At 69.6% G+C, this 57366-nt stretch carries 52 protein-coding genes and 1 pseudogene (1 of these 53 cut by a window edge); 34 read left to right on the top strand and 19 right to left on the bottom strand.

Annotated features, from left to right (window positions below):
• Nucleotides 1-100: 100 nt before the first annotated feature.
• Nucleotides 101-1027 carry a DMT family transporter gene (locus HKD39_RS07630; RefSeq protein ID WP_212754190.1) on the bottom strand — a complete coding sequence of 309 codons (927 nt, stop codon included), beginning with the start codon at nt 1025-1027 and terminating at the stop codon, nt 101-103.
• Nucleotides 1028-1221: 194 nt separating this feature from the next.
• Here HKD39_RS07630 and HKD39_RS07625 point away from each other — a divergent pair.
• Both HKD39_RS07625 and HKD39_RS07620 read left to right on the top strand, forming a co-directional pair.
• Nucleotides 1222-1725, top strand: a pseudogene (locus tag HKD39_RS07625) (SigE family RNA polymerase sigma factor); the annotation flags it as partial.
• Between the two features lie 143 nt (nt 1726-1868).
• The gene (locus tag HKD39_RS07620; RefSeq protein ID WP_171199250.1) at nt 1869-3134 is read left to right on the top strand and encodes a hypothetical protein; all 1266 of its coding nucleotides are present in this window, start codon (nt 1869-1871) and stop codon (nt 3132-3134) included.
• 50 nt (nt 3135-3184) lie between these two features.
• On the opposite strand, the gene HKD39_RS19440 is transcribed toward HKD39_RS07620, so the two are convergent.
• Both HKD39_RS19440 and HKD39_RS07610 read right to left on the bottom strand, forming a co-directional pair.
• Complete coding sequence (locus HKD39_RS19440) at nt 3185-3643, bottom strand: PIN domain-containing protein (protein ID WP_171199249.1); 459 nt, start codon at nt 3641-3643, stop codon at nt 3185-3187.
• Nucleotides 3640-3924, bottom strand: a complete 285-nt coding sequence (locus tag HKD39_RS07610; protein ID WP_171199248.1) for a type II toxin-antitoxin system Phd/YefM family antitoxin — start codon at nt 3922-3924, stop codon at nt 3640-3642. The genes HKD39_RS19440 and HKD39_RS07610 overlap by 4 nt, the downstream gene beginning before the upstream one ends.
• A 279-nt stretch (nt 3925-4203) precedes the next feature.
• Here HKD39_RS07610 and purB point away from each other — a divergent pair, with 279 nt between their 5' ends.
• Nucleotides 4204-5580: an adenylosuccinate lyase gene (purB, locus tag HKD39_RS07605; RefSeq protein ID WP_171199443.1), complete on the top strand. Its 1377-nt coding sequence runs from the start codon at nt 4204-4206 to the stop codon at nt 5578-5580.
• 48 nt (nt 5581-5628) lie between these two features.
• Here the strand turns inward: purB and HKD39_RS07600 are convergent, their stop codons facing one another.
• A complete protein-coding gene (locus tag HKD39_RS07600; protein ID WP_171199247.1) occupies nt 5629-6432 on the bottom strand; it encodes a 3-hydroxybutyrate dehydrogenase in 804 nt (267 codons plus the stop codon).
• A gap of 33 nt (nt 6433-6465) precedes the next feature.
• Nucleotides 6466-7638: a glycoside hydrolase family 183 protein gene (locus HKD39_RS07595; RefSeq protein WP_171199246.1), complete on the bottom strand. Its 1173-nt coding sequence runs from the start codon at nt 7636-7638 to the stop codon at nt 6466-6468.
• A gap of 212 nt (nt 7639-7850) precedes the next feature.
• On the opposite strand from HKD39_RS07595, the gene HKD39_RS07590 reads away from it, so the two are divergent.
• From HKD39_RS07590 to HKD39_RS07580, 3 genes are all read left to right on the top strand, one after another.
• Nucleotides 7851-9959 (top strand): NAD(+) synthase, encoded by a 2109-nt coding sequence (locus HKD39_RS07590; RefSeq protein WP_171199245.1) that lies wholly within the window; start codon nt 7851-7853, stop codon nt 9957-9959.
• Nucleotides 9960-10088: 129 nt separating this feature from the next.
• Nucleotides 10089-10682, top strand: a complete 594-nt coding sequence (locus HKD39_RS07585; RefSeq protein ID WP_171199244.1) for a GNAT family N-acetyltransferase — start codon at nt 10089-10091, stop codon at nt 10680-10682.
• 87 nt (nt 10683-10769) lie between these two features.
• Nucleotides 10770-13151, top strand: a complete 2382-nt coding sequence (locus HKD39_RS07580) for a GH116 family glycosyl-hydrolase (RefSeq protein ID WP_171199243.1) — start codon at nt 10770-10772, stop codon at nt 13149-13151.
• Here the strand turns inward: HKD39_RS07580 and HKD39_RS20405 are convergent.
• Nucleotides 13097-13444 (bottom strand): RNHCP domain-containing protein, encoded by a 348-nt coding sequence (locus HKD39_RS20405; protein ID WP_212754188.1) that lies wholly within the window; start codon nt 13442-13444, stop codon nt 13097-13099. The two genes, HKD39_RS07580 and HKD39_RS20405, sit on opposite strands and share 55 nt — an antisense overlap.
• 520 nt (nt 13445-13964) lie before the next feature.
• Between HKD39_RS20405 and HKD39_RS07570 the strand changes: the two genes are divergently transcribed.
• The 5 genes from HKD39_RS07570 to HKD39_RS07550 all read left to right on the top strand — a co-directional run bounded on the left by HKD39_RS07570 (nt 13965) and on the right by HKD39_RS07550 (nt 19353).
• A complete protein-coding gene (locus tag HKD39_RS07570; protein ID WP_171199241.1) occupies nt 13965-16052 on the top strand; it encodes a M3 family metallopeptidase in 2088 nt (695 codons plus the stop codon).
• 32 nt (nt 16053-16084) lie between these two features.
• Nucleotides 16085-16981 carry a phosphoribosylaminoimidazolesuccinocarboxamide synthase gene (locus HKD39_RS07565; protein WP_171199442.1) on the top strand — a complete coding sequence of 299 codons (897 nt, stop codon included), beginning with the start codon at nt 16085-16087 and terminating at the stop codon, nt 16979-16981.
• Nucleotides 16982-17101: 120 nt separating this feature from the next.
• Entirely contained in the window at nt 17102-17347 is a 246-nt protein-coding gene (locus tag HKD39_RS07560) for a DUF2630 family protein (RefSeq protein WP_171199240.1), read from the top strand.
• 120 nt (nt 17348-17467) lie between these two features.
• Complete coding sequence (locus HKD39_RS07555; RefSeq protein WP_171199239.1) at nt 17468-18490, top strand: ATP-binding cassette domain-containing protein; 1023 nt, start codon at nt 17468-17470, stop codon at nt 18488-18490.
• Nucleotides 18487-19353 (top strand): ABC transporter permease, encoded by an 867-nt coding sequence (locus HKD39_RS07550; RefSeq protein WP_171199238.1) that lies wholly within the window; start codon nt 18487-18489, stop codon nt 19351-19353. Before HKD39_RS07555 ends, HKD39_RS07550 begins: the two co-directional genes overlap by 4 nt.
• Before the next feature lie 6 nt (nt 19354-19359).
• Here the strand turns inward: HKD39_RS07550 and HKD39_RS07545 are convergent, their stop codons facing one another.
• Nucleotides 19360-19992, bottom strand: a complete 633-nt coding sequence (locus tag HKD39_RS07545; RefSeq protein ID WP_171199237.1) for an MBL fold metallo-hydrolase — start codon at nt 19990-19992, stop codon at nt 19360-19362.
• Nucleotides 19993-20125: 133 nt separating this feature from the next.
• Between HKD39_RS07545 and HKD39_RS18705 the strand changes: the two genes are divergently transcribed.
• Nucleotides 20126-21301, top strand: a complete 1176-nt coding sequence (locus HKD39_RS18705; RefSeq protein ID WP_212754186.1) for a CAP domain-containing protein — start codon at nt 20126-20128, stop codon at nt 21299-21301.
• 144 nt (nt 21302-21445) lie between these two features.
• Here HKD39_RS18705 and HKD39_RS07535 read toward each other — a convergent pair whose 3' ends face one another.
• On the bottom strand, nt 21446-22195 hold the full coding sequence (locus HKD39_RS07535) for a CPBP family intramembrane glutamic endopeptidase (RefSeq protein WP_171199236.1): 750 nt from the start codon (nt 22193-22195) through the stop codon (nt 21446-21448).
• 166 nt (nt 22196-22361) lie between these two features.
• Here HKD39_RS07535 and HKD39_RS07530 point away from each other — a divergent pair, with 166 nt between their 5' ends.
• From HKD39_RS07530 to HKD39_RS07510, 5 genes are all read left to right on the top strand, one after another.
• Nucleotides 22362-23726: an acyltransferase family protein gene (locus HKD39_RS07530; RefSeq protein ID WP_171199235.1), complete on the top strand. Its 1365-nt coding sequence runs from the start codon at nt 22362-22364 to the stop codon at nt 23724-23726.
• Nucleotides 23727-23831: 105 nt separating this feature from the next.
• Nucleotides 23832-24146 carry a phosphoribosylformylglycinamidine synthase subunit PurS gene (purS, locus tag HKD39_RS07525; RefSeq protein WP_171199234.1) on the top strand — a complete coding sequence of 105 codons (315 nt, stop codon included), beginning with the start codon at nt 23832-23834 and terminating at the stop codon, nt 24144-24146.
• Entirely contained in the window at nt 24143-24859 is a 717-nt protein-coding gene (purQ, locus tag HKD39_RS07520; protein WP_171199233.1) for a phosphoribosylformylglycinamidine synthase subunit PurQ, read from the top strand. The genes purS and purQ overlap by 4 nt, the downstream gene beginning before the upstream one ends.
• A complete protein-coding gene (gene purL / locus HKD39_RS07515; protein WP_171199232.1) occupies nt 24856-27237 on the top strand; it encodes a phosphoribosylformylglycinamidine synthase subunit PurL in 2382 nt (793 codons plus the stop codon). The genes purQ and purL overlap by 4 nt, the downstream gene beginning before the upstream one ends.
• A 17-nt stretch (nt 27238-27254) precedes the next feature.
• Entirely contained in the window at nt 27255-28139 is an 885-nt protein-coding gene (locus tag HKD39_RS07510) for a copper homeostasis protein CutC (protein WP_212754185.1), read from the top strand.
• A 133-nt stretch (nt 28140-28272) separates the two neighbouring features.
• Here the strand turns inward: HKD39_RS07510 and HKD39_RS07505 are convergent, their stop codons facing one another.
• On the bottom strand, nt 28273-28941 hold the full coding sequence (locus HKD39_RS07505) for an alpha/beta hydrolase (protein WP_171199231.1): 669 nt from the start codon (nt 28939-28941) through the stop codon (nt 28273-28275).
• 180 nt (nt 28942-29121) lie between these two features.
• Here HKD39_RS07505 and HKD39_RS07500 point away from each other — a divergent pair, with 180 nt between their 5' ends.
• Nucleotides 29122-29487, top strand: a complete 366-nt coding sequence (locus HKD39_RS07500; protein ID WP_171199230.1) for a sterol carrier family protein — start codon at nt 29122-29124, stop codon at nt 29485-29487.
• A gap of 138 nt (nt 29488-29625) precedes the next feature.
• On the opposite strand, the gene HKD39_RS07495 is transcribed toward HKD39_RS07500, so the two are convergent.
• Complete coding sequence (locus tag HKD39_RS07495) at nt 29626-30027, bottom strand: pilus assembly protein CpaE (protein WP_171199229.1); 402 nt, start codon at nt 30025-30027, stop codon at nt 29626-29628.
• A gap of 205 nt (nt 30028-30232) precedes the next feature.
• Between HKD39_RS07495 and purF the strand changes: the two genes are divergently transcribed.
• The 5 genes from purF to HKD39_RS07470 all read left to right on the top strand — a co-directional run bounded on the left by purF (nt 30233) and on the right by HKD39_RS07470 (nt 36172).
• Entirely contained in the window at nt 30233-31855 is a 1623-nt protein-coding gene (gene purF, locus HKD39_RS07490) for an amidophosphoribosyltransferase (RefSeq protein ID WP_171199228.1), read from the top strand.
• Entirely contained in the window at nt 31852-32934 is a 1083-nt protein-coding gene (purM, locus tag HKD39_RS07485) for a phosphoribosylformylglycinamidine cyclo-ligase (protein WP_171199227.1), read from the top strand. Before purF ends, purM begins: the two co-directional genes overlap by 4 nt.
• A gap of 454 nt (nt 32935-33388) precedes the next feature.
• Nucleotides 33389-34057: a hypothetical protein gene (locus tag HKD39_RS07480; RefSeq protein ID WP_212754181.1), complete on the top strand. Its 669-nt coding sequence runs from the start codon at nt 33389-33391 to the stop codon at nt 34055-34057.
• A gap of 518 nt (nt 34058-34575) precedes the next feature.
• Complete coding sequence (locus tag HKD39_RS07475; protein ID WP_171199225.1) at nt 34576-35370, top strand: hypothetical protein; 795 nt, start codon at nt 34576-34578, stop codon at nt 35368-35370.
• A 163-nt stretch (nt 35371-35533) separates the two neighbouring features.
• Entirely contained in the window at nt 35534-36172 is a 639-nt protein-coding gene (locus HKD39_RS07470) for an isochorismatase family protein (protein ID WP_171199224.1), read from the top strand.
• Between the two features lie 1063 nt (nt 36173-37235).
• Here the strand turns inward: HKD39_RS07470 and HKD39_RS07465 are convergent.
• From HKD39_RS07465 to ygfZ, 5 genes are all read right to left on the bottom strand, one after another.
• A complete protein-coding gene (locus tag HKD39_RS07465) occupies nt 37236-38483 on the bottom strand; it encodes a hypothetical protein (RefSeq protein WP_171199223.1) in 1248 nt (415 codons plus the stop codon).
• A 139-nt stretch (nt 38484-38622) separates the two neighbouring features.
• Nucleotides 38623-38886 carry a DUF3073 domain-containing protein gene (locus tag HKD39_RS07460; RefSeq protein ID WP_171199222.1) on the bottom strand — a complete coding sequence of 88 codons (264 nt, stop codon included), beginning with the start codon at nt 38884-38886 and terminating at the stop codon, nt 38623-38625.
• A 329-nt stretch (nt 38887-39215) separates the two neighbouring features.
• On the bottom strand, nt 39216-40211 hold the full coding sequence (locus HKD39_RS07455) for an asparaginase (protein WP_171199221.1): 996 nt from the start codon (nt 40209-40211) through the stop codon (nt 39216-39218).
• Between the two features lie 11 nt (nt 40212-40222).
• Nucleotides 40223-41359 (bottom strand): threonine ammonia-lyase, encoded by a 1137-nt coding sequence (locus HKD39_RS07450; RefSeq protein ID WP_171199220.1) that lies wholly within the window; start codon nt 41357-41359, stop codon nt 40223-40225.
• Nucleotides 41356-42486, bottom strand: coding sequence for a CAF17-like 4Fe-4S cluster assembly/insertion protein YgfZ (gene ygfZ / locus HKD39_RS07445; RefSeq protein ID WP_171199219.1), 1131 nt, complete (start codon nt 42484-42486; stop codon nt 41356-41358). Before ygfZ ends, HKD39_RS07450 begins: the two co-directional genes overlap by 4 nt.
• Before the next feature lie 288 nt (nt 42487-42774).
• Here ygfZ and coaA point away from each other — a divergent pair, with 288 nt between their 5' ends.
• From coaA to HKD39_RS07425, 4 genes are all read left to right on the top strand, one after another.
• Nucleotides 42775-43902: a type I pantothenate kinase gene (coaA, locus tag HKD39_RS07440; RefSeq protein WP_171199218.1), complete on the top strand. Its 1128-nt coding sequence runs from the start codon at nt 42775-42777 to the stop codon at nt 43900-43902.
• A gap of 30 nt (nt 43903-43932) precedes the next feature.
• On the top strand, nt 43933-44955 hold the full coding sequence (locus tag HKD39_RS07435) for an ERCC4 domain-containing protein (RefSeq protein WP_212754179.1): 1023 nt from the start codon (nt 43933-43935) through the stop codon (nt 44953-44955).
• A gap of 19 nt (nt 44956-44974) precedes the next feature.
• Nucleotides 44975-45850, top strand: a complete 876-nt coding sequence (locus tag HKD39_RS07430; protein WP_171199217.1) for an aminotransferase class IV — start codon at nt 44975-44977, stop codon at nt 45848-45850.
• Nucleotides 45851-46025: 175 nt separating this feature from the next.
• Nucleotides 46026-47162 (top strand): hypothetical protein, encoded by a 1137-nt coding sequence (locus tag HKD39_RS07425; RefSeq protein WP_171199216.1) that lies wholly within the window; start codon nt 46026-46028, stop codon nt 47160-47162.
• 11 nt (nt 47163-47173) lie between these two features.
• Here the strand turns inward: HKD39_RS07425 and HKD39_RS07420 are convergent, their stop codons facing one another.
• Nucleotides 47174-47569 (bottom strand): PIN domain-containing protein, encoded by a 396-nt coding sequence (locus HKD39_RS07420; RefSeq protein ID WP_171199215.1) that lies wholly within the window; start codon nt 47567-47569, stop codon nt 47174-47176.
• Nucleotides 47566-47835 carry a hypothetical protein gene (locus tag HKD39_RS07415; RefSeq protein ID WP_171199214.1) on the bottom strand — a complete coding sequence of 90 codons (270 nt, stop codon included), beginning with the start codon at nt 47833-47835 and terminating at the stop codon, nt 47566-47568. Before HKD39_RS07415 ends, HKD39_RS07420 begins: the two co-directional genes overlap by 4 nt.
• Nucleotides 47836-48015: 180 nt before the next feature.
• Here HKD39_RS07415 and lon point away from each other — a divergent pair, with 180 nt between their 5' ends.
• Nucleotides 48016-50475, top strand: coding sequence for an endopeptidase La (gene lon, locus HKD39_RS07410; protein ID WP_171199213.1), 2460 nt, complete (start codon nt 48016-48018; stop codon nt 50473-50475).
• A gap of 211 nt (nt 50476-50686) precedes the next feature.
• Entirely contained in the window at nt 50687-51247 is a 561-nt protein-coding gene (locus tag HKD39_RS07405) for a TIGR03086 family metal-binding protein (protein ID WP_171199212.1), read from the top strand.
• 46 nt (nt 51248-51293) lie between these two features.
• On the opposite strand, the gene HKD39_RS07400 is transcribed toward HKD39_RS07405, so the two are convergent.
• Nucleotides 51294-52187, bottom strand: coding sequence for a phytanoyl-CoA dioxygenase family protein (locus tag HKD39_RS07400; RefSeq protein ID WP_171199211.1), 894 nt, complete (start codon nt 52185-52187; stop codon nt 51294-51296).
• A 242-nt stretch (nt 52188-52429) separates the two neighbouring features.
• Between HKD39_RS07400 and pgm the strand changes: the two genes are divergently transcribed.
• Nucleotides 52430-54061, top strand: coding sequence for a phosphoglucomutase (alpha-D-glucose-1,6-bisphosphate-dependent) (gene pgm, locus HKD39_RS07395; RefSeq protein ID WP_171199210.1), 1632 nt, complete (start codon nt 52430-52432; stop codon nt 54059-54061).
• Between the two features lie 45 nt (nt 54062-54106).
• Here the strand turns inward: pgm and HKD39_RS07390 are convergent, their stop codons facing one another.
• A complete protein-coding gene (locus tag HKD39_RS07390) occupies nt 54107-54379 on the bottom strand; it encodes a DUF559 domain-containing protein (protein ID WP_171199209.1) in 273 nt (90 codons plus the stop codon).
• On the opposite strand from HKD39_RS07390, the gene HKD39_RS20000 reads away from it, so the two are divergent.
• From HKD39_RS20000 to HKD39_RS07370, 4 genes are all read left to right on the top strand, one after another.
• Nucleotides 54368-55231, top strand: a complete 864-nt coding sequence (locus HKD39_RS20000) for a prepilin peptidase (protein ID WP_212754177.1) — start codon at nt 54368-54370, stop codon at nt 55229-55231. The two genes, HKD39_RS07390 and HKD39_RS20000, sit on opposite strands and share 12 nt — an antisense overlap.
• A gap of 315 nt (nt 55232-55546) precedes the next feature.
• Nucleotides 55547-56005, top strand: coding sequence for an NUDIX hydrolase (locus HKD39_RS07380; RefSeq protein ID WP_171199207.1), 459 nt, complete (start codon nt 55547-55549; stop codon nt 56003-56005).
• Nucleotides 56002-56148 carry a hypothetical protein gene (locus HKD39_RS07375; protein ID WP_171199206.1) on the top strand — a complete coding sequence of 49 codons (147 nt, stop codon included), beginning with the start codon at nt 56002-56004 and terminating at the stop codon, nt 56146-56148. Before HKD39_RS07380 ends, HKD39_RS07375 begins: the two co-directional genes overlap by 4 nt.
• A 578-nt stretch (nt 56149-56726) precedes the next feature.
• Nucleotides 56727-57366 carry the 5' portion of a chymotrypsin family serine protease gene (locus tag HKD39_RS07370; RefSeq protein WP_171199205.1) on the top strand. Its footprint extends 497 nt past the window's final position, so the window shows 640 of its 1137 coding nt (coding positions 1-640); the start codon lies at nt 56727-56729; its stop codon lies off the right edge, out of view.

The raw sequence follows: 57366 nt of genomic DNA, 5'->3' as shown, positions 1-57366 counted from the left end.
TGCTGGTTCGGAGCCGGCCGGCGCGGGGATGGGGCTGTGCGGCGCCCCGGTGGTTTGAGTTCCGGTGGGTTGAGTTCCGGTGGGTTCAGTTCCGGTGGGGTCAGTCCCGGCCCAGCGGCGTGTCCTCCGGACGCGGGTCGGGCGCGCGGCCGCGCGGCCGCAGCTCCACCATCAGCATCGCCACCAGCATCGCGGCGCCGCCGGCCACGATCCGGCCGGTCAGTGGTTCGTCGAAGAAGCTGACCGCAAACACGGTGGCCCACAACGGCTCGGACGACATGATGATCGCCGCCCGGCTCGGCGCCAGATAGGCCTGCGCCCACGACTGCACCACCATGGCCAGCGCTCCGGACGCCAACGCCATGTACACCAGCGCCAGCCAGGCGCCGGTGGAATGCGGCACCGCAATGCCACCTGGCAGCGCCACCGGTAGCGACACCAGCGCCGTCATGCCCAGCTGCACCACCGACAGCCCGAGCGCATGCTGCGGCCGGGACCAGGCCGACAGCGCCACGATGTGCAGCGCATAGATCAGCGCCGACAGCAGCGTCAGCGACTCCCCGCCGCCCAGCCGCAGCCCGTCGCCCAGCGCCAGGAACGCCAACCCGACGGTGGCCAGCCCGGTGGCCAGCCACACCCTGGCGTCGATCCGGGTGCGCAGCAACACCGCGGCGCACAGCGGGGTGAGCACCACGTACAACCCGGTGATGAACCCGCTGACCGAGGCCGGAGTGGTTTCCACGCCCCACGTCTGGGTCAGCTGGGCCACCCCGTACAGCAGGCCGAGCGCGACGCCACGGCGCAGCGCCGGCGCCGGAAGCGCCCGGACGCTGCGGTGCAGCAGCGCCGCCGTCACCAGCGTGGCGAGCGCAAATCGCACCACCAGAAGGTCCGGTGTGGGAACCTCGTCCAGCACCACCTTGGTGAGCGGGAAGCTCGACCCCCACATGGCGGCGACGGCGAGCAGTGCCAGCGGCGCCAGCACCTGCACCGTCGGGCGCTCGCGGGGTGTGGGGGTTCTCGCCACGACGCACCGCCTCTCTTTCACGCTCGCTCTGGCGGTGCTTGTTGGTGTGTGCCGCTGTCGGTGCGTTCTGGTGTCGGTGTGCTCGGGTGTTGGTGCGCTCGGGTGTTGGTGTGCTCGGTCAAACCCTGCATGCCGACACGCAACCTCGGGCAGGCTATCTTCCGTCTACCCGTCATGACCGGAAGGATGCGAGCGTGGGCCCGCAGGACGAACAGCAGTTCGCCGCCTACGTTGCCGCGCGCCGCGACCAGCTTCGCCGTACCGCGTATCTGCTCTGCCGCGATTGGCACGCCGCCGACGATCTGGTGCAGATCGCGCTGGTCAAGCTGTACAAGGCGTGGGACTCGGTCAGGGACAAGAACGCGCTCGACGCCTTCATGCGGTCGACCATGGCCCGGTCCGTCATCGACGAGAGCCGCCGTCCCTGGCGTCGGGAGAGCAGCGCCGAAGAACTACCGGAACCATCGGCCGGGCAGGTCCCGGCGGCGTCCGCCGGCGCCGATCCGGCGGGGCAGGTCGTCGATCGGCAGGTGATGCAGCAGGCATTGGCGCAGGTACCGCCGGGTCAGCGGGCGGTGCTGGTACTCCGGTTCTACGAGGGTTTGGACGTCGCGGGTACCGCCGCCGCACTGCAGCGATCGGAGGGCAACGTCAAGTCGCAGACCGCCCGCGGCCTGGCAGCGTTGCGGGCGGCGCTGACCGAGTTGGGCGCCGATCCGTCCGGCCTGGCCGGCGTTGCCGGCGAAACCGAGCACTCACAAACCAACGGCCCGCAGCACAGTGGCTTACCGAACCGTGGCCTACCGAACCGTGGCCCCGAGCACCGACAAGGAGGTGACCGATGAACCAGCAGGATCCGCGCGACGGGCGCGGGGCGATGGACCAGCCCACCCAACGGCGCGACGAGCCGGACGTCCAGGACATCTCCCAGGACGAACAACTGTGGCTGCGGCAGGCGTTGGCGTCGGTCGCCGCCGCCGATCGCGCCGACGAGGACGCCGCTGACGGGGTGCCGCCGCCACCGACCCTCGACGCGCTGCTCGCCTCGGTGCGGACGCAGGCCAGAGCCGACAGCTCCGCCGATGCCCGCGCCGAAGCACAGGCTGAGAGCCAGACGCCCGTCGACGAGTTGGCGTCCCGCCGCCACGGCGGTTCCGGAGGGCCGACCGCGCAGGGCACCGGCGGACGCGGCGAAGGACCGGGGGCTCGCACCGCGTGGGCCGAACCGGGTCATGGCGGTGCCACCGTGGCCGCGTCGGGCGCCGACCAGGTGCGGCGGCGACGCTGGCACCGGGTCGGGCAGTGGGGGATGGCCGCGGCCGGCGTAGTGCTGCTTGCCGTCGTGGTCGGCACCATGATCCGCACCGCTGCGCCCACCGGCAGCGACACCTCGGCGGGCTCGATGAACGGCGCGATGGCCACCACCACCTCCCAGACCGAGGTGGCGGGCGGCGCGGCGGACGCCGAGAAGGCGCAGTCCGGCGGTGCGGGAGCGGCCAGTGCCGCGGCGGGTGGTCAGGCCGACGCTGCCGGCGACAGCGGCGTCGCTGCCGCCCCGGCCCCCACCGAGGCGGCGACCGCCTCGGCCACACCCCCCGGTCTCGGCGCGGCGCCGCAGCGGGAAACGCTGGCACAGGCGTCGGCCGGCGCCCCGTCCTCAGGAGCCCAAGGTGCGGCCGGCAGCGGTGCCGCCGGCAGTGCCGGTGCTGCCGCGGCCGCGACCGAGATGTGTTCCTGGCGCGCGCTGCCGACCAGCGTCGACGGCGCCGCCGACACCGCGTTCGGCAAAGGTGTGGTGTCCGGATCGCGCCCGCTGACGGCCCCGTGCCAACCCGGCCAGGTGGGCGGTGCCGTGCTGCCCGCCGCCGACGGCTCCAGAGCCGCCGTGGTGGTTGAGGTGCTCAGCGGCCACCCGGACTGCACGCCGCAGGGCTGCCGCCCGGCCGGCGAGAACCGTTACACCGCACCGGCCGGCGCCGGCGGCGAGCTCAGGGCCTGGGTGAACACCCGCACCTCGCAGGTGATCGTCTCGGCCCCGCCGTCTTTGGGGCTCAGCAGCGATCAACTGCTGGCCTTCGCCGAGTCGGTCGGCGATCAAGTGGGTTGAGCTCGGCGGGTGGGTTGACATCAGGTGGGTCGACGTTCGGCGGGTTGAGATCAGGGCAGCTGGTCGGGATGAACCACACTGATCTCGGTGATGGCCTGCTGCGGAAAGTCCTTGCGGTTGTTGGTGAGAAAGCGGTCGGCGCCGGCGGCGACAGCGGTGGCAAGGTGAGCCGCGTCGGCGGGGCGCAGGCCGTACCGGCTGCCCAGCGCCAGCGCCAGCCGGGCGGTGGGTTCGGTCAACGGGAGCAGCTCCAGCCGGCTGAGCAGGCTGATCAGGGCCGCGGTCTCGGCTGAGTCGGCGTCGGCGCGCAGCGGCTTGGTCAGCACCTCGGGCAGCAGCAGCACCGAACCGACACCAACCGGCCCGGCCGCAGCGCCGGTGTCGGAACCGGGAGCTTTCGCCGGTGCGGTATCGGAAAACAGGGCGCTGACGCGCTCCCCGAGCGGGTGTCCCGCGGTGGCGGCGTAGATCAGCACATCGGCGTCGAAAGCGGTGAGGGGCGTCGTCACCGGGTACGTCCGTTGCGCACGCTCCTGACCAGATCATCGGCGCGAGCACTGCTCAGCGCGGGTGGCTTCAGCGGCTCGGCGCTGGCCGCTGCCAGCCGGGCGCCGATCGCGTCGGCGCTGTCGTACGCCTCCGGAGCCCGGCGCCTGGCCAGGGTCTGGGGATGCACCAGCACGGCAACCACTCGCCCGTGCCGGGTGATCGCCACCTCCGCTCCGGCCTGTACCCGGTCGAGTTGCGCCGGGAGGGTCTGCCGAGCGGTGCTCGCGCTGATCGTCTCCATCCCCTGATTGTACCTTTGTGTACTGTTGCGTACAGGGCTGTACGGAACGGTACGGCGTGGTCAAGGCCGGGGTGATGACAAGGAACGCCCGGCCCGACGGTCACGGCGGACGGGTCGTCCCCAAGGGCAGCGCCGGCCGGGACCGCTGGTGTGCCGCTGGTGGGAGAATGGACAGTCGTGACCGACTCCGCGACGCCTCCCTCCGCCCCGGCTGCCGATGTGAACCGCCCGCCCGCCGACGCGGTGAACGTGCTGGCCGCCCGCTACGCCTCGCCGGCCATGAAGCAGATCTGGTCGGCCGAGAACAAGATCGTGGCAGAGCGCCGGCTGTGGCTGGCGGTGTTGCGGGCCCAGGCCGCCGCCGGGGTGGACACCGATCCCGCCGCCGTGGCCGCGTACCAGCGGGTGATCGATGACGTCGATCTGGCGTCGATCGCGGCGCGGGAACGCGTCACCAAGCACGACGTCAAGGCCCGCATCGAGGAGTTCAACGCACTCGCCGGCCATCAGCTCATCCACCGCGGGATGACCAGCCGTGACCTCACCGAGAACGTCGAGCAGGCGCAGCTGCTGGCCGCGCTGAACCTGGTGCGGGACAAGACCATTGCGCTGCTGGCCCGGCTGGGCACTCGCGCCGCGGAGTATGCCGGATTGGTGATGGCCGGCCGCAGTCACAACGTGCCGGCGCAGGCCACCACGCTGGGCAAGCGGTTCGCCTCGGCCTCCGACGAGGTGCTGATCGCGTTCGAACGGTTGCAGGGTCTGCTCGACCGGTACCCGATGCGCGGCATCAAGGGCCCGGTCGGTACCGGGCAGGACATGCTCGATCTGCTGGGTTCGGCGGATGCGGTCCGTGGGCTGGAAGCGGCTGTGGTGCAGGAGGTCTCCGGCGTCGATCGGGTGCTCGACTCGGTCGGCCAGGTGTACCCGCGCTCGCTCGACTACGACGCGGTGTCCACCCTGGTGCAGCTGGCGGCCGGCCCGGCTTCGCTGGCCACCACCATCCGGCTGATGGCCGGTGCCGAACTGGCCACCGAGGGTTTCCGACCCGGCCAGGTGGGCTCATCGGCCATGCCGCACAAGATGAATGCCCGTTCCTGTGAGCGGGTCTGCGGCATGGCGGTGGTGCTGCGCGGCTACGCCTCGATGGTCGGCGAGCTGGCCGGTGCGCAGTGGAACGAGGGCGACGTCTTCTGTTCCGTTGTGCGCAGGGTGGCGCTGCCGGACGCCTGCTACACCATCGACGGGCTGCTGGAGACCTTCCTGACGGTTCTGGACGATTTCGGCGCCTACCCGGCCGTCATCGAGCGAGAACTGTTGCGTTACCTGCCGTTCCTGGCCAGCACCAAGGTGCTGATCGCCGCCGTGCGGGCCGGCGTTGGCCGGGAGACCGCCCACGAGGCGATCAAGGAACATGCCGTTGCGGTCGCCCTTGAGATGCGCGAGCAGGGCCGCACCGACAACGACCTGATGGACCGGTTGGCCGCCGACGAGCGCATCCCGCTGGACCGCGCGCAGTTGGCGGCGCTGCTGGCGGACCCGTTGTCGTTCACCGGCTTTGCCGGCGACCAGATAGCGGCGGTGACGGGCCGGATCGGCGCGATCACCGCCGAGCACCGGGACGCGGCGGCCTACCGCCCCGGTGACATTCTCTGAGCTGCTGACCGCCGCTGAACTCTCGCGCCCGGTGCCGGGGCGCCGACGTCAGTGCGCGGACCACCCGCCGTCCATCAGGTATGAGCTGCCGGTGACGGAAGCCGCATGGTCGGATGCCAGGAAGGCCACCAACTCGGCGACCTCGTCCGGCTCCACCAGCCGTTTCACCGCCACCGGAGCCAGCATGATCTGCTCGATCACCTCGCTCTCGGCGATGCCGTGCCGGGTGGCCTGCGCGGCGATCTGCTTCTCCACCAACGGAGTTCGCACGTAGGCCGGGTTGACGCAGTTGCTGGTGACGCCGTGCGGGCCGCCCTCGAGCGCGGTCACCTTGCTGAGCCCTTCCATCCCGTGCTTGGCCGCGACGTAGGCGGACTTGAACTCGCTGGCCCGCACCCCGTGCACGCTGGAGATGTTGATCACCCGGCCCCAGCCGCGGGCGTACATGTGCGGCAACGCCCCGCGGATCAGCCGGAACGGGCTGGTCAGCATCAGCGCGATGATCAGGTCGAAGGTGTCCGGCGGGAACTCCTGGATCGGCGCGACATGTTGGATGCCCGCGTTGTTGACCAGCACGTCGGCCGGCTGACTCGCGGCCAGGGCGTCGACCGCGGCCAGGTCCGTCAGGTCGACGGCGACCGGCTCGACCAGGTCGGCCAGCGCCTGCGACTCGCCGGCCAGGTCGGTGCGCAGTGCGGTGAGCCCGCCCGCGTCCCGGTCGACCGCGACCACCGTCATCCCGTCCCTGGCGAACCGGCGCACCACGGCAGCCCCGATACCGCTGGCCGCGCCGGTGACCAGCGCGGTGCGGCCCGCTGCTGACGAGGTGTCGGTGGGCTGGGATGCGCTCATCGACCCAGCCTAGATCCGTTGCGGCGCTGCGGCTCAGGCCAGCCCGCGCACCCGGAACTGCATGGCGTGGTAGACGTCGTTGGTGCTGGTGTTCCATTGGCTGACGATCAGATGCAGATCGGACAGCGTCGAGCCGGGCACGATGTAACCGCCGTACAGCTGGGCAACGTGGGTGGCGTCTTCCGCGCCCCAGGCGCCGCCGTAGATGAGCGTCGTCTTCGGCGCCGTGTACAGGTTGTCCGTCGGGGTGTTCAGCACCATGGCGTCGATGCGGTAGTCGCCGGCGTTGAACCAGGTGAGCACCCACTTGCCGCCGATCGGTCGCAGGCACATCTCGCCGAACTTGCCGCCGAGCACCTCGGTGGACGGGTTGCCCCAGGCCCACGAGCCGTTGAAACCCCATGGCTGGTAGGCGTTGGCGTCGGCGATGGCGTTGCTGGGTACCCGGTACAGCCGCAGTCCCTTGTCGCGCTGGAACCCGGTGCTGTACAGGTAGACGTAGCCGTCGTTGCCCAGGCCCCAGGTGATCAGCTGGAAGCCGCCGCCGTCCTTGTCGCCGGGGAACTTGACGCCGGTGTGGGTCCAACTGGCCCCGGAGTCGGTGGACTGCCAGATCTCGGTCCAGCGCACCTGCCCGAACGTCGGGCCGTTGACGATGGCCTGCAGGTACATGGTGTTGCCGACGGTGATCACGTCGGAGGGGATCACCGTGGCGTAGTACGAATCGTGCGGGTAGTACCAGAGTTGTTGTGCCACATTGCCGTTGCCGGCGTTGGCGCCCACCGCGCCGTCGAAGCTGATGCCGGCGGCAACGTTGCTGGTGGAGGAGAACAGGCCGACGGGTGAGCGCCAGTTGCTGCCGCCGAGCCGATCGGCCCAGGTGTCGCCGAACAGGTACAGCACCCTGCCGTTGGGGCAGCGCGCCGGGATGCCGAGGTCGGTGGCGCCGACGCCGAACTGGACCGGGCTTTGGGTGCCGGCCAGGTTCTTGATCTTGCTGACGACGGGTGCGGCGCTGGCGGTGCCGGCCAGCGGGCCGGCACCGAGCGCAGCCGCCGCGAGGCCGCCGGCCCCGATCGCGGTGCCGCGGAGCAGGCCTCGGCGGCTCAGGCCGCCGGGGTGCTGCTGACCGGCGTCCTGCTGAGCAGCGCCGTGCCGAACGGCGGTGGGGTCGATCGGCTGGGGGTTGGTCGGGTGGGCAGTCATGACGGGCTCCTGACGTCGATGGCAGTAGCAACACCGGCCGCAGCGCCGGCGCTGCTGATGTGAGAAATCGATTCCGGGCTCGGTTCTGTTCCTACCACGGGCCGCGGTCGGCCGGAAGTACCCAGCGGCGTGCCGGGCGGATTGCGGCCACTGCGATGAGCCGCCGCCGGCGGCAGCTGAGCGGTTCCTAGCGCTGGCACTAGATTTGCGGCATGGACTTCTTCGCCGCCGAGTCCCACGGGTTTGCGCGGGTCGCGGCCTGCACCATGCCGCAGACCATCGCCGATCCCGCCGGCAATGCCTCGGCCATCATCGCCCAGCTCAACGAGTTGGCTCCCAGCCGGGTGACGCTCGCGGTGTTCCCGGAGCTGGCGTTGTCCGGCTACGCGATCGACGATCTGCTGTTGCAGGACGCGGTGCTGGATCAGGTGGAGGCGGCGATCGGGACTCTGGCCGCGGCAAGCCTGCAGCTGGAACCGGTGATCGTGGTCGGCGCGCCGCTGCGGCACCGGCACCGGCTGTACAACTGCGCCGTGGTGATTCACCGGGGCCGGGTGCTCGGGGTGGCGCCGAAGTCGTACCTGCCGAACTACCGGGAGTTCTACGAGAAGCGGCATTTCGCCGCCGGCGACGAACTCAGCGGCGAGACCATCACGCTGTCGGTGCCGCTGCCGCATCCGGTGATGGACGGGCCGGGGGAGACGGCCGAGGAGATCCCGTTCGGGCCTGACCTGTTGTTCCGTTCCGTCGACGTACCAGGGTTCACCTTCTTCGCCGAGGTGTGCGAGGACATGTGGGTGCCGGTGCCGCCGAGCGCCGAGGCGGCGCTGGCCGGGGCGACGGTGCTGCTGAACCTGTCCGGCAGTCCGATCACCGTGGCGCGTGCGGAAGACCGGAAGTTGTTGTGCCGCTCGGCATCCGCCCGTTGCCTTGCCGCCTATGTGTACTCCGCCGCCGGCGCGGGTGAGTCCAGCACCGACCTGTCGTGGGACGGCCAGACCATGGTCTACGAGTGCGGCGATCTGCTCGGCGAGACCGATCGCTTCCCGGACGGACCGCGCGCCACCGTGGTCGACGTCGACCTCGACCGGATCCGGCAGGATCGGTTGCGGCAGGGCTCTTTCGACGACAATGCCCGCCAGCTCGCCGGCCGCTTGGTGTTCCGCACCGTCGAGTTCGACCTCGGACGCAAGCCGTTCTCGCTGCTGACGCCGCAGCAGGAGCCGGCCGACACAGAGCTGTTGCGCCCGCTCGACCGGTTCCCGTTCGTGCCCAACGATCCGCAGCGGTTGGCGCTGGATTGCTACGAGGCCTACAACATTCAGGTGTACGGCCTGGCGCGCCGGCTGGAGTCCATCGGCAAGCCGACCGTGGTGATCGGGGTGTCCGGTGGATTGGACTCCACCCACGCCCTGATCGTCGCGGCCAGGGCGATGGACCAGCTGGGGCGCCCGCGCAGCGACATTCTGGCCTACACCTTGCCGGGGTTCGCCACCAGCGAGCACACCAAGAACAACGCAACCCGGTTGTGCGCCGCCCTCGGGGTGAGCTTCGCCGAGATCGACATCCGGCCCGCCGCCGAGCAGATGCTGCGGGACATCGGGCACCCGTTCGCCGACGGGAAACCGGTGTACGACACCACCTTCGAGAACGTGCAGGCCGGCCTGCGCACCGACTACCTGTTCCGCATCGCCGGGCACCGCGGCGGCATCGTGCTCGGTACCGGCGACCTGTCGGAGCTGGCGCTGGGCTGGTGCACCTACGGAGTTGGCGACCAGATGTCGCACTACGGCGTCAACGCCGGAGTGCCGAAAACCCTTATCCAGCACCTGATCCGGTGGGTGATCAGCGAGCGGCTGTTCTCCGACGAGGCCGGCGAGATCCTGGAATCCATTCTGAACACCGAGATTTCGCCGGAGCTGGTGCCGGCCACCGACGGTGCACAGCCGCAGAGCACCCAGGCGGTCATCGGCCCGTACAACCTGCAGGACTTCACCCTCTACTACGTGCTGCGGTACGGCTTCCGGCCGTCCAAGATCGCCTACCTGGCCTGGCAGGCCTGGCACGATGCCGAGGCCGGCGAGTGGCCGCCCGGCTACGGCGGTGCGGAGCGTCCCGCCTACACCCTCGCCGAGATCAAACACTGGATGGAGGTGTTCCTGCGTCGGTTCTTCGCCTTCAGTCAGTTCAAGCGCTCGGCATTGCCCAACGGTCCCAAGGTGTCTGCCGGCGGGTCGCTGTCGCCGCGCGGCGACTGGCGGGCCCCGTCCGACGGCACCGCCACCGCCTGGCTGGCCGACTGGGAGCGCATCCCGGGCTGAGACTGGCCTCGCCGTTCCCATCGCAGAACGCGCCCGTTGTGCGCAAACGCGCCTGTTGCAACGGGCGCGTTTGGCTACAACGGGCTCGTTTGTGGTGACGACAGCGAATCGCCTGCGTACGCTACCGAGATGGTGACCGACGGCGTTCCTGGGCTGACCATCGTGCCAGCCAACGAGGCGAGCTGGTCCGATCTGCAGACGGTGTTCGGCACGCGCGGCGATGCGGCCCGGTGCTGGTGTCAACGCCTACGGATGGATCCGGGTGAGACCTGGAACTCGGAAGGCCCCGACGAACTCGCCGCGCGCCTTGCCGACCAGACGGCCTGCGGGCAACCGGACGCCGCCACCACCTCAGGCCTGGTTGCCTATCTCGACGGTGAGCCGGCCGGCTGGTGCGCGGTCGCCCCACGACCGGCTCACCCGCGCATGCTGCGCAACAACCGCGTGCCGTGGGACGGCCGCGATGAGGACAAGCAGGACGCCGGAGTCTGGGCGTTGACCTGCTTCGTGACCCGGGTCGGCTATCGGGGCCGCGGCATCAGCCATGCACTGGCCGGCGCCGCCGTCGAATTCGCCAGGGCCAGCGGCGCGCGAGCCATCGAGGGCTATCCCGATCTCGTCGAGGGCGGTTATGTCGGTACCCGGGACACCTTCGCGCAAGCGGGCTTCACCGAGGTTCACCAGCCGACTAAGCGCAAAGTTGTGATGCGCGTGGACTTCTGAGCCGACCGGCCGTGCCCTTCCACCACGCCGTGCCCTTCCACCACGCCGTGCCCTTCCACCACGCCGTGCCCTTCCACCAGGAGCGTCATGTCCACCCAGCGGACAGCCAGCCATCCCGACCAGTGGCCCGAAACCGCCCGCTACCGCGGCGATCAGCTGAGCCGGATCGCCTTACCGGTCGGCGGTATCGGCACCGGCGCGATCGGCTTCGGCGGCCGCGGCCAGTTCCTGGACTGGGAGATCTTCGGCCGGCCGGCGAAGGGGTTCAGCCCGCGCACCTTTGCGGCCATCTCGGTGGCGCCGGTCGCTTCCGGCCAGGCCGGGCACCAGGGTGACGGCCGGGTCAGCCGGGTGCTGGAGGGCCCGTTGACGGCGCTGGAACGCTGGGGCGCCGACGGCAGTCGCAGCCCGGCCGCCGGGCTGCCGCGGTTCTCCGAAGCCGAGTTCATCGCCGGCTACCCGTTCGGCCGCGTCCGGCTCACCGACCCTGAGCTGCCCATCGACGTCACCGTCGGGGCGTTCAACCCGCTGGTTCCCGGCGACAGCGACGCCAGCGGCTGGCCGGTGGCCGTGTATCGGGTCGGCGTTCGCAACCCTGGCGCCGTCAGCCAGCAGGTCTCGGTCGCGTTGTCGGTGCGAAACCCGTTGGGTGCGGGCGCCGATGGACAATTGCCCGACGCCGCGCCGGTGCTGCGGCACCAGCGGCTCGACGGGGCGGATGTGCTGGTGGCGAGCGGTCCGCCGGAAAGCCCGCTGGAGTCGGCAGGCACCCTTGCCGTCGCCGCCGTCGGCGGCGCCAGCTCCCGCACCGGCTACTGGCGGCGGTTCGCCGGCTTCAGCTACGACCTGCTGGAGTTCTGGGACGAGTTCGCCGGCACCGGGCAGGTCAGCGAACCCGCGTTGGCAGGTGGCTGCGAGCCCGCGCCGACCGGAACCGTGGTGATCACCCGGGACGTCCCGCCCGGCGGGGAGAGCGTGCTGGAGTTCGTCATCGCCTGGCACGTCCCGCAGCGCCGGGTCTGGGGCGACAGCGACGCCGTCGCCGCCGAGCCGGTCGGCAACTACTACGCCGGACTCGGCGCCGACGCCGCAGCGGTACTTGCCCGCTTTCTGCCGCAGCTGCCGCAGCTGGAAACGGCGACAACGGAGTTCGTCACCGGCGTTGTCGGCGGTGGCGTGCCGCGGGTGGTCGCGGACGCCGCACTCAGCTCGCTGGCGGTGCTGCGCTCGCCCACCTGCTTCCGCATCGGCGACGGGCGCTTCTACGGCTGGGAAGGCGTGTGGGACGGCTCCGGCAGCTGCTTCGGCAACTGCACGCACGTTTGGAACTACCAGTACGCGGTGGAGGACCTGTTCGGCGACCTGGCGTGGAGCATGCGGCGCACCGAGTTCGTCGACAGCCTTGACGACGCGGGCCTGATGAGCTTCCGGGCCGCGCTGCCGCCCAGCCGCGGTACCGCATGGCGGGTGGCGGCCGCCGATGGGCAGTGGGGCAGCGTTGTGCGGCTGCTGCGCACCTGGCGCACCACCGGTGACGACGCGCAGTTGCGCGAGCTGTGGCCCGGGGTGCGGCGAGCGCTGGAGTACAGCTGGCAGCCCGGCGGCTGGGACGCCGACCGGGACGGGCTGATGGAGGGCTGCCAGCACAACACCATGGACGTGGAGTACTACGGGCCGTCCGGTTACGTGCAGTCGTGGTACCTGGGTGGCCTGGCCGCCGCGGCGCAGCTGGCGGAAGCGGTGGGCGACAACGACTGTGCCAACACCTGCCGGCGGCTGCTGGCCGCCGGCGCGGCGGCCACCGACCGCGAGCTGTTCACCGGCGAGTACTACGCCCAGCGGGTGATCCGCCCCGACGGCGAGCCGGCCGCCGGGGTGCGTGACCCGCGCAACCACGTCGCCGAGCTCGACCCGGGCGACGGCACCGAGCCGGAAGTGTTGCGGCAGTTGGGTTCCGGCTGCGGCGCCGATCAACTGGCGGGGGTGTACCAGGCGCAGCTGTCCGGCCTGTCGGTGCCGCTGGCGGCAGGCAACCTGGCGGCGGCGATCGACGCGGTGCTGCGGTACAACTGGCTGCCGGACGCCGGCCGGAGGCCGAACGACCGGCGCAGCTATGCCAGCTCGGGGGACTCCGGCCTGGTGAATGCCAGCTACCCCAACGGGAATCGCCCTGCGCACCCGTTCCCGTACTGGGCGGAAACCTGGACAGGGATCGAGTACACCGCGGCCATCGGCCTGGCGCTGCAGGGCCGGTTGGCCGACGCCGAACAGGTGGTGGCGGCGGTGCGGGCGCGCCACGACGGGCGGGCCAGGAACCCGTTCTCGGAACCCGAATGCGGTCACCACTACGCGCGCAGCATGGCGGCCTGGGGGCTGCTCGCGGCCTGGCAGCACCAGCACCGGAGCGCGCCGGCTCACGGCGGCGGCAACGCGGACAGCGCCGCCAGCGCGGCCGGGTCGTCCGGCTGAATCGGATCGTCCAGCGTCGCTCGATTACGGCTGGTGTGCCCGCATGCGGTGCAGCGGTGCACGATCACCCAGCCCTTCGCCGCATGGTCGAGCGCCACCGGTGCCATCGGGCCGCCGCAGGCTGCCGCCCGGTCGCCGGGAAACACGTCGACGTGCCGCGACCACAGGCAGCGCGGGCAGTGATTACGGAAGCTGCCGGTGGCACTGGGGGACACCGCGGCACCGCAGTGCAGGCAGGTGAAGGAAACATTCTCGGCACGCCGAGAACTGGTGCGGGACAAGGTCTGCTCCACATCGCCGAATCCGAGGGATCGACGTGCGAGCAGGGTTGCGTTGGTTCTTGGGAGTGCGGGCTGGGCGGAGCGAGGGACACGATTCACCGCCGGCCCCGTTGACCGGGGCCTTGCGCGATTACTTCCGGTTCCTGCTTCACTGCATCGGGTCGGCCATCGTGACCGGTTGGATGCGGATCCGGACCTCGACCAGGTTCCCTGGCCACTGTCACCTAGACGACTCCGCTGTGACCGCGGGCGCCGCCATGGTGCCACCGGTAGGTGTTCGCTCCGCCGCACCGGCTGGGGATTTCCCCCAGGCGTCTTCCCCTGCGGATCAGACCTGTCCGTTGCGCGCGAGTGGCATCGGCACCCCCTTGATGGTTGACGTTGCCGGCTGTTGCTGCGGCGGGACGGACCCGAGTCTCCCGCGCCGGCGCCGCAAAGGCCAGTGGATTCGGTGGGACAGGGCAGCGCGAGGTGCACTGCTGGAACTGCAGGCCGATTCGGGTGCGCTCGGCGGTGTGATGAACTTTCTCCCATGACCAGCGCTGAGGCACCCGCCCTCCCGGCCGACAACCCGTTCGCCGCACCGTCCGACCTGCCGTACCAGCTGCCGCGGTTCGCCGACATCCGCATCGAGCACTACCGGCCGGGGTTCGAGGCAGGCACCGCTGAGCACCTCGCCGAGATCGAGGCGATCACCAGCAATCCGGAGCCGGCGACGTTCGCCAACACCGTCGAGGCGATGGAACGATCCGGCCGGCTGCTGGGTCGGGTGCTGTACGCGTTCTTCAACCTGACCGCATCGAACGCGGACGACGAGATGCTGGCGCTGGAAGAAGAATTGGCGCCGAAGTACGCAGCGCACAATGACGCCATCAAGCTGAACCCTGAGCTGTTCGCGCGGATCGACGCGGTCCACCGGCAGCGCAACGACGCCGGCCTCACCCCCGAGCAGCTGGCGTTGGTGGAGCGGTACCACACCGACTTCGTGCTGGCCGGTGCCGCGCTGAACGACGAACAGCGCGCCAAGCTGGCCGAGCTGAACCGCCGGATCGCCGAACTGGGCGCCAAGTTCGGCAGCAACCTGCTCAAGGACACCGAGGCCAGCGCGCTGCTGCTGGACTCTGCGGACGAAATGGCCGGTGCCAGCCCGGACGCGATCGCCGCCGCCAAGTCGGCGGCGCAGGCGAAGGGTCATCCGGACAAGTACCTGATCTCGCTCATCCTGCCGTCCAACCAGCCGCTGCTGGCCGACCTCACCGACCGCGACGTCCGCGCCCGGCTGTACGAGGCGTCGGTCAACCGAGCGATGGCCGGCGAGCACGACAACACCGTCGTCGCGGCAGAGATGGCGCAGTTGCGAGCGGAAGCCGCGCAGCTCTTGGGGTTTGCCACCCATGCCGACCAGATCGCCGCCGACCAGACCGCCAAGACCACCGCTGCGGTCGACGCGATGCTCGGCCAGCTGGTGGAACCGGCGATGCGCAATGCGCGGGCCGAGGCCAGGGTGCTCGCCGAGGTTGCCGCCCGCGACGGCATCAACCTGGAGCCGTGGGACTGGGCGTTCTACTCCGCCAAGGTCTCCGCAGAGCAGTACCGGGTGGACGAGGCCGCCCTGCGCCCCTACTTCGAACTTGACCGGGTGCTGCACGACGGAGTGTTCCACGCCGCCGAAAAGCTGTACGGCATCACGTTTTCCCGGCGGGAAGACCTGCAGTCGTACCATCCGGACGTCCGGGTGTGGGAGGTGTTCGACGGGCCCGAGTCCGACGGCAAGCCCATCGGCCTCTACCTGGGTGACTACTTCGCCAGGGACACCAAACGCGGCGGCGCCTGGATGAGCGCCTTCGTCGAGCAGAACAAGCTGTTCGGCGACCGGCCGGTGGTGGTGAACAACCTCAACATCCCACGGCCGCCCGGCGACGAGGCCGCCCTGCTCACCCTTGACGAGGTCCGCACCCTGTTCCACGAGTTCGGGCACACCCTGCACGGTTTGTTCTCCGACGTCACCTACCCGCGGGTGGCCAGCACCAACGTGCCGCGGGACTTTGTCGAGTTCCCCAGCCAGGTCAACGAGATGTGGGTGCAGTGGCCGGACATCCTGGCCAACTACGCCGTGCATTACCAGACTGGCGAAAAGCTTGCGCAGCAACACATCGACGCCATCAAGGCCGCCGAACTGTGGGGCCAGGGCTTCGCCACCGTGGAGTACCTTGCTGCCACCCTGCTCGACCAGGCCTGGCACCGGCTGACCCCTGGCGACGTGATCGACGACCCTATGGACTTCGAGCAGCAGGCCCTCGAGTCCGCCGGGGTGGCCATGGAGCTGATCCCGCCGCGGTACCGCACGCCGTACTTCCAGCACATTTTCTCCGGTGACGGCGGCTATTCGGCCGGCTACTACTCCTACATCTGGTCCGAGGTACTCGATGCCGACACCGTCGAGTGGTTCAAGGCATCGGGCGGGTTGACCCGCGACAACGGAGAAACGTTCCGCCGCAAGCTGTTGGCCGTCGGCGGCTCGGTCGATCCGGTCGGCGCCTTCAGCTCGGTGGTGGGGCACGCTCCGGACATCACCCCGCTGCTGCGCCGGCGCGGGCTGACAGCGGAGCCGTCCGCGTGACGGCCCCAGCCGGCCGGCAGGCGCCGGAACCGCTGCCACTCAACGGTTTCGACCATGTGACGTCCGGCAAGGTGCGCGACATCTACCGTCCGGCACCGGATTCCGGCAGTGACGACGGGTTGCTGCTGTTCGTCGCGTCCGACCGGATCAGCGCCTACGACCACGTGCTGCCGACGCCGATCCCGGACAAGGGCAGGGTGCTCACCGCGATGAGCATGTTCTGGTTCGAGTTGTTGGCCGACCTGGTGCCCTCGCACGTGGTGGCGGTGGACGATGCCCGCATCCCCGAGCAGGTGCGCGGACGGGCCATGCTGGTGCGGCGCTTGGACATGGTGCCGGTGGAATGCGTGGCCCGCGGCTACCTGACCGGATCCGGGCTGGCCGACTACACCGCCACCGGCGGGGTGTGCGGAATACCGCTGCCGGCCGGCCTGGTGGAGGCGTCGCAGCTACCGGAGCCGATTTTCACCCCGGCCGCGAAGGCGGAGCTCGGCGCGCACGACGAGAACATCGACTTCGCGCAGGTGGCGGCGACCGTCGGTGCCGAGCGGGCCGATGAGCTGCGCGAGCTGACGTTGCGGATCTACCGGTTGGCGGCCGAGCACGCCCGCTCCCGCGGGGTGATCCTGGCCGACACCAAGTTCGAGTTCGGTACCGACGGCGACGGTCGCCTGGTGCTGGGTGACGAGGTGCTCACCCCGGACTCGTCGCGGTACTGGCCTGCCGACGGCTACGCGCCGGGGCGGGCGCAGCCGTCGTTCGACAAGCAGTACGTCCGCGACTGGCTGACCTCACCGGCGTCCGGCTGGGACCGGGCCGCCGACGCGCCCCCCCCGCCGCTGCCCGATGACGTGGTGGCCGCCACCCGCGACCGTTACATCTCCGCCTACGAGCTGGTCTCGGGTCGGCGCTTCGCCGACTGGATCTGACGGCGTCCGGCCCTGGACTCGGTTGCCGCCGGGACGGATCCGGTCGGCGGCGGGGACGCTGGTCGATCGCTCGGGCGTCGGGCGGTGTTGCGACCAGGCGGGGGATGCCATCATGGCCGCATGGCTGATGAAGAACTGCACAAGAAGATCAACGAGCTCAGCGACGAGCAGCGCGACCTGCGCGCCAAGGTGGCCTCCGGCGAGGTCGACTCGGAGACCGGGCAGACCCGGTTGAAGGGCATCGAGGTGGAGCTGGACCGGCTGTGGGATCTGGTGCGCCAGCGCGACGCCAAGCGGGAGTTCGGGCAGAACCCGAACGAGGCAACCGAGCGTCCCGCCGACGTGGTGGAGGACTACCTGTCCTGACGCCTGCCGGCTGACGCCTGACGACGGAGCGGATACCGAGCGCTGCTGAGGTATCCGGCACGGCCGGTACATCACACTTTTCATGTGCGCGCTGTCGGTGCCGTTGCCTAGGGTGGCGGCATGCCCGCAGACCCGGCCGTCGAGGCCGACCACCTTGTCAAAACTTTCGGCGACAAGAAGGCTGTCGACGACGTCAGCTTCGTGGTGCCGCAGGGCACCGTGCTCGGCCTGCTGGGGCCGAACGGTGCCGGCAAAACCACCACCGTCCGGATGATGACGACGCTGTCCGTGCCGACCTCGGGCACCGCGCGGGTCGCCGGGTACGACGTAATCTCCCAACCAGACCAGGTGCGTCGCAACATGGGCCTCACCGGCCAGGCCGCCTCGGTCGACGAGCTGCTCACCGGTCGCGAGAACCTGCGGATGATCGGCGAGCTCTACGGCATCAAACCCGGTGTGGCCAAACGCATCTCCGGCGAATTGCTCGAGCGCTTCTCGCTCGCCGACGCCGCCGACAAGGTGGTCAAGCAGTACTCCGGCGGCATGCGGCGGCGGCTCGACCTGGCCGCCAGCCTGGTCGCCGTCCCGCCGGTACTGTTCCTCGACGAGCCGACCACCGGCCTTGACCCGCGCAGCCGTCAGGAGCTGTGGGATGCGCTGCGCGAACTGGTGAAGGGCGGCACCACCTTGGTGCTCACCACCCAGTACCTGGAGGAGGCCGACCGGCTGGCCGACGAGGTGGTGGTGATCGACCAGGGCCGCATCATCGCCGCCGGCACCCCGCTGCAACTGAAGGATTCGTCCGGCCAGGCTGCCGTCGTGGTGACCATGTCGCACCCGGAAGACGTCGCGGCCGCCGAGGCGATCCTGGCGCCGCTCACCGGCGAGGTGCACGTCGACGCCGACGCCCGGCAGCTCACCGCGCCGGCCGCCGGGCTGAGCGACATGACCCGCATCGCCGAGGCATTCTCCGCCAGCGGCCTTGAGATTGACGACCTCGGACTGAAGCGCCCCAGCCTTGACGACGTGTTCCTTGCGCTCACCGGGCACCGCGCCGAATCCGAGCCGAGTGAAGACGCGGCCGGCGGTTCCGATTCCGGCACCGCACCGACCGAAGCGAGCACTGGGAAGGGCAATCGATGAGCACCCCCACCGCCGGGCTGCAACCCGGCATCGGGCTGACCACCGACCGTCCGGAGATCCATCCGCGCGGGGTGCTGGCCGAGTCGCTGGTGATGGTGCGCCGCAACCTGCGGCACATCAAACGGCAGCCGGAAATGCTGATGGACGTCACCATCCAGCCGATCATGTTCGTGCTGCTGTTCGCCTACGTGTTCGGCGGCTCCATCCAGATCGGCGGGCAGAGCGGCGTCAACTACCGCGAGTGGCTGCTGCCCGGAATCATGGGCCAGACCATGGCTTTCGCGTCGTTCATCGTCGCCATCGGCCTCAACAACGACCTGGACAAGGGCATCATCGACCGGTTCAGGTCGCTGCCGATGTCGCGGTCTTCGGTGCTGGTCGGCCGCAGCCTGGCGGCGCTGCTGCACTCCAGCATCGGCATCGTGGTGATGGCGCTGACCGGTCTGGTGATCGGCTGGCGGATCGGCGGCGGGCCGGCCAACGCGGTGTTGGCATTCCTGTTGTTGCTGGCGTTCGGTTTCGCGATGATCTGGATCGGCATCTGGGTCGGTTCGGCGATGCGCTCGGTCGAGGCGGTGAACGGCGTCATGTTCACCACCATGTTCCCGATCACGTTCCTGGCCAACACTTTTGCCCCGCCGGCCAACATGCCGACCTGGCTGCGCACCATCGCGGAGTGGAACCCGATCTCGGCGCTGGTGCAGGCGCTGCGTGAGCTCTGGGACAACTATCCCGACCTGGCGCCGAGCGCGGCCTGGCCGCTGCGGCACGCGGTGTGGGTGTCGTTGGGCTGGTCGGTACTGATCACCGTTGTGGTGGCGCCGCTGGCGCTGCGCGCCTACCGGCGCCGCACCACCGACTGACTCCGGCTACAGCTCGATCCGCTTGCCGTCGGTCAGCTCGATGAAGGTGGTGCCCGCCGGCGCGAGCTCGGTGAGGCGGCCGTAGAACATCGCCGCAAACGGCTTGATCAGCGCGTCGTGAATCGGAATGGCGACCTTGGGGTGCACGGCCCGCTCGTAGTCGACGGCCTCCTTGAGCGCCATCCACGGTGCCATCACCGGGATGGCCAGGATCTCCACCTGCTGGTCCGGGACGATCAGCGCGTCGCCGGGGTGCAGCAGCCGGCCGCCGATCAGGTAGCCGACGTTGGTGTTGCGCGGGAGATCCTGGTGGATCACCGCGTGCAGTTCGCCGACCACCTGAACGCTGGTGCCGACGTCGAAGGCGTCGCCGGCCTTGGCCACCGTTGTGGTGACGCCGGCCGCGTCCAGCTTCTCGGCGGCGGCGGGGTCGGCGTACACGGTGGCCTGCGGGTTGTTGCGAACCAGCTCCGCAGCCTTGGCGACGTCCAGATGATCCTCGTGCACGTGGGTCACCAGGATCGCGGTGAGGTCGCGCAGGTCTTCGTAGCCCTCCGAGAACGCGCCGGGGTCCACCAGGATGCTGGCGTCACCGTCCGTGACGTGCAGGCAGGAATGGCCGTACTTGGTGATCTGCATACCCCGACCCTATGCCGGATGCGGGCGGCTCGTCCGGACCAGCGGCGACCGTCCGTAGCAAGCGTCTCGCCTGTCGAGTTAACTTACTGTTGAGACATTCTCACGAATCAATTATCGACGTAGCGTAATCGACATGCGACAGCCACTCGATCCGGCCGGAAGCAGGTACCGGACGCCTCGCCGTCGGCGGGCCAGGCTGCTGGCCGGCATCTGCGCCCTCGTCGCCCCGGTGGTCTCCACGACGGTGACTGCACCGGCCGCCACGGCGGCAACCCCGACGTTGAACCTGCTGTACGCCAACGACTTCAGCGGATTCTTCGGCGGCATGACGAACTGGGGACTTGTCGGTGACCGGGTGCTGGTGGGCGACTGGAACGGCGACGGCCGGGACACCGTCGCGGTTCGCCGTGGCCTGACTGTTTACTTCCGGGATTCGCTGACCAGCGGCGGCAGCAACCGCGTCATCAACTACGGTCGCGCCACCGACCAGGTGGTGGTGGGCGATTGGAACGGTGACGGCAAGGACAGCCTCGGGGTGCGCCGCGGCAACACCTTCCTGCTGGCCGACGCCATCGGCGACACCCCGCCGACCACCCACGAGTTCACCTGGGGCCGGTCGACCGACGCGGTGCTGGTGGGTGACTGGAACGGCGACGGACGCGACACCTTTGCCCTGCGCCGCGGGTCGACCATCTACGTCAGCAACTCGCTGAGCAACCGCACCGACCTCACCTTCAACTACGGGCTCGCCACCGATACCGCCGTCAGCGGCGACTGGAACGGCGACCGCATCGACTCGTTCGGGGTGCGCCGCGGCAACACCTATTACCTGCGCGACGCGGTCAGCGGCGGCGCCGCCACCAGGACGGTGGCCTGGGGCCAACCGTCGGACACCGTTGTCTTCGGCGACTGGGACGGCAACAGGGCGGTGACCCCGATGGCCGTCCGCGCCGACAACCCCCGCTACCGCGTCTGGGTGCTCACCAACGGGGAACGGGCCAAAGCCGGCCGCGCCGCGTTGAAATACAGCGACTGCCTTGAGATCAAGTACGCCCAGCCGTGGGCGGCATACATGGCCCGCACCGGCGACTTCCGGCATCAGTCACTGCTGCAGGGGCGCTGCGCCAAAGACCTGACAGGGGAGAACATCGCCGCCGGGTATCTCACGCCGGAAGCGGTGATGAGCGCCTGGATGAACTCACCGGGCCACAAGGAGAACATCCTGCGGCCGCAGTTCAGCATCATGGGCGTCGGCGTCGCCGACTCCACCGACGCCTACCGCAAGTACTGGGTGCAGAACTTCGGCTGACCCCGTAGTGCCTCATTCACCGGCTGCCGCCGTCAGTGCCTGATTCAGCGGCTGCCGCCGTCAGTGCCTGATTCAGCGGCTGCCGCCGTCAGTGCCTGATTCAGCGGCTGCCGCCGTCAGTGCCTGATTCAGCGGCTGCCGCCGTCAGTGCATGATGAGCCAGGCGGCGACGAAGCCGAGCGAGTTCGTCGCCCAGTGCAGCAGCATCGTCGTCTTGACGCCCTTACCCAGCCGGGCCAGCGCGCACATCAGCACACCGGCGATCGTCATCGACACCACAGCGAGCAGCGTGGTGAGCAGCTGACTGCCGCCCAGCGCGTCCTTCACGGCGCTGTTACCGGTGTTGATGCCGATCGACGGCAGGATGTGCCACATCCCGAACAGCGTTGACGCGCCCAGCACCGGACCCCACCGCCAGCGGATCGACGGTGCCGCACCGAACAATGCGGGCAGCACCCCACGGAAGGCGATCTCCTCGAGGATCACGGTGCCCAGCGGGATCCTGATCAGCACCTGGAACAGCATCACCCAGATCGACGCCTGGGCCGCGCGCTCGTCGAAAAAGGCGCTGCGGGTGCTGGGAATCAGCATTCCGATCGCGAAGATCAACGCCGTCGCCGCCGCCAACAGCAGCCCGACACCGACCGGCCGATGCCAATGCTTGATGCCAAGCCCGACCGCCGTCGGGCCGACGCCGGCCCACGCGGCGATGAGCAGCAACAAACCGGCCATCGTCAGGTTCCATGGCACGTACCCCCACTCCGGCAGCACTCGGTTGGCCATCACGTTGCTGCCGATCAACACCAGCACCGCCAGCACCAGCGCGAGGTGCCGGCGCCGGGTCGGATGGGTGCCACCCGGGTGCGCGGGTTGACTCCGGGCGGGGGCGCTCATGCTTCTATCCTCTACCCGTTGGGGATGTGGCCCGGAATGAGGCGGAATGAGAATGCCGCACGGAACCGTTGCCACAGGTGCCAACGGAGCAAACAGTGCCGAACGGGCCGGCCGAGCCGACCCGGCCAGCGGCATTGACCCGAGCCGGACCGATTGAGGGTGCGAGATGAAGGCCGACGGTGATGCAGCGGCCGCCAGGAGCGGCGACGTGGCCGCCACGGCGCGCCCGCCGCACCCGGTGCAGCCGTTGCAACCCGCGAGCTCGTCGCACCCGGTGCCGGCGCAGCCGGTGCCGCCGCGAGCGCGCCCGGAGCGCCGGTCGGCACCGCGCACCCAGCGCGATCCCTACGCGGATTTCCTGCGCGCGTTCTCGCTGCTGGTCGTCATCCTGTGGCACTGGTGCTTCACCATCCTGATCTGGACCGACGACGGGCCCTATGCCACCAGCCCACTCGGGTTCACCTCAGGGCTGTGGATCTTCACCTGGCTGCTGCAGGTGATGCCGATCTTCTTCTACATCGGCGGGTACGTGCACCTGCAGGCCTGGCAGCGGGCGGCCGCCCGCGGCGACAGCGTCTGGGTGTTCGTGCTGCGGCAAATCAAGGCGCTGGGCATCCCGGCCGCGGCGCTGCTCGGGGTGTGGATCGTCATCGGCATCGTGCTGGTGAGCGTCTTCGACATCAGCTGGACCTGGAAAGCGGTGACCATGGTGGTCTCGCCGCTGTGGTTCATCGCCGCGTACATGCTGCTGATCGCGCTGATGCCGCTGTCGGTGTGGCTGAACCGGCGGTACGGCAACCTGGTGCTGGTGGTGCTCGCCGGGTTGGCGGTGATCGTCGACATTCTGCGGTTCCGCTACCAGATCCCGTACGTGCCGTTCCTCAACATGATCTTCGTGTGGGGGTTCGCCTTCCAGCTCGGCTACTTCCACACCCAGATCACCGGGTTGAACGACGCCCCGCGGTATTCCGACGGTCGCATCGACTGGCAGTACCAGTCGCCGCGGTCGCTGCACACCGGCCGGCTGATGGCCCTCGCCGGTTTGTTCGCGCTGATCGGGTTGGTGTTCTCCGGGCTGTACCCGGGGTCGATGGTCGGCGTGCCCGGCGAGGCGTCGAACATGGCGCCGCCGACGGTGTGCATCATCGCGCTGACGTTCTTGCAGGTGGGGGTGGCCGAGATCGTCCGGCCCGCGGTGCTGCGCGGGTTGGCGCACGGCAAGACCTTCGCCAAGGCCACCGCGTTGTTCACCCGGTTCGCGATGCCGCTGTTCCTGTTCCACACCACCGGGATGGCGCTGGCCAGGGCAATCGAATGGACCATCTTCGGCCGGGAGGAGCAGGGCGTTGCACCGACCACCACCTGGTGGCTGCTGCGGCCGGTGGAGATCATCTTCCCGCTGATCTGCACCCTTCCGGTGATCTACCTGTTCGGTCGCCGCTGGCAGAACCAGCCGGTCAAGGTGGAGCCGCGTCAGGTGGTCGACGACCCCGAGGTCGGCGACGGCGGCGACCAGCCGGTCCGTGCCTGACCACGCGACGAGGCCTGACCACCTGACTAGAATGGGCGGTGAATCCCGCACCGTGGCGCGCTGAGCCGGTTCGCGGCCGCGCCTCTTCCCACCCAGGAGCCGTTTGTGGCGCGTGTCGTCGTCGATGTCGTCATCAAGCCCGAGATCCTCGACCCGCAGGGCAAGGCCATTCTGGCGGCGCTCGGCCGGCTGGGGCACCCGGGCGTCAGCAGTGTCCGGCAGGGCAAACACTTCGAGTTGGACGTCGATGATTCGGTGTCAGACGCCGACCTCGAGCAGCTGGCCGAGCAGGTGCTCGCCAACCCGGTGATCGAGAACTGGACGGTCACCCGGCTCGACACCGCCGCCGGCGCTGCTGGTGCCGCCGGTGCCGCTGCCGACGGGCAGCCGCAATCGTCCGGAACGACGGTAACGCCGTGACCGCGCGGATCGGGGTGATCACCTTTCCCGGCACCCTCGACGACGTCGACGCCGCGCGGGCGGTGCGGATCGCCGGCGCCGAGCCGGTTCCGTTGTGGCACGCCGACAGTGAGCTGTCGGGTGTTGATGCCGTGGTGATCCCCGGCGGCTTCTCCTACGGCGACTATCTGCGGGCCGGCGCCATCGCCGCGCAGGCCCCGATGATGCGCGCGGTGGTGGACGCCGCCCGCGGTGGCATGCCGGTGTTGGGGATCTGCAACGGGTTTCAGGTGTTGTGCGAGGCCGGGCTGCTGCCGGGCGCACTGGTGCGCAACGCCGGCCTGAAGTTCATCTGCCGCGACCAACTGCTCCGGGTGGAGTCGACGGACACGGTGTGGCTGAGCGGGTACCGCGCCGGCCAGCAGATCGTCATCCCGATGAAGAACGCCGAGGGCCGATACGTCGCCCTGCCAGGCGATCTCGAACGACTCGAGGGTGAGGGACTGGTGGCGCTGCGCTATGTGGGCGAAACCGTTGCCGGCCAAGGCAATTGGAACGGCTCGATGAACGACATCGCCGGTATCCGCTCCGCCGACGGCCGGGTGCTCGGCATGATGCCGCACCCCGAGCACGCGGTGGAGGAACTCACCGGGCCGCGCGCCGGCGGGGGCGTCGACGGGCTGGCCATGTTCACCGCCGCGGTCGCGGCGCTCACCACGGCGGTGACGGCATGACGACGGTTGATCCGGCCATGGGCGCTGTTGCCGACGGTGCTGCCCCGCAGGGTGCGGCGGCTGCCGGTGTGACGGACCCCGTGGTCTCCGAGGACACCGTCGAGCAGGCCGCCGCGTCGCCGGAGCAACCGCAGCCGCATCGCGAGCTCGGCCTGAAAGATGATGAGTACCAACGGATCAGGGACATTCTCGGCCGCCGCCCCACCGACGCCGAGCTGGCCATGTACTCGGTGATGTGGAGTGAGCACTGCAGCTACAAGTCGTCGAAGGTGCACCTGAAGTACTTCGGTGAGACCACAACGGACGAGATGCGTTCGGCCATGCTCGCCGGGATCGGCGAGAACGCCGGTGTGGTCGACATCGGCGACGGCTGGGCCGCCACCTTCAAGGTGGAATCGCACAACCACCCGTCGTACGTCGAGCCCTACTCCGGCGCCGCCACCGGCGTCGGCGGCATCGTCCGCGACATCCTGGCGATGGGCGCCCGCCCGGTGGCCGTCACCGATCAGCTGCGGTTCGGGCCTGCCGACGCCCCGGACTCGCAGCGAGTGGTGCCAGGCATCGTCGCCGGGGTGGCCGGCTACGGCGATTGCCTCGGGCTGCCGAACATCGGCGGCGAGGTGTTCTTCGACGGCAGCTTTGCCGGCAACCCGCTGGTGAACGCCGGCTGCATCGGAGTGCTGCGGGCCGACGACATGTACACCGCGCACGCCTCCGGCGTCGGCAACAAGGTGATCCTGTACGGCTCGGCCACCGGGCTGGACGGCATCGGTGGGGTCAGCGTGCTGGCCTCCGACACCTTCGGCGGTGACGAGAGTTCCAGCGCCGGCCGGAAGAAACTGCCGAGCGTGCAGGTCGGCGACCCGTTCGCCGAGAAGGTTCTGATCGAGTGCACGCTCGAGGTGTTCGCGGCCGATCTGGTGGTCGGCATCCAAGACCTGGGGGGCGCCGGATTGTCCTGTGCCACTTCGGAACTCGCCTCCGCCGGCACCGGCGGCATGCATATCGACCTCGATCAGGTGCCGCGCCGCGCGGACAACATGACCGCCGCCGAGGTGCTCTCGTCGGAGTCGCAGGAGCGGATGTGCGCTGTGGTGACTCCGGACAAGGTGCAGGCGTTTCTCGACGTCTGCGCCAAGTGGGAGGTACCGGCCGCGGTGATCGGCGAGGTGACCGACACCGGCCGGCTGGTGATCACCCACCAGGGCGAGACGGTCGTCGATGTTCCGCCCCGCACGGTGGCCCACGACGGGCCGGTCTACCAGCGTCCTGTGCAGCGCCCCGATCAGCAGGATGCCTTGCAGGCCAACACGTCTGCGTCGTTGCCGCGGCCCGCGCACGACGAGCTGATGCCGTTGCTGGTGCGGATGGCCGGTTCACCCAACCTGTGCTCGCGCAGCTGGGTCACCGACCAGTACGACCGCTACGTGCGCGGCAACACGGTACTGGCGCAGCCCGCCGACGCCGGTGTGGTGCGGGTGGCCGACGATTCGGTGCGCGGCGTCGCGATGGCCACCGACTGCAACTCCAGGTACACCGCTTTGGATCCGTACCGCGGAGCGCAGTTGGCGCTGGCCGAGGCCTACCGCAACGTGGCGGTCTCAGGGGCTAAACCCCTTGCGGTGACGGACTGTTTGAACTTCGGCTCGCCGGAGGACCCGGCGGTGATGTGGCAGTTCCAGCAGGCCGTGCGCGGCCTGGCCGACGGCTGCCGCGAGCTGGGCGTGCCCGTCACCGGCGGCAACGTCAGCTTCTACAACCAAACCGGCAGCACCGCGATCTTGCCGAGCCCGGTGATCGGCGTGCTCGGTGTCGTCGACGACGTCCGCAACCGGATTCCGTTGGGGCGCAACAGCTCCGGCGATGTGGTGCTGCTGCTCGGGGATACCCGCGACGAGCTGGACGGGTCGGAGTGGGCGGCGGTCGAGCACCGTCACCTCGGCGGGCAACCACCCGTCGTCGACCTGGCAGCCGAGCGCCGGCTGGCCGAGTTGCTGCAGGCTGTTGCGTCCGACCGGTTGGTCAGCGGCGCGCACGACCTGTCCGAGGGCGGTCTCGCCCAGGGCCTGGCCGAGCTGGCGGTGCACTGCGCCGAGCCGGACGCCGGGCTGCGGGTGAGCCTGCCGACAACAGGGCCGGACGGTGACCTCGATGCGTTCACCGCGATGTTCTCGGAGTCGTCGGCGCGGGCGCTGCTGACGGTGCCGGCCCAGCTGGTGGACCAGGTGCTGGCGCGGTGCACGGCGGCGGGCGTGCCGGTGCAGCGGCTCGGCGAGATCACTGCCGACGGCGCGCTGACCATCGACGGCGTCGGCACGGTCCCGGTGCCGCAGCTCCGGCAGGTGTGGAGCCGCACCCTGCCCGAGCTGTTCGGCTGAGGGCGTTGGCTGCTGCTGTGCCTGGTACCGGACCGGTGGCTGCTGCGGTGCCGGGTACCGACCCGGTCCAGACCGAGGTGTGCGTCGACTCGGTGGCGGGGGTGCGGGTCGCCGCGGCTGCCGGGGCCGACCGGGTGGAGCTGTGCAGCGCGCTGGAGGTCGGCGGCCTGACGCCGTCGCTCGGGTTGATCGAGGCCGCGGTGGACGCGGCCGTTGAGGTGCGGCCCACCGGACTGGCACCGATGGCGGTGCACGTGCTGATCCGCTGCCGCCCCGGCGACTTCTGCTACGCCCCCGACGAGCTCGCGCTGATGGCCCGCGACGCCGGCGCAGCGGTCAGCGCCGGCGCCGACGGACTGGTGCTCGGCGCGCTCACCCGGGCAGGCTCGGTCGACGCTCCGGCACTGCTCCGTCTCGCGGAGCAATGTCGAATCGGGTCGCGGGCAGGCCTTGTGACCAGCGGGAATTCCGTCGAGTCCGGCGGTCGTGACGCGCCGGCCGTGACCTTTCACCGCGCGATTGACGTGTCCGCCGACCCGGTCGCCGCGCTGTGGGACATCGCGGCGCTGGCCGACGCCGGGCTGCGGGTGCAGCGGGTGCTGAGTTCGGGGCAGGCCCGCAGCGCCGCCGCCGGCGTCCCGGTACTGGCCGCCATGGTGCGTGCGGCCGAGCAACTGCCGCTGGCGGTGATGGCCGGCGCCGGGATCCGCCCGGAGAACGTCGCCGGGGTTATTGCCGGGTCGGGGGTGCGGCAGGTGCACTTCTCCGCGCGCGGCCGGGCGGCGGCGCTTGCGCCGCCCGCCGGCTCCCGGGCCAGCATGGGCGAGCAGGACTCGCAGGGCTACGGCATCACCGACCCTGACGCGGTCGCCGCCACCATCACCGCGGCGCGCGCCGGGTGATCCGGCGCATCGTGATTTGCTGCCGATGTCGCCAATCCGGGTCGCGTTGACATCTCGGCGCCGAAATCCGGGTCGAAACCCCCACGCGACCCGGATTGACGACATCCGCCGGCGCTAACCGCATCCGCCGGCGCTACCCGCCGCGGAGCACCTCGGCGACCGCCTCACCCGTCATCCGATGCCAGGTCGGCAGCGGCCGCAGCATGGAGTGATCGCCACCGGCGATGATGCGCAGCTCGACCCCGGCGCGCTCGGCCCAGTCCTCGCTGTACCGGACCGGAATGATCTTGTCGGCGGTGCCGTGCAGCAGCACCAGGCGGCGGTCGGTCAGGTCGGGCACCGGCTCGCCGCTCGGCAGCCATGGCGCCAGCCCGACCGCGCCGACCACGCCCTCGGCGCCGATCACCCTGATGGCCACCCGGCCGCCCATGGAGTGCCCGACCAGCACGATCGGCGTATCCGGGTTGGCCTGCCGCAGTTGCGCGATGGCCCAGCTCGCATCGCGCACCGGTGGCTCGCCGCCGTTCCAACTGCGCAACTCGTCCACCAGAAGATAGGTCGCCAATCGAGGCGTCTGCGGCGAGCGCCGCACCGACGAGCCGATCGGGCGCATCCGCAGCACCGGCGGCCACCAGCCCGGCGCCGTCGCCCTCGACGTCCCGTCCTTGCCGCCGTGCAACAGCAACACCGTGGCGTCGGGGGCATCCGAGGTCGCTGCCAGCTGCAGCAGCCTCGCCCCGTCCGGCGAGCGCAACGAGCCCGGCCTGGCACGCCGAGGGCGCCGCGTCCGCTGAAACGTCATGCCATCCAGTGTGCGCGGTGCGCCGTCTGGGATGCTCACCGGCGTGACGCACCGGCCCCGCCGGGACCGCGGTGTGGGCCTACCGGGTCGGTGACGAGCCGTTCGAGCAGGAGGGACTGCGCACCATCGAGCGGATCGTCGGCCGCTGCTGACACCGCGCGGCCAGTAATCTCAATCACCGTGCCGCGCAAGGTGACAAGGGACGAGTTCGAGGCCGCGCTGGCCGATGCCGCCGCTGCGGCTGCTTCCGCGGAAGCGCGCCCCGCTGGTGAGCTCAAGCAGGTGGTCCGGGCGACCGCCGGTTGGCTGGCCCAGCAGCACCCGGGCAAGTCGGTTGAACTCAGGATCCCGCCGTACGCGGCGGTGCAGTTGATCGAGGGCCCGCGGCACACCCGTGGCACTCCGCCGAACGTCATCGAGACCGACCCGGCGACCTGGCTGGAACTCGTTGCCGGCCGGCTCAGCTTTGCCGACGCGGTGGCGGCCGGGCGGGTGCGGGCGTCCGGCACCAGGGCGGACCTGTCGGGCCTGCTGCCGCCGACCTGACCTGCAGGGTCGGAGCCGATCGCCGGCGCGGTCGGGTCCCGTTCTGAGCCGAGTCCACAGCCGAATCCACCGCCGAGTCCGCAGCCGCACCCCGGGCCGAATCGCGGGCCAATCCCTGGCCGAATCCCGGGCCGAGTCTCAGCCGAAATCGAGCACCGACAGCAGCGCCCGCGCGTAGGCGCTCTCGGTGTCGGCGTCGGCGAATTCGACGGTCTCACCGTTGTTGACGATCCGGACCAGCCAACCGTCGTCAGTGCGCTGCAAGGCGACGAACCGCTCACCCAGCTCCTCGCGCAGCCGGGTCTCGGAGGGCAGCCACAGCACCTCGGTCAGATCGAGTGAATCCAGCGCCCATTCGGTGGTGCCGTTGAAGCCGATCACCCGGCCGTCCGGGAAGTCGTGCACGTCCACCGTCATGTTGCTGACCACGAAGACGTCGTCGTCCATGTCGCGATCGGGTACCACGAACCGGTCGCCGGGCCGCGGCTCCCAGATCAGGCCGGCGGAGAGCAACCGCCTGGCCAGCTGCACCGAGATCATCAGGCCACTGTGCCGGAATCGCGGGGTCACGGCCAGGCGGCTCAGCGGGCCGAGCCTGGGGTGCTGGCCGGGTTCGCGCTGACCCACCCGGTCGGCGCGCGACGGTAGAGTGGGCGTACGCGGCGCACGTCAGCGAACCGTCAAGCTCAACGGCTTGTCCTTCGATTTCCAGCGATCTCCAGCGAACTCCAGGAGCAGCGTTCCGGTGGCTTACCCAGCGGCGACATCCCCGTCCGATCCGGTACCGACCCACCCGTCGCCGCCCGGTGCTGGGCCCGCAGCAGGCGCCGGCGTCGACCCGGAGCCGCGCGAGGAGTGCGGCGTCTTCGGGGTATGGGCGCCAGGTGAAGAGGTCGCCAAGCTCACCTACTACGGGTTGTACGCGCTGCAGCACCGCGGGCAAGAGGGCGCCGGTATTGCCGTCGCCGACGGCAGCCAGATCGTGGTGTTCAAAGACTTGGGGCTGGTGTCGCAGGTCTTCGATGAGCAGACCCTTTCGTCGCTGCGCGGCGACATCGCGGTCGGCCACTGCCGCTACTCCACCACCGGCTCGGTGACCTGGGAGAACTGTTCCCCCACGTTCGCCACCACCGACGTCGGCAGCGGAATCGCGATGGCGCACAACGGCAATCTGGTCAATACCGTCGAGCTGGCCCGCCGCGCCCGTGAGTCCGGGTTGCTGCCCAGCGCACCGGCGCACCGACCCGACCGCCCCAACTCCACCACCGACTCCGATCTGATCAGTCGGCTGTTGGCCTCCGAATGTTCCGACCGGAGCTTGGAGGACGCAGCGCTGCGGCTGCTGCCGACCCTGTCGGGCGCGTTCTCCCTTGTCTTCTGTGACGAGCACACCCTTTACGCCGCAAGGGATCCGCAGGGTATGCGCCCGCTGGTGCTCGGCCGGCTCGAGCGTGGCTGGGTGGTGGCTTCCGAGACGGCGGCCCTTGACATTGTCGGCGCCAGCTTTGTCCGCGAGGTGGAGCCGGGCGAGCTGATCGCGATAGACGCAGACGGCATCCGCAGCGAGCATTTCGCCGCGCCCGATCCCAAGGGCTGCGTCTTCGAGTACGTCTACCTGGCCCGGCCCGACACGTCGATCGCCGGCCGCAGCGTGTACGCCACCCGGGTGGACATCGGTCGCCGGCTCGCTCTTGAGATGCCGGTGGATGCCGACCTGGTGATCCCGACCCCGGAGTCTGGGACGCCCGCTGCGATCGGATACGCCGAGCAGTCCGGCATTCCGTACGGGCAGGGACTGGTCAAGAACTCTTATGTGGGGCGGACTTTCATTCAGCCGTCGCAGACCATCCGGCAGCTGGGCATTCGGCTCAAGCTGAACCCGTTGCGCGATGTGATCCGCGGCAAGCGGCTGATCGTGGTGGACGATTCCATAGTTCGCGGCAACACCCAGCGGGCGCTGGTCCGGATGCTGCGCGAGGCCGGTGCCGTCGAGGTGCACGTCCGCATCGCGTCGCCGCCGGTGCGCTGGCCGTGCTTCTACGGTATCGACTTCGGCACTCGCGCCGAGCTGATCGCCGCCAACAGCGAGGTCGACGATATCCGCCGCTCGATCGGCGCGGACAGCCTCGGCTATCTGAGCGTCGCCGCGATGGTCGCCGCCACCGAACAGCCCGCAAAGCGTTTGTGCACAGCATGTTTCACCGGTCAGTACCCGGTACCGATTCCCGACCAGGTCGGCAAGCACGTGCTCGAGGGTCTCGGCCGCGGCGTCGTCGGCCTGGTGGACGCCGATGACGATTCCGTCGGCCCGGTCCCGAACCCTGAGAAAACCGTTGCGCAGAGCGGCGTTTCGGAGCTGACTCGATGACGGAACCACGCACGTCGTTCGGTTCCGGCGCCACCTACGCCGGTTCGGGGGTGAGTATTCAGGCCGGCGAGGACGCGGTGGAGCGCATCAAACCGTTCGCCGGCAAGACCGCGCGCCCCGAGGTGATGGACGGTATCGGAGGGTTCGCCTCGCTGTTCCGGCTGCCTGTCGAGAAATATCGAGATCCGATCCTCGCGTCGTCGTCGGACGGGGTCGGCACCAAATCCGCCATCGCGCAGGCGATGGAGACTCACAACACCATCGGCATCGACCTGGTGGCCATGGTGGTCGACGATCTTGTTGCCTGCGGCGCGGAACCGCTGTTCCTGCAGGACTATATCGCCTGCGGAAAGATCGACCCCGAAAAGATTTCCACCATCGTCGCCGGCATCGCCGACGGTTGCCTGCAGGCCGGTTGCTCTTTGGTCGGCGGGGAGACCGCCGAACATCCAGGGTTGATGGCGCCCGACGATTACGACCTGGCGTCCACCGCCGTCGGTGTGGTGGAGGCGGAGGCGATCCTCGGCCCCGATCGCGTCCGCCCCGGCGACGTGGTGATCGGCATGAGCTCGTCCGGGGTGCACTCCAACGGCTACTCGCTGATCCGGCACGTGCTGCTGGACATCAACCGGCTGCCGCTGGACGGGCATGTGGAGGAGTTCGGCCGGTCGTTGGGCGAAGAACTGCTGGAGCCGTGCCGGATCTACAGCAAGGTGTGCCTGGCGCTGGCCCAGGAGGCCGATGTGCACGCCTTTGCGCACATCACCGGTGGCGGGCTGGCCGGCAACCTGGCCAGGGTGATTCCCGTTGGGCTGCAAGCACAATTGGACCGGCGGGCATGGACGCCGCTGCCGGTGTTCGGCTACATCGCCGGACGCGGGCGGGTGCCGAAGGTCGAGATGGAGAAGACCTTCAACATGGGCATCGGGATGGTCGCGGTGCTGCACGCCGAAGACTCCGACCGAGCGCTGGCGATGCTCACGGCAAAGCACATCCCTGCCTGGGTGCTCGGCACCGTCGAGAAGGCCGACCGTGACGCCGAGCGGGTTGTGCTGTCTGGGGACCATCCGCGCTTCTGAGCGGTGGGGCCCCTCTGCCGGCAGACAGTCGCTCTGCCGCCGACAGTAGGGAATCCGCCGGGAGTGAGTGCACATGACCTGCGCTGGGCCCGTGACCTGCGTGTTTGTGGCCTACTCGGGGCTCGGGGGTTGACGACCACCACACTGTCTGTTGTGGTCAGGATCTGCTCGGGGCGGGGCGCGCTGACTGGCGCGGCCGGCCCTCAGGTCGGTCGGAACGGGGTTGGCAGTGCTACCAATGCGCAGCAGGAAAGACATCACTGGGCGAGCCGGCGCGGCGCCCAGCTCGCGAGTGGGCGCGGCGCTCGGTTCTGGAGTGGGCGGGACGCCCGGTTCGCGGGTGGGTGCGGCGCGCCGTCGCGGGCTTGGCCTGGTCGGCGTGGTCGCCATGCTGGTGTTGGCGGGCTGCACCAGCAACGCGCCAGACGCCAGGACGACACCGACGTTTGCCACCATGAGTTCCGGCCTCGGCGGGGGAATCCCCGGCCCGGGCTTGTCCGCCGACCCGACCGATCGCAGCAGCGATTCCGTCGCGGGCAGTTCTCCAGCTGGATCCGGTTCGGCGTCTGATTCGGCGCTCGGCTCGACAGTTGAATCCAGCGGCGTGCGTTCGACGGGAACCCCGCGCTCGTCCAGCCGGCCCGGCATCGGTTCTGGTTCGAGCAGTGCCCCATCGACCGGCGCAGGCAACGGCCCAGCCGCAGGATCGACCACTGGGCCGGCGAGTACCTCGAGCACGGCGAAGCTGTCGGACGTGCAGACCACCGGGCCGGGCGATGAGAAGGTCACCCTGGTAGCGCCCGATGGGCCGATCTCCGACGCAGAGGCGAAGAACCGCCGAGAGATTGAAGCCGCCTGGCTGAACACCTGGCGCCTGTACGAAAGCAGCGACAAGATACCCGCGGCGAAGGTCGAGGGTGCCTACTCGGAATTCACGACGGGAAAGGCTCTCACCTATTACGTCGAGGCGGCACGAGCTGCACAGAAGCTCGGTTTCCGAAATGTGGGCAAGGTCGGCCATCGGCTGAGCTGGGGACCTCCGGTCGGCAGTTTCGACGACGCTGGATTTATTGATTGCATGGATCAATCAGAGTTCGGCTACGTCGACACGCAGGCCAATTAAACGAAGATGTCGAACCCGAAACAGCGAGCCGTTGAGGTGTCGGCGCATCGTGCCGACGGGGTGTGGAAGATCAGCCTTGTCAGGAGTGCGACATGCGAGTCTTGATCCGGTGTCGAGTGGCGATCGGCGCAATCACTGTCGTTGGCGCTGTCGCGTTCGCCTTGACGTCGCCGTCGGCACTGGGCCGACCTGCTCTTCGGGTCACGCCGACTGCGCCGGCGCAACCTGATGAGAACGCGCAGGTGGAGGACATGACTGCTCAGGGTGGTTACACCGACGCCGCCAAGGTGCGAGCAACGATGCTCATCAACGGCATTCCTGTCGCGAATCCGCCAGAAGCGTCCCGAGACTACGTGGAGGTGACAGGCGCCGGCAATGAGAACACTGCAGACTCGGAGGGCACAACCGAGGCTGAACCAGATAGCGATAGTGACTCGGTTGCTGCTACGGGTTCGACCGAGGGCTCGACAGCGGAGCAGCCCGCCGCAAGTAACGGCGCCGCGCAGAACTGTCGGCAAATGTACATACAGACCGACGCCAATACCGACTTCGCGACCTATCGCGTAAAGGGCACAGCTGGGAAGGGCGATCTGTATCGGCTGGATTGTAAGTCTGCGTTGACGTTGGATCGGAATTTGTTGGTGCAGTGGCAGTCCGCGGGCTATACGTTCATGCCGTATGCCGAGCCGGTGGTGCCGGGTCAGGCGCGGCGTGCGCCGGCCCCACCGCCTCCGCCGCCGCCGCCGGATCCGCGGGTGTTGGCGTATCAGTTGTTCAAGGATCTGCAGCAGCAGGTGCCGCAGCAGCAGATCAGGATCGGGCCGATGAAGTGGGACGAGATCATCGTGAAGGTCCCGCAGTGGTTGTCGGGGAACGATCCCGGTGCCCAGACCGCCTCGTTGACCTTCCGCGGGGTGAGCGTCACGATGACCACCCGGCTGGAATCGGTGGACTGGACCATGGGCGAACCCAAGGGCGACCCGGACCGCGGTGCCACCGACCCGGCGACCGTTTCCTGTGATGGGCCGGGCGAGCCGGCCCCGCCGATCGCGACACTGCCCGAGGATGCGAAAACGTGGGCTCCGCCGTGTGGGTACACCTTTCGGTGGCGGTCGATCCCGGAACGCACCGGCGGGTCGGGGACCTGGCCGGTGCGGGCACTGGTGCACTGGAACGCGCACTGGGAGGCGAACACCGGTGATCGAGGTGATATCCCGTTGCAGCGCACCGCCCAGACCGCGGTGAAGACGTGGGAGTTGCGGGTACAACTGGTCAACGACCCGAACTACAAGCAGCCACCACCCACCCGCTGACTCCACCCACCCCGCTGACCCGGCGGCGCCTGCGGTGGCGCTTCCGCGGAAGCGCGGCCGGGACATCGCAGGGATGAGCTGTGCGGACCGTCCAAGCCCGTCCCGTCCCACCGCCTATTGTGCGCCTGGCCGCCGAGAACCGGGTGATGGTTAGCTTGGCGCCATGAGTGGTCGTCGCCGTGTGCTGATTGTCGTCGACGTGCAGAACGAGTACTTGGAGGGTCCGTTGGCGGTGCAATACCCGCCGTTCACGGAGTCGCTTGAGCGGATCCGGTCTGCGGTGCAGACCGCGGTGCAGCATGACGTGCCGGTCGTGCTGGTGGAGCACGAAAACCCGGCCGGCGCGGCCGCGTTCGCCGCCGATTCACCGGGTCGTGCCGTGGTCTCAAGGTTCGCCGCCGAGATCGATGCCAACTGGCCGCGGGTGGTCAAGCGTTACGCCAGCGCGTTCGATGCCACCGACCTGGCGTCCGTGCTGGCTGGACTGAAGGTGGACACGATCAGCCTGGTTGGCTACATGACCAACAACTGCATCATCGCCACCGCGGCGAGCGCCGCACCGCACGGCCTGACGGCGGAGGTTTTGTCAGACGCCGTCGGCGCCATTGATCTGTCCAACGATGCCGGCTCCGTCCCGGCGCAGCAGGTGCACGAGACGCTGATGACGCTGCTGGATTCGAACTTCGCGGCGGTGGCCGACACCTCGGCCTGGGCGCAGGCTGTCGCCAGCGACACCCCGCTGCCGAGAAGCAACCTGGTGGCATCGGCCCTCGCCGGACGATCGAGGTACCAGAGCCGCTGACGAGCGCATGCGCCATTGTGGAAGATCGACCACCGACTACGGGGCACGATCTTCCGCGCTAAGACACGGCGCGGCCGCGCTGGAGCACGGCCGGTTGGATCGGTACACGCACAGCCGCCGGGCCCTCGAGTGCGCAGGTGCGCTTCCGCGGAAGCGCGGGCGGAGCGCCCGGCCGGCTCGGGCGGGCGAAGACTCACCGCGCTTCGTCCGTGAAGGCGGGCGCGAAGGCGCTTCCGCGGAAGCGCGGGCGAGGGTGCTCGGGGCAAGGCACATGAAGTTCCGCTGGCGCTTCGCCCGCGTAGTTGCCGGCAACGGCTTCCAGGTCGTGGCGACTGCGGCGCTTCCGCGGAAGCGCGGGTGGCCGGTCAATCGGTATGGCGCCGCTGCTCCTGCGGCGCTTCCGCGGAAGCGCGGCTGGCCGAGAAGGATCAGATTTGAGTCGGTCTGTACGGCGGCGCTTCCGCGGAAGCGCGGCGAACCGGCCAAACGCCGAACCGCCGAAACATGCCGTCGCGCTGCTTCCGCGGAAGCCTGGGTGTCTGCGCGGAAGATTGACCACCGACTACGGGGCACGATCTTCCGCGCCGAGACACGGCGCGGCCGCGCTGGAGCACAGCCGGTTGGATCGGTACACACAGCCGCCGGGCCGCCGAGTGCGCAGGTGCGCTTCCGCGGAAGCAGAGGCGGAGTCTCGTCCGGCTCCGGTACGTGAGGTTCCGCTTGCACTTTCACCCGCGGGAGTGGGCGGTAACGGCTGCCAGGTCGTGGCGGCGGTGGCGCTTCCGCGAGCACGCGTCTGCGTGGAAGATTGACCACCGACTACGGGGCACGATCTTCCGCGCTAAGACACGGCGCGGCCGCGCAGGAGCACAGCCGGTTGGATCGGTACACGCACAGCCGCCAGGCCGTCGAGTGCGCAGGTGCGCTTCCGCGGAAGCGTGAGCACTGAACAGCGGAGGCAGACAACGGCCCGGGACACCCTGTGCGGGCATCCCGGGCCGATTTCCGCAGTCCGCCGTGGCGGAGTGGTCAGTCAGTGGTCGCGACCGGCGCGGTGTCCGGACTAGCGCTGAGAGGTGCCGTCGATGCGGTCGCGGTCGGCGGTCTCCACATAGTCCGAGCCGGACTCGTCCGCACCCGCGGTGGGCTCGCCGCCGGTGTAGCCACCGCCGGAGAAGCCGCTGGCCGGGGTGGTGCCCTGGGCGTCGACGTACTCGTCGCCGGACTCGTTGGCGCCGCCGGTCGGCTCGCCGCCGGTGTAGCCGCCGCCCGAAACACCACTGGCAGGCAGATCCTGCCGCGAGGGCCCGGCGTTGGCGTCGTCGCCGGCGAACCCGCTGGTTTCGCGGATGCTCGTGCCGCCTTCGGCGTCCCTGTCGACGGTGAAGGTCTGCACACTGCGGGTCTCATCGAAGCCGCGGGTCTGATCGAAGCTGTGGGTCTGATCGACACTGGTGGTCTCATCGAAACCGCGGATCTCGTCGCTGCCGGTGGGCGGAACGTCCCCGCCGAGCGGAGCGCTGCCAGGAGTCTGAGAGCCATAACCCAACTGGTCGGAGCCGACTCCGGGCTGGCCCTGGCTGGAGTCGTAGCCGGGCTGGTCGCTGCCAGCGCCGTAGCCGGACTGGCCGACGGCCGAGTCGTTCGGGTATCCGGGCTGGCCGCTGCCGGTTTCAGTGTCGGCGCCGTATCCGGGCTGGCCGGACTCGGCACCGTCACTGGACTGGCGCCCACCGACGTTCGCGGCATAACCGCCGGTCGGGGAGTTGGGGTCGCCCGGCACCGAACTCGGGTCGGGGCTCACCCCCGGGGTGTTGGGAACATCGGGCACCGGCCCGCCGGGACCGCCCGGCACGCTCGGGCCGGGCTGGCCGGGATCGGCGGGCCCGGGCGTTCCGGTGCCGGGATCGCCGGGTTGGGCCGGATATCCAGGATCACCTGGGGTCGCCGGCTGCGCCGGATCGGTCGGTCCGCCGGGCTGGGCCGGATACCCGGGGTCGCCACCCGGGGTGGGATCCGCGCCGGGGCTGCCGGGTTCGCTCGCCACCGCACCCTGGCGGTCGCTGTCGGCCGTCCGGTGCGCCTGGCTGACTGCGGCCTCACCGGCGAACTCGCCCGTTTCGCGTTCATGCTCGGCCGCGGAGTCGACCCGCGCCCGGGTCGCCTCGCGTGCGGCTTCCGGATCGGCGACGAACTGATCTGAGTCGTCGCCGGTGAAACTGTCGTCGCGCGGCTCGGCTGCGGGGTCGACGGTGCCGTCGGCGTCGCGGCGACCCGGATCGGGGTCAATGCTGCCGGTGGGAGTAGTCATCGCACGCCCTTCCATTCGGGGAAGACCATTCACGGGAGACGACCGGATAGCCGTCGGGAGAACGGTACCCATCAAGGGCAGGCGTCAAACAGCCCCGAACGCGGGGCGAAGTGAAGTGGACCGACCGTGCAGGTGACGGTCAGCGGCCGCCGGCCGCGGCGCGACGAGTGGGTCCCTCGTCGTCGTAATCGCGGTAACCGGAGTAATCCGCGTCGGCGTCGGAATCCGACAGCTCGTCCGAGTCGGTGTCGCCGTTGAACGAACCGTTCCGCCGGTCTGGGGCGCCGAAGCCACCCCCGCCGGAAAGTTCGCGTTGCAGTCCATCAAGGTCGATCGAGTGGGAGGAGTACTTCAGCTCCCGCGCGACCTTGGTCTGCTTGGCTTTCTGACGGCCTCGCCCCATGGCGGACCCCCTTGCACGTGAGAAGCGGGGCGGCCGACAGGCGGCGGCCCCGGTATCAGGTTTCTGTCGTGCCACCAGACTACAGGGTTGCCCCGATCCTTTACTCAGGCGCGGCACAAGCGTTTGTGTGACGGCGCTCGTCACACCGAGCGACCGGCACCGACGGTTGCGCCCGCCAGCCGGCCGGCCTCCAGCGACCGGGCCAGGGCCCGTCATCGGATCAACCCCAGCGGCCGGGCAGGGCCGTGATCGGCAGGCCGGTCAGATCCGGCGATCGGTCAGGCCGGTCGGACACAGCGACCTGCACAAGAGGCACCCCGATGCGGGTGTCAGCGCAGCCTGGCCAGTGCGGCCATCACCTCGGGTGCCGCCGCGACCGTGCCGACTGGCTGCCCGCCGCCGAGCACCTGGCCCACCGCGAGCGGCTCGGCGCTGGTGCCGGTGAAGTCGACGCCGAGTGCCTGCAACGCCGGGATCATCAGCGGCATCCTGGCCCGCGCCGCACCGTCGGTGATCTTGATCGCCACCGCGCTGCCGTCCGGCAGTGCGGCCACATGCACACCCTCGGCGCCGCCCTTCATCAGCACGCCGGGTGCCGACTGCATCACCAGGGTGTCGTCGCGACCGGTGCCGGCGACCAGCTCGGGGTGTGCCCGCATGGCGTCGGCGACCGCCCGCTCGCTGGTGCCGGGTTCGGCGCTGACGGCGCTCGCGAAACCACGTGCCAGCGCGGTCAGGCTGATGGCGGCCAACGGGGCGCCGCAGCCGTCGACGGCGATCGCCGCCGGAGTCTCGCCGGTCAGCCGGGTGATCTCGTCGATCACCTGCTGCTGGTAGGGATGCTGCGGATCGAGGTACCCGGCGGTGTCGAACCCGGCGGCGACGCACGCCGCGAGCATCCCGGAGTGCTTGCCCGAGCAGTTCATGAAGATGCGGCGGGCCAGCGGCTCGCCGGGCGCGGTGGAACGGATCACCTCGTCCCTGGTCGGCTCGTCCATCGGAAGGTCGGGGGGACAACCCAGCGCGTCCTCGGTCAACCCGTGCCTTGCCAGGATCTGCAGCGCCCGCTCGGTGTGCATCGGCTCGCCGGAGTGCGACGCCGCCGACAGCGACAGGTCGGCATCGGCCAGATCGGCACCGACCGCCAGCATCGCGGTGGCCTGGAACGGCTTGTTGCTCGACCTGGGAAATACCGGGCCGGTGACGTCACCGAGGGCCAGCATGGTGCTGCCGTCCGGGCCCAGCACCACCAGCGCGCCGTAGTGGCTGCACTCGTGAAAGCCGGAGCGGATGACTCGGACAAGTTCTGTGGGTACGGCTGTCACGCCGGATGCTCCTACCGGTAGCTGAGGGTCGGCTCTGGTAGCGCTGGGTCAGTGAGGATGTCCGCCAGTACGCCAGGGTCGACGTTGCCGCCCGAAATTACCGCGACGGCGGTCCCGCTCGGCAACCGGTCGCGATGGAACAGTGCCGCCGCAATGGGCACCGCTCCGGACGGTTCAGCGGCCAGGTGCGCCTGCACGGTGAGAGCCCTTGTCGCGGAACGGATCTCGGCTTCGGTGACGGTGATGATGTCGGCCACCAGCGTGGCGATGTGCGGAAAGGTGAGCTCGCCGACGCTGAATACCCGCAGGCCGTCGGCGATGGTGCGCACGGTCTGCTCCGGCTGCCACGCGACCCGGCGCCCGGCCCGGAACGACTCGGCGGCGTCACCGGCCAGCTCCGGCTCGACGCCGATCACCTTGACCTGCGGGGCGACGGCGTTGATGGCCGCGGCGATCCCCGCGATGAGGCCGCCGCCGGACACCGGCACCAGCACCGCGGCGAGCTGATCGAGGGTGTCGGCGGCTGCCAGATCCTCGGCAATCTCCAGGCCGATGGTGCCCTGGCCGGCGATCACGTCGCGGTGGTCGAACGGCGGAATCATCGCCTTGCCGGTCTGCTCCGCCAGCTCCGCCGGGCGCGAGAACCGTTGCGCCGTCGGCACCAGCTCGACGGTGGCGCCGAGTGCGCGCGTCGCGTCGATCTTGCGTTGCGGCGCGTTGTCCGGGATGACGATGTGCGCGTCGACGCCGAACTGTCTGGCGGCGTAGGCCACGGCCTGCGCGTGATTGCCGGACGAGTGCGCAATCACGCCGCGGTTGCGCACCTCGGGGTCCAGCGCCGCGATGGCGTTGACGGCTCCACGGATCTTGAAGGCGCCGATCGCTTGCAGCAGTTCGGGTTTCAGCAGCACGTCCGGCCACGGCGAGGCCAGCAGCGGGGTCCGCACCGCGTGCCCGGCGATGCGGTCGGACGCCGCGCGGATCTCGTCGAGGGTGACCAGGTTGTCGGTGGCGACGGCGTTTGCCGCCCCTGGCCGGCCGGTGGACTCCGGCTGGCCTGCGGTGTCGGATTGGCTTGCCGTGTCCGGCTGGCTCGCGGTGTTGTGCCCGGCTGCGGTGTTCGGCTGAGCTGCGGACGAACGGCTCATCGGCGCGGCCGCCGGACCGCGGCGAAGGCGCGGTGATCGATGGCCGAGCGAGGCGCGCCCGTCGCGGCACCGCCCGGCTCGGTCGACGCGCCGTCGGGGCCGGCAGGGTCGCCGTGCTGAGCGAAATCGGCCGGGTCCATGGCCGCGTCGACGCCATCGGCGAGCAGCGGAATGTCTTGCGGCAGCGAGCGTTTCACCAGAGCCAATGCGACAGGGCCGTCCTCGTAGTGCTGCGCGACCGTGCCGACAACTCCGACGGTCTTGCCGGCGCCAGGGGAGCCGGCGCCGATGACAACGGCGGAGCCGACGGCGGGCAGCCGGTCCACCGAGCCGTCAAGGTTGAGCAGCACCAGCCGCCGCGGCGGCCGTCCGAGATTGTGCACCCTCGCCACGGTTTCCTGGCCCCGGTAGCAACCCTTGTGCAGATGCACGGCCGTTGTCAGCCAAGGCATCTCGTTCGGAATGGTGCGCTCGTCGGTGTCCACCCCAACGCGTGGCTCCCGACGCTCGATCCGCAGCGCGTCGGCCGCCCAGCTGCCGGCCGCCCTGGCGCCGGCATCGAGCAGCGTCCGCACCACGGTTGGCAACGAATCCTGTTGCACCGCAACGTCAACGGCGTCGGTTCCGCTGCTGCGGACGAACACCGGATCGGCCACCGCTGCGGCCAGCTCGCCGGCCCTCGGCCCGATCAACCGCAGCAGCGCCACCGGCGCGGGTGCCAGCTCCACCTTCGACCAGAACTTCATCGACTCGAGAAAATCGGCGAGTGCCGCGCCCCTGCCGGGCTCGGTGTCGAGGTAGAGGACAGGGTCGGGCTCGCCCGGCACGGCCGTCACCCACAGGTGGTGTTCCACGTGCCCGGTGGGCGACAACAACAGCGCCTGCCGCGCGTCACCCGGTGTCAGGTCTTCCACCGCCTGGGTGGCCAGCGAGTGCAGCCAGTTGCGGGCATCCGGCCCGGTGAGTGCGTAGACCGGCCGGGTGGTGAGATCCAGCAGCGCCGCCCCGGTGCTGGCGGCGCGCTGTTCGCCCAGCGGATCGCCGTAATGCCAGGCAATGCCGGTGCTGCTGTCCGGATCGCTGACCGCGCCAGGCAGAGTGCCCAGCACCGAAGATGTGGCTGCCATACCGCCATGGTACGAGCCGCGCCGACGCGCCCGGTGCTCCGATCCAGTACTCCTGACCGAACAACGGCCGAGTCGAAACCGTGCTCGACCTGAACCGTGCTCGACCCGAACGATGCCCGATCCGAACGGCGCCCAAGCCGGAACGGCGCCCGAGCAGGAACGGTGCTCGACCGGAACGATGCCCGACCCAGTGGCGGCCACTGGGCGTGGTGTTTCTCACCGTGTGGATTGCCGGCAGCGGCACGCGATGGTCACCGCCGGCATGAAGACAGGGAAGAATCCAGCGTCATGGTGGCCCGAGAGCAGCCCCCCCATTCCGCCGACCCGACCGGTCCGGCCGACCCAGCCACCGGCGCCGGGTCGAGCGCTGACCCCTCCGGCACCGCAGCACCTTCCGGCACCGCAGCACCGTCCGGACCCAGCGCACCGTCCGGCACCGCAGCGCAGTCCGGCACCAGCGCACCGTCCGGCACCGAAGCTCCGGCGGCCAGCCCGTTCGTCGAGCTGTCGCGCGCCGAATGGGCGGCGCTGCGCGACCACACCCCGATGACGCTGACCGCGGAGGAACTGGATCGGCTGGCCGGTCTCGGCGATCCGATCGATCTGCGCGAGGCCGAAGAGATCTACCTGCCGCTGTCGCGGCTGCTGGCGCTGTATGCGGCGGGAAACAGTGCGCTGCACCGGGTGACGTCGACGTTTCTGGGGGAGAGCACACCGCGCACCCCGTTCGTCGTCGGGGTGGCCGGGTCGGTCGCGGTCGGCAAGTCGACCACCGCGCGGGTGCTGCGCGAGCTGCTGTCCCGCTGGCCGGACACGCCGCGGGTCGAGCTGGTCACGACGGACGGCTTCCTGTATCCGAACTCCGTGCTCGAAGAGCGCAACCTGATGGAGCGCAAGGGTTTTCCCGAGTCATACGACAGGCGGGCGCTGTTGAACTTCGTCGCCGCGGTGAAGTCGGGGGTGCCGGAGGTGTCGGCGCCGAGATACGACCACCTCACCTACGACATCATCCCGGACGACAGAATCGTGGTGCATCACCCCGACGTGCTGATCGTCGAGGGGCTCAACGTGTTGCAGCCGGCCAGGGCCAGCGAGGACCCGGAGAGCGCCCAGGCGGTGAGCGACTACTTCGATTTCTCGATCTATGTTGATGCCGACGAGTCGGACATCATGCGCTGGTACGTCGATCGGTTTCTGAAGCTGCGGCGCACCGCGTTCGCCGATCCCGAATCGTTTTTCCATCGCTTCTCGAAGTTGTCCGACGACGACGCGGTGCAGCTGGCCACCGGCATCTGGGGTGCGATCAACCATCCCAACTTGGTGGAGAACATCCTGCCGACACGGGGCCGGGCAAACCTGATGCTGCACAAGGGCGCCGAGCACGCGGTCGAGCGCATTCTGCTGCGCAAGCTGTAGCCCGGCGGTGCCAACGGATACCGTGGAACTGTGGCGTCCGAACTGGTGATCGCGCGCAACCCGGATCCGGAGTCGACGCTGCCGTATCTGCTGTGGGTCCCGGTGGATGGCGGCAGGGTGTTCCGATCCAAGGAAACCTGGCCGCGCACCAAGGCCGTGTTCTGTTATCCACTTGAGCGCGGCGATTGGCCGGCGGAGCCGGACGTGCTGGAGCGGGTCACGCTGCGCAGCTGCGTCCGGCGGGGTGCCGCCATCGACCTGGTCGCCGATCGTGGGCGGGAGGCCAGGAGCCAAATTGTTTTCACCAGGGCGCGTGGCCGGCCGATGGTGTTCTGGCAGGCGCCGCGGACGCGCAAGCAGGCTCGGCCCGATGTTCGGATCCCTACCGCAAGAGCCGCCGGCCTGGCAGATCTACGCATCACGGTGGACAGTCGCGAGCGCTACGCCTACAAGTTCACCGGACAGCAGGTCAGCACCCAGGTCGCGGCTCTGCCGGTCGGCGACTATGGGCTGCTGCTCGACGGTGTTCTGAGCGCTGCGGTGGAGCGCAAGTCGGTCGCCGACCTCGCCTCCAGCGTGCTCAACGGCACACTGCGGTTCGCGCTCGGTGAGCTGGCGGCGCTGCCGCGCGGCGCCGTCGTCATCGAAGACCGTTACTCGGCGGTGTTCAAGTTGCCGTTCGTCAAAGCCGGAGTGCTCACCGAGGCGCTTGCCGAGCTGCAGGTGCGCTACCCGAATGTGCCGATGGTCTTCTGCGAGACGCGAACCCTTGCGGAGGAGTGGACGTTCAGATTTCTGGGTGCCTGCCGGGTGCTGTTGGAGCAGCAGGCGATGTTGGACGCCGATGTGCCGTCGGGCGCCGATGCGTCGGCGGGCGCTGCAGTCGATCCCCCGGTGGCCACCCCGTCGGCAACAGCTGCCGCGGCTGCCACCGTGCCGACGGCAACCGTGCGAGCCTGGGCCCAGCGAGAGGGTCTCGATGTCGCTCCGACCGGAAGGGTCAGCGGCGAGGTGCGGCGCGCGTACCTGGCCGCGCACCCCGCTGGTGGCTGAGCGGCTACCGTCTGCTGGTGTGAACGCTTCCGGCCCCGTCGCCCCAGCCCTGGTCGCCACCCTTGACGGTGCGCTGCATCCCGCCGACGCTCCGCTGCTGCGCCCGGACGATCTCGGGGTACTGCGCGGCGATGGCGTGTTCGACGCGACGCTGGTGGTGCAGGGCCGGCCCCGGGATCTGTCCGAGCACCTGCACCGACTGGTGGTCTCCGGCGAGATTGCCGACATCGCCGCGCCCGAGCCGCCGCTCTGGCAGGCCGCGGTGGACGCCGTACTGGCCGCCATCGCCGCCGGCCCGGCCGCCGACGCCGAATGGATGCTGCGGTTCGTCGTCACCCGCGGCGTCAGCGAGGCCGGCCCGCCCACCAGCTACCTGCTCGCGGCGCCGCTCGGCGCCGAGATGATCGCCAAGCGCAAGGGGCTGCGGGTGCGGTTGCTGCAGCGCGGTTTCATCGGCGTCGAGGTGGCGGCGCTGCCGTGGCTGATGCCGGGCGGCAAGACGTTGTCGTACGGGATCAACATGGCCGCGCAGCGGGAGGCGCACCGTCGCGGCGACGACGAGGTGTTGTTCGTCGGCAGCGACGGGCTGCTGCTGGAAGGGCCCACCTGCTCGGCGCTGATCACCGGCCAGACCGACGGGCGACCATGGATCGCCAGCCCTTCGATGAGCGGCATCCTCGATTCGATCACCGTGCGGCGGTTGTTCCGGGCCTGCCGGGCGGCCGGCTGGGACGCCGATTACCGGCCGATCCATCCGGACGAGCTGCGCTCCGCCGAGGGCGCCTACGTCGCCTCGTCCGGCCGGTTGCTGGCACCGATCGAGGCCATCGACGGCATCGAGCGCCGCCTCGGTCCACGCACCGACGAGCTGCGGGCGCTGCTGGAGATGCCCTGAGCCGTTGTGGTCCGCACCGCCAGGCGCGGGCAACCCCCGCACGTGCTGTCGCTCCTGCCGATGTCACCGCACGGGTAGTCATGGCGGCGGGAACTCGCCACGCTGTGGGATCACGATCCGGTCTCCCTGCCGAAACCGCCATCGCGGGTGGCGGTTGTTGGTTAGCGTTCGCAGCATGTCCAAACGGGGGTTGGCGATGGGGGCGCTGCTGACGGGCTGCATCGTGCTGGCCGGCTGCAGCAATGGTGCGGAGCCGGTGAACACCGGCCCCGCGCCTCGGACCGGCAGTGTGAGCGTGACCACCAGTGTGAGCGTGACCAGCAGTGGGGTTCCATCGGGCGGTGTGCTGGCCGGCCCGAGCTTGTCCGGCAGTTCCGCACCCGACGGCGCACAGTCGTCCGGCTCCGCTGCCGCGCGCAAGCGAGAGGCGTTCGGCTATCTGGGTCAGGGGGTACAGACGTTCAACTATTCAGATGTGACCGCGTTTGTCGCCGATCCGGAGGTCGGTCCGGCGTTGCTCAAAGGTCCGAACTTCGCCGGACGCGGCATCTGGGAGGCCAAGGATCTGGCCTGGATGCTGTACACCAGCGGCGAGTCGCCGTGGCGGCAGGTGTACAAATTCACGGACGCGTTCGACCTCGACAAGTTGGACAAGGCGTTCACCGCCGCCGGCACCCCGAAGCGGGAGGCCGGTGGCATCACCATCTATCAAACGCTGAACGCCACAAATGTTCGGCCGCTGCCGTCGGCATTCATCACCGGCTACGCCTACCTCGACCGCGCGCGGCGGGTGCTGATCGCCGAAGAACCCGACGCCACGTCGCTGCAGCCCGTCGCGGTGCCGCCGGCGGTCGCCGCCGCCACCGCCGGAATGGCCGACGCACCGCAGGTCACGGGCGTCTTCGGCGCGGAGGCCTGCGTCCGCCCGAGTGAGCGAGCGTTGGGTAATCCTGATCCGACGGCTCGGTCCTCCGCGCCGGCCCAGGCGTCAGCCGCTACCGCCGGTCTCGATCTGGCGGAACCGGTCGGGCTGGTCAGCTCGCTGGATGCGGACCGGCAGCTGCGGGTCAGCGCGCTGTTCGCCGACGACGCGACCGCCGCCGCGCAGGCCGCGCCCCGCCGGCAACTTCTCGCTGAGCGCGGTGTGCGGGTCAACGCTCAGGCCGATCCCGCGCCGGAGCCGAATGCGTGGACGGTGCGACAGGCCGGGCCCGTGCTCACCTTCGGTGCCCGCTGGTCCAGCGCCGACGCGGCCATGCAGGCCACTGGCGCGATGCTCTACTCCGAGCAGCCCTGGAACCTGTGCGGCTGAGCCCGCTGCGGTCAGGGTGGGGTGGCTTCGACCACGGTCAGGCCGAGTCGCTCGGCCGCGGCCGCGAGGCGCTGGTCAAAGGTGGCCAGCCGGCCCGAATTCTGTTGGGCCGCCAGCAATGCGCAGCAGTGCGGCATCGTGGTGGTGCTGCGGGCCCGCAGCCGTGCCAGCCGAGCGGCAGCGTCGACCGGCAACGGCGTGACACTGATGCCGAGGGATTCGATCGCGGCCAGCAGCTCGTCGTCCCGCCCGGCGGCGGCCGCACGCACCAACACCTCGGCCAGGTTGATGGGGCTGATCGTCATGGCCTCGTCGATCTGAGTGGTGAACAGCGCGACCGCCGCTTCGTGGTGGGCATCGTCACCGTCCAGCAGGGCGATGAGCACCCCGGCATCGAGCGCGATCACTCCGGCCAATCCCCACGCAGCCGCGCCAGGTAGTCGGGCTCGTACATTCCGGTGAACGAGCGGCTGACGCGTTCGAGCGCTGCCAGCCGTGCCGACCGGTCCGCGTGGATTGCGGGATCAATGCTGCGGTGCCCTTCCACGATCAGCCGGCGCAGCAGCCGGGACGGGCGGTCACGGTCGTCCGGCCAGCGGCGGGCCGCAGCGGCCAACGCAGCCGCCACCTCGGGGGTCTCCGTCACCGGATAGCGGTGTTTGGTGGTCGGCATGGGAGAAGTGTAACACCGGAACAAAGTGTTGCACCTGGGTACATGGCGATCACATGGTTCTCCCGCTCGATTGCCCATCGCTGTCAGCGAACGTGCAGCTCAGCGCTGGCGGGAACACATCGCGCGGCGGCATGGTTGAGCTAGCTGCACTCAACTTTTCCGACTAGATCAGGCGTGCATATGACTTCCATTGCTCTTCCGTTGTTGCCGGTCGACGATGCCGTGGTGCTGCCCGGCATGGTCGTTCCGGTTCCCATCTCCGCTTCCGGTGGCGATACCGAAGGCGACGCCCGTCGCGCCATCGAATCCGCCCAGGCCCACTTCGGCCAGGACGGCGACGGCATCGACAGTTCCGCCGACCGACCGGCCAGCGTTGTGCTGGTCCCGCGGCTGGACGGCAAGTACGCCGGCGTCGGCGTGGTGGCCACCATCGAACAGATCGGCCGGCTGCCCGGCGGCGAACGCGCTGCGGTGCTGCGCGCCACCACCCGTGGCCGCATCGGCTCAGCCACCACCGGCCCGGGCTCGGCGCTGTGGGTCGAGGTCGAAACGATGCCGGAAACCGGCGTCGACCCGTCCGATGACGCCGCGGCCGCTCAGCTCGCCGGCCAGGTGCGCGACTACCGCGCGCTGGTCATCACGCTGCTGCAACGCCGCGGTGCCTGGCAGGTGATCGACTCCGTCAAGCAGGTGCGTGAGCCCGGCGCGGTCGCCGACCTGGCCGGCTACGCCTCGTACCTGACCGACGAGCAGAAGCTCTGGCTGCTGCAGACCCCCGACGTGCCGGAGCGGCTCACCAAGCTGATCGAGTGGACCCGCGAGCAGCTCGCCGAGCTGGACGTCGCCGAGTCCATCCAGCAGGACGTCACGGACGGCATGGAGCGGCAGCAGCGGGAATTCCTGCTGCGGCAACAGCTCTCGGCCATCAAGAAGGAGCTCGCCGAGCTCGACGGCAAGCCGGCCACCGAGGAGCAGGACTACCGCGCCAAGGTGGAGGCCGCCGAGCTGCCCGAGAAGGTCCGCGAGGCCGCCATGGCCGAGGTGGACAAGCTCGAGCGCACCGCCGAGCAGTCGCCAGAGGTCGGCTGGATCCGGACCTGGCTCGACACCATTCTGGACATGCCGTGGAACGTCACCACCGACGATTCCTACGACGTGCAGGCCGCCCGCGCGGTGCTGGACGCCGACCACTCCGGACTCGACGAGGTCAAGGACCGGATCACCGAGTACCTTGCGGTCCGGCGGCGGCGCTCCGACCGCGGTCTCGGCGTTGTCGGCGGCCGTCGTTCCGGTGCGGTGCTGGCGCTGGTCGGCCCGCCCGGCGTCGGCAAGACCTCGCTCGGCGAGTCGGTGGCAAAAGCCATGGGGCGCAAGTTCGTTCGGGTTGCGCTCGGTGGCGTCCGCGACGAGGCGGAGATCCGTGGGCACCGGCGCACCTACGTCGGCGCGCTGCCCGGCCGCATCGTCAGGGCCATCCGCGAGGCCGGTTCGATGAACCCTGTGGTGTTGCTCGACGAGATCGACAAGGTCGGCAGCGACTACCGCGGTGACCCGACCGCGGCGCTGCTCGAGGTGCTCGACCCGGCCCAGAACCACACCTTCCGCGACCACTACCTCGAGGTCGACCTCGACCTGTCCGACGTGGTGTTCCTGGCAACGGCGAACGTGCTCGACTCGATCCCCGGCCCGCTGCTGGACCGGATGGAACTGCTGTCGCTGGACGGCTACACCGAGGATGAGAAGGTCACCATCGCCCGCGATCACCTGCTGCCCAAGCAGCGTTCGCTGGCGGCGCTGGACGACGCCGAGGCCGAGCTGACCGACGCCGCGTTGCACTCCATTGCCGGCGAATACACCAGGGAAGCCGGTGTGCGGCAACTGGAACGCTCGTTGGCGCGGGTGCTGCGCAAGGTGGCGGCCGAGGCCGCGTTGGATGCGGAGAAGCTACCGGTGACGGTGGACACCGCCGACCTGGTGAGGTACCTCGGCCGGCCGAAGCACACCCCTGAGTCGGCGGAACGCACCGCGGTTCCCGGGGTGGCGACCGGGCTCGCCGTCACCGGCGCTGGTGGCGACGTGCTGTTCGTCGAGGCCTCGCTGGACGCGCCCGGGTCGGGTTCGTCCGGGGTGACGTTGACCGGCCAGCTGGGCGACGTGATGAAGGAGTCGGCGCGAATTGCGTTGAGCTACCTGCGTTCTCACGCCGATGTGCTCGGCGACACCGCGCTGCCGCTCGAGCAGTTCGCCGACCGCGGCGTGCACGTGCACGTGCCGGCCGGTGCCGTACCCAAGGACGGCCCCAGCGCCGGCGTCACCATGACGACCGCGCTGGCCTCGCTGCTGTCCGGGCGCCCGGTGCGCTCGGACGTGGCGATGACCGGTGAGGTGTCGCTGACCGGGCGGGTACTGCCGATCGGCGGCGTCAAACAGAAGCTGCTGGCCGCCCACCGCGCCGGCATCACCACGGTGCTGATCCCGGCCCGGAACGAGCCGGACCTGGACGACGTCCCCGAGCAGGTGCGCGAGCAGCTGAGCATCCACCCGGTGTCCGACGTCCGCGAGGTGCTCGCCCTGGCGCTGGAACCCGCTGCCGGACAAGCGGAGCCAGGCGCAACGGACGCTCGAGTGAGCGCCGCCTGAGCAGTCGCCGGACCGAAACACCGGCGCAACAGACTGCCTGGCGCACCAGACCACAGTGCCCGTCCCGGAACAGCTTCCGGGGCGGGCATTGTGCTGCCCGCACCAGCGCCCGTTGGGGCGCAGCAGAGCTCGCGGCCCTCACCGACCGATGATTCTGGCTGCCCGGTGCGGTCCTAGCTCTGATCGCCACCGTCGACTGCAGGAGACAGCCATGTTTGATCTGACCCCCGCCACCCGGCAGCTGAGCGAGCTGGTGGCCGGAACCCGCGACGACCAGCTCGCGAACCCGACGCCGTGCACCGAATGGACCGTCGCCGACCTGCTCGCGCATGTGCATCAGTTCGCGTCGGTGTTCACCACCAATGCGGCCAAGCAACCGCCGAATCCGCCGCACCACCTGGTGGACGACTGGCGTGCGGCGATCCCGCGGCAGCTGGATCAGCTGGCCGCGGCCTGGGCCGACGAGGCGGCCTGGCAGGGCCGGACCAGCGCCGGCGGCATCGAGATGGCCGCGGCCGACAATGCGCTGGTCGCGGTGGAGGAACTGACCGTGCACGGTTGGGATCTGGCCGTGGCCACCGGGCAACCGTTCGGGGTGGGCGATGTCGAGGTGGCGCACGTCGAGCGGTTCATCGCCACCTTCGACCAGAACCCCGAACCCGGCACCGGGCCGTTCGGTCCCGTCGGCCCGGCGCCGGCGAGTGCCGACGGCTGGCAGCTCGCGCTGTCTCGGCTGGGCCGGAATCCGTTGTGGAACACGGATTCTGCTTGACCGGAGACTGGATGACGGCACGCGAGGTGAGGCGCGGACCCCGCCCTCACAGCCCGTCGCGATCGTGCCAGTGCTGCTGCCAGCGCCAGTCGATCGGCTCGCTGCTGCGCTGATACCGGATGTCGGTGGACAGTCGCATCACCCCGCCGGGGTCGACGTTGTCCGTTGCGGCGTGGACGATGTGGGCGGAGTGGATCATCACGTCACCGGCCCTGAACTCGGCGCCGAGCCAGCGCGCGTCGTGCGCATCGGCCAGGCTCGGCAGATCGGCGGTGATGGACGCCGCCGGCCGTAGCTGCCCGGCCGCCTCGTCCCGCAGCACCCACAGGTGCGAGCGCTCCAGGTACACCAGGCCACCGCGCTCCGCCGGGCAGTCGCCCAACGGAATCCACATGGACAGCACCCGGTCGGTGCCCTCCCGCAGATACAGCAGGTCGTAGTGGGCCTGGGTGGCGACGCCGACGCCGCGCTCGCCCGGCCGGGTGTGCCGCAGGATCCGGCGCCGGTGCAGGTGCACGGCGGCGTGGGCGTCGGGGGTGCCCAGCAACCAGCCGAAGAAGCCGGTGATCCGCGGGTCGGTGCACAGCCGCTGGTACTCGGCGCCCGGCACCACGCTGCCGAACAGGGTCGAGCGCAGCAGCGCCCTGTCGGTGCCGGCGTCGGTGCCGCCATCGGTGCCCGCGTCGGTGCGGGCGATGCCGTCGGCCGGGTCGGAACCGGCTGCCAGCAGCCCGGTGGGCGCCAGCGCGCCGAAGAAGTACCGCCGAAAGGCGAGTACCGTCTGCCGGTCCAAAAAGTCGCGGAGCAGCAGGTAACCGTCGGCACGCAGCCGCTGCCACAGCTCGCCGTGGTCGCGGCGGCCGGCCGCCGCAGTCGAGTCGGTCAGCTCGCCCCACCGATGGGGACTCATGTCGAGCCGATAGCCGTTGGACGTGAGCATGCTGACCAGTGTGAACGCAACAGAACCGGATCGCGGGCCGAGGTCGCCGCTCTTTGAGTTGAATTGCTGGCCCAGCTGCGCGCTGATGCGCACGAGCCAGGCCGGTATGCGGCCCGGGGGCAAACCTGAAATCCCGTGCCACTGGGCCGGATCGGCGCCGAAACCTGGCCGGATCGGCGCCGGCTGGGCGTCGAATCCGGGCGGGTCTCGCCACCGCGGCAGCGGCGCGGTCTAATGGGCGCATGGATCCGCGTGCCGGTACCCCCGCCCAGCCCAGCGACCTGATCGACGTCGACGCGCTGCTGAGCGCCTACACCGAGATCGAGCCGGACCCTTCGGTGCCGGATCAACGCGTGGTGTTCGGTACCTCGGGGCACCGTGGGTCGGCCTTCGACGCCGCTTTCAATGCCAACCACATCCTCGCCATCACCCAGGCCATCTGCGAGTACCGGGCACAGCAGGGCACCGACGGTCCGCTGTTTCTCGGCGCGGACACCCACGCGCTGTCCGCGCCGGCCACCGAGTCGGCCCTCGAGGTGCTGGCGGCCAACGGCGTCACCGTGATGCTCGACGTGCACGACGGCTACACCCCGACCCCGGCGGTCAGCCACGCGATCTTGAAGGCCAACCGCAACCGCACCAGCAAGCTGGCCGACGGCATCGTGGTGACGCCGTCGCACAATCCGCCGCGGGACGGCGGTTTCAAGTACAACCCGCCCAACGGCGGCCCGGCCGATACCGACGCCACCAGCTGGATCGCTGCCAGGGCCAACGAGTTGCTCGAGCACAATCTCGAAGGGGTGCAACGGGTTTCGCCGCAGCAGGCCCGCGACGCCGACACCACCGGCTTCTACGACTTCCTGGCCGGTTACGTCGGCGATCTGGACAGCGTGCTCGACATGGACGCCATCCGCGACGCCGGCGTGCGGATCGGCGCCGACCCGCTCGGCGGTGCTTCGCTCGCCTATTGGCAGCGGATCGCCGAGCAGTACGGACTCGACCTCACCATCCTCAACGACCAGATCGACCCGACCTGGCGGTTCATGACGCTGGACTGGGACGGCAAGATCCGGATGGACTGCAGCTCGCCGTCGGTGATGGCCGGCACCGTCGCCAGGTCGGCCGGCTACCAGATCGTCACAGGTAACGACGCGGACGCCGACCGGCACGGCATCGTGGTGGACGGAAAGCTGATGAACCCCAACCACTATCTGTCGGTGGCCATCGAGTACCTGTACTCGCACCGGCCGGAGTGGGCGGCGTCGATGGGCGTCGGGAAGACCCTGGTTTCCAGCTCGATGATCGACCGGGTGGTCGGCAAGCTCGGCCGCCGGCTGGTTGAGGTGCCGGTGGGTTTCAAGTGGTTCGTCCCCGGCCTGATCGACGGATCCATCGGCTTCGGCGGCGAGGAGTCGGCCGGAGCGTCGTTCCTGCGCCGCCGCGGCACCGTGTGGACCACCGACAAGGACGGCATCCTGCTGGCGCTGCTGGCCTCGGAAATCCAAGCGGTGACAGGGGAATCGCCGGCCGCGCATTACCAGGCGCTGACCGCCGAGTTCGGTGACCCGGCCTACGCCAGGGTGGACGCCCCGGCCACCAAGGAGCAGAAGGCCAAGCTGGCCAAGCTTTCTCCCGAGGACGTCACCGCAGACACCCTGGCCGGGGAGAAGATCATCGACCGGCTGGTGCGGGCGCCGGGCAACGACGCCCCGATCGGTGGGCTGAAGGTGACCACCGAGAGTTCGTGGTTCGCGGCCAGGCCGTCGGGCACCGAAGACGTCTACAAGATCTACGCCGAGTCGTTCCGTGGCCCCGAGCATCTTGCCCAGGTGCAGGACGCCGCTCGCCAGGTGGTCTCGGCGGCGCTGGAGTAACCCGGTACGGGCTTCTGTACCCGCGCAGCGACCGGGGGCGGGGTTTTATCGGCGGCCAGGTTTCGGTGGCTGTTGGCCGGTGCGACGCTGCGCGAGGGCCGCTCGGACCTGCGCGATCACCTCGTCGGGTCGCTCGATGATGTCCTGCCAGGTGAACCGCAGGATCAGCCAGCCCGCGAGCACCAGCGCGTTCTGCCGTGTCCTGTCGTGCTGGAACGCGGCCGGAGTGTCGTGGGTGCTGCGTCCGTCGATCTCCACAGCCACCCGCTCCCTGCGGCGCGGGAAGCTGCTGAGATCGGACATAGGGTGGCGCCGCACGAGGACACCCCGCTCACAGATCTGGTGCGCGTCGCGCAGGCCGCCGGCCGCCAGATGGAGGCTCAGCAGTGGGCGAGGGCGGTGCTGCGAGAGCATGCCGCGGAGTACATCGAGGACATCGAGAACGTCGAGACGATGCTGCCCTATCGGAACTATTCCCGAGAGGGCTGCGGCGCGCATGAGTATCGGGTTGGCCGCCGCCGGTGGCGCCGTGGGCGGTGTCGGCGGCACCATTGCCTGGACTGTCGCAATCCGGTTGTGCGGCACCTCGACCGGCCGGACCAACCTCCACCAGCGCGTCGTGATCGTGCTGTCCGTGGTCCTCGCGGCTGCTACAGCATATTCCTGGCGCCACTGGTCGACGATCGCATAGCTGTTACTGCATATGGGGTTTTCGCCGTTGCGATCCTGTCCGCGGCGTTGGTCGATGTCGCGGAGATGCGTCTACCCGACCTGATCACCTTGCCCCTGATCGGTGTCGCGGTCGCGGTCCTGCCGTGGCTCACCGACGGTGACGGCTGGGATCATGCCCGCCCGATCTTCGGTCTGCTCGCTGCGGGCGCCTGGGCCTTCCTCGTCGCGATCCTTGCCGGTCAGTCCCTCGGCGACATCAAGCTCGCGGCGGCGATCGGCGGCTGGCTCGCCTGGCACTCCTGGCTCACCTTGGCGGCCGGGGTCATGGTCGGACAGATCCTCGTCGTCGCGGCCGTCGGGATCCGCGGCTATCGCCGCCGCCGCGTCGGCCTGCCCGTCGACGACACTCCACTCGGCCCGGCCCGGCCCGGCCCGGCCCGGCCCGGCCCGGCCCTGGCCGCCGGCGCCGTTGTCGGCCTCGTTATAGGACTGACCTGACCGCCGGTCGACGGGTGGACAGAACCGGTCGCTGGTCAAGGTCGTCAAGGCTGATGCCGGCTCTCTGTAGGCGTCGACCCAGGGCTTGTCACCGCAGAACGCGGCCGACTTGCTCGTCAGCCCGAGCTTCCCAGTCGGCCGCGGACACCTCGCGACACAAGCCCGTATTACCGGTAATAGAGGGATGGTCGGTGAAGGGCACGATCGCAGGACTGAACTCATCCGAATCCGGAGGTACCGATGTCCGTCGCCACAGCGCCACAGCCCAGCCGATTTCTCGCAAAGGTGCTCCGCGATCTGAGGGTGACACGGGAAATGCTCGCTGACCCCGACGGAAGCGATCCTGCTCTGTCGGTCCGTGCATCCTCCGGACCGGACGCACTGGAGCTGAACGCGGCGTGTCTGGCGTTGCCGGACTATGCACGGGAGCTGGGTGTGGCGGGAACGCCGCTGCTGTGGTCTTGGCCCGGATACACCTACCCGGCGGGCCAGAACCGGCGGGACGAGCTGCTGCACGCCGCGGCCCTGCTGGTTGCCGCTGTTGAGCGGATCGATATGGGCTACCAAGCGGGCTCGGCCGGAACTGCGCGTCGTCGACCAGAAGCAGGGATAGTGAGCGCGACCCCGCGACTGCCGGTGTGGGCCGGTGCTGTGATCGTCGACGAGCTCGATCGGCTGCTACTGGTGAAGGGTTCCGACAGCCGGGCGTGGGACATCCCCGGTGGATACCTGTCTGCTGGTGAGGATCCGGTCACTGGACTCGTCGGGCGGTGACGGACACAGTCGGCGCCATCGTCGCGGTGCAGCGGCTGATCGGTCTGCACAGCCAGATTCGGGACGGCTTGTCTCTGGTGTTCGGTGCCTGGCAGATCGGCGGAGTGATTGCTGCCGGGAGCGGGATGGAGAGCGTCCAGTGAGTGCCGAAGACGTCGGTGCCGCGGGTGATGTGGCCCCGGCGCGCGACGCAGTTGTTCGGTGCAGCGGAATCGGCCGGTCCGGGCGGTGTAGTGATCACCGTTCCCGTCCAGAACGTGACTGATCTCGGCCGGATTGCCGCTACCGCGGCAGGACCGCAGGTGGTGTTGTGATGATGACGCAAGCAGCGGCACCGCAGGTGGTGACCGATCCATGTGGTGCGATCCTGTCGAACCTGGCGTGGGCGCTGACAATCCCAGCGGTTGTGATTGGAGTGCTGGTCGTCGGATAAGGGCTTCTCAAGCCCTTCGGCCAGGTGACATGACCGTCGCCGGGCCAGTGTTCGTTGGGCTATTCACCGCCCCAGCGCCGGCTGTGCAGCCCCCGAAAGCGCCCCGGCCAGTAGTGGTGTCAGCAACATCCTGCTGCCCGGGCTGCCCGACCGTGGGAGAGCCCTTGACAGCCGACGAGGACTGACCGATACTCATTACGTGACGCCCGTCACATGTGTGAATGTTGGCCTTCGGGGGGGGGCACAGTGAAAATGAGATCGATCCGGACACTAGGAACCGTTGCTGGCGTGGCTGTCCTGATCGCAGGCGCTTTCGCGCCCATGTCATCGGCCGCTTCGCCCTCGCCCGCGTCGCTGCCCGACCCCGGAAGCGCAGCGGACTTAGCCTGGCGTGCAGACGTCGCATCGTTAACTACAGCGTTTCCAGACGACTTCGGCGGAGTCTGGTATGAGGCAGAATCGCGACAATTTCGCGTCTACACAACGCAATCTTCACAAACGGCGCATGCCCGGTTGGCATCCATTGCCACATCGGACTTGGCAGCCGACCTGAGCTCACGGGTCGAGTTTGTCGAATCTCCGTACTCGTACAGCGACCTGCTGCGCGCCCAGGCGACGCTAACGCGTGAGATCCAGAGCGGAGAAGCTCCGTTTCCCGGAATTCAGGGATGGGGTCCGGATGATGAAACTGGCAAATTCCGGCTGTCCGTATTCGGTTACAAACCAACAGCAGACCAGCTGGCAAAACTGGAGGAGAACTTAGGAGCATCGGTGGTACTCGTCCACGATGCAGGCGAGACTGTCCCTGATGCCGGCCGCCAATCGGATACCCAGCCCTATTACGGCGGAGGGAGGCTGAACACCCCGACGGGCATCTGCACTACCGGCGTGGGTGTGGTCAGGAACGGTGCTAAACGCCTGCTGACCG

It is taken from the genome of Nakamurella aerolata, assembly GCF_013002705.1.
In the GTDB taxonomy this organism is placed as follows: domain Bacteria; phylum Actinomycetota; class Actinomycetes; order Mycobacteriales; family Nakamurellaceae; genus Nakamurella; species Nakamurella aerolata.
The sequence above is the reverse complement of the archived record's forward strand: the minus strand, read 5'-3'. Positions and strand labels throughout refer to the sequence as shown.

Bases quoted from the DNA above. Each gene is read 5' to 3' on its own strand.
- HKD39_RS07620 (WP_171199250.1), top strand. From the start codon at position 1,869: ATGAACCAGCAGGATCCGCGCGACGGGCGCGGGGCGATGGACCAGCCC.
- HKD39_RS07610 (WP_171199248.1), bottom strand. From the start codon at position 3,924: ATGGAGACGATCAGCGCGAGCACCGCTCGGCAGACCCTCCCGGCGCAA.
- purB (WP_171199443.1), top strand. From the start codon at position 4,204: ATGAAGCAGATCTGGTCGGCCGAGAACAAGATCGTGGCAGAGCGCCGG.
- HKD39_RS07600 (WP_171199247.1), bottom strand. From the start codon at position 6,432: ATGAGCGCATCCCAGCCCACCGACACCTCGTCAGCAGCGGGCCGCACC.
- HKD39_RS07595 (WP_171199246.1), bottom strand. From the start codon at position 7,638: ATGACTGCCCACCCGACCAACCCCCAGCCGATCGACCCCACCGCCGTT.
- HKD39_RS07590 (WP_171199245.1), top strand. From the start codon at position 7,851: ATGGACTTCTTCGCCGCCGAGTCCCACGGGTTTGCGCGGGTCGCGGCC.
- HKD39_RS07585 (WP_171199244.1), top strand. From the start codon at position 10,089: ATGGTGACCGACGGCGTTCCTGGGCTGACCATCGTGCCAGCCAACGAG.
- HKD39_RS07580 (WP_171199243.1), top strand. From the start codon at position 10,770: ATGTCCACCCAGCGGACAGCCAGCCATCCCGACCAGTGGCCCGAAACC.
- HKD39_RS07570 (WP_171199241.1), top strand. From the start codon at position 13,965: ATGACCAGCGCTGAGGCACCCGCCCTCCCGGCCGACAACCCGTTCGCC.
- HKD39_RS07560 (WP_171199240.1), top strand. From the start codon at position 17,102: ATGGCTGATGAAGAACTGCACAAGAAGATCAACGAGCTCAGCGACGAG.
- HKD39_RS07555 (WP_171199239.1), top strand. From the start codon at position 17,468: ATGCCCGCAGACCCGGCCGTCGAGGCCGACCACCTTGTCAAAACTTTC.
- HKD39_RS07550 (WP_171199238.1), top strand. From the start codon at position 18,487: ATGAGCACCCCCACCGCCGGGCTGCAACCCGGCATCGGGCTGACCACC.
- HKD39_RS07545 (WP_171199237.1), bottom strand. From the start codon at position 19,992: ATGCAGATCACCAAGTACGGCCATTCCTGCCTGCACGTCACGGACGGT.
- HKD39_RS18705 (WP_212754186.1), top strand. From the start codon at position 20,126: ATGCGACAGCCACTCGATCCGGCCGGAAGCAGGTACCGGACGCCTCGC.
- HKD39_RS07535 (WP_171199236.1), bottom strand. From the start codon at position 22,195: ATGAGCGCCCCCGCCCGGAGTCAACCCGCGCACCCGGGTGGCACCCAT.
- HKD39_RS07530 (WP_171199235.1), top strand. From the start codon at position 22,362: ATGAAGGCCGACGGTGATGCAGCGGCCGCCAGGAGCGGCGACGTGGCC.
- purL (WP_171199232.1), top strand. From the start codon at position 24,856: ATGACGACGGTTGATCCGGCCATGGGCGCTGTTGCCGACGGTGCTGCC.
- HKD39_RS07505 (WP_171199231.1), bottom strand. From the start codon at position 28,941: ATGACGTTTCAGCGGACGCGGCGCCCTCGGCGTGCCAGGCCGGGCTCG.
- HKD39_RS07495 (WP_171199229.1), bottom strand. From the start codon at position 30,027: ATGATCTCGGTGCAGCTGGCCAGGCGGTTGCTCTCCGCCGGCCTGATC.
- purM (WP_171199227.1), top strand. From the start codon at position 31,852: ATGACGGAACCACGCACGTCGTTCGGTTCCGGCGCCACCTACGCCGGT.
- HKD39_RS07480 (WP_212754181.1), top strand. From the start codon at position 33,389: ATGAGTTCCGGCCTCGGCGGGGGAATCCCCGGCCCGGGCTTGTCCGCC.
- HKD39_RS07475 (WP_171199225.1), top strand. From the start codon at position 34,576: ATGTACATACAGACCGACGCCAATACCGACTTCGCGACCTATCGCGTA.
- HKD39_RS07470 (WP_171199224.1), top strand. From the start codon at position 35,534: ATGAGTGGTCGTCGCCGTGTGCTGATTGTCGTCGACGTGCAGAACGAG.
- HKD39_RS07465 (WP_171199223.1), bottom strand. From the start codon at position 38,483: ATGACTACTCCCACCGGCAGCATTGACCCCGATCCGGGTCGCCGCGAC.
- HKD39_RS07460 (WP_171199222.1), bottom strand. From the start codon at position 38,886: ATGGGGCGAGGCCGTCAGAAAGCCAAGCAGACCAAGGTCGCGCGGGAG.
- HKD39_RS07450 (WP_171199220.1), bottom strand. From the start codon at position 41,359: ATGAGCCGTTCGTCCGCAGCTCAGCCGAACACCGCAGCCGGGCACAAC.
- ygfZ (WP_171199219.1), bottom strand. From the start codon at position 42,486: ATGGCAGCCACATCTTCGGTGCTGGGCACTCTGCCTGGCGCGGTCAGC.
- coaA (WP_171199218.1), top strand. From the start codon at position 42,775: ATGGTGGCCCGAGAGCAGCCCCCCCATTCCGCCGACCCGACCGGTCCG.
- HKD39_RS07425 (WP_171199216.1), top strand. From the start codon at position 46,026: ATGTCCAAACGGGGGTTGGCGATGGGGGCGCTGCTGACGGGCTGCATC.
- HKD39_RS07415 (WP_171199214.1), bottom strand. From the start codon at position 47,835: ATGCCGACCACCAAACACCGCTATCCGGTGACGGAGACCCCCGAGGTG.
- lon (WP_171199213.1), top strand. From the start codon at position 48,016: ATGACTTCCATTGCTCTTCCGTTGTTGCCGGTCGACGATGCCGTGGTG.
- HKD39_RS07405 (WP_171199212.1), top strand. From the start codon at position 50,687: ATGTTTGATCTGACCCCCGCCACCCGGCAGCTGAGCGAGCTGGTGGCC.
- HKD39_RS07400 (WP_171199211.1), bottom strand. From the start codon at position 52,187: ATGCTCACGTCCAACGGCTATCGGCTCGACATGAGTCCCCATCGGTGG.
- pgm (WP_171199210.1), top strand. From the start codon at position 52,430: ATGGATCCGCGTGCCGGTACCCCCGCCCAGCCCAGCGACCTGATCGAC.
- HKD39_RS07380 (WP_171199207.1), top strand. From the start codon at position 55,547: ATGCTCGCTGACCCCGACGGAAGCGATCCTGCTCTGTCGGTCCGTGCA.